50 protein-coding genes (1 of these 50 cut by a window edge) are annotated in these 56,825 nt (G+C 69.9%); 36 read left to right on the top strand and 14 right to left on the bottom strand.

Features of this window, described 5'->3' with window-relative positions; translation table 11 throughout:
- The first annotated feature begins 540 nt into the window (after window positions 1-540).
- The 3 genes from OG206_RS28485 (at window position 541) to OG206_RS28475 (ending at window position 4,273) form a co-directional block, all read left to right on the top strand.
- Window positions 541-1,953 (top strand): family 2B encapsulin nanocompartment shell protein, encoded by a 1,413-nt coding sequence (locus OG206_RS28485; RefSeq protein WP_327121074.1) that lies wholly within the window; start codon window positions 541-543, stop codon window positions 1,951-1,953.
- Between the two features lie 110 nt (window positions 1,954-2,063).
- Complete coding sequence (locus OG206_RS28480; protein ID WP_327121073.1) at window positions 2,064-3,368, top strand: family 2 encapsulin nanocompartment cargo protein terpene cyclase; 1,305 nt, start codon at window positions 2,064-2,066, stop codon at window positions 3,366-3,368.
- A 17-nt stretch (window positions 3,369-3,385) separates the two neighbouring features.
- On the top strand, window positions 3,386-4,273 hold the full coding sequence (locus OG206_RS28475; RefSeq protein ID WP_327121071.1) for a geranyl diphosphate 2-C-methyltransferase: 888 nt from the start codon (window positions 3,386-3,388) through the stop codon (window positions 4,271-4,273).
- Between the two features lie 104 nt (window positions 4,274-4,377).
- On the opposite strand, the gene OG206_RS28470 is transcribed toward OG206_RS28475, so the two are convergent.
- Window positions 4,378-6,681, bottom strand: a complete 2,304-nt coding sequence (locus tag OG206_RS28470) for a serine/threonine-protein kinase (RefSeq protein ID WP_327121069.1) — start codon at window positions 6,679-6,681, stop codon at window positions 4,378-4,380.
- Between the two features lie 369 nt (window positions 6,682-7,050).
- Here OG206_RS28470 and OG206_RS28465 point away from each other — a divergent pair, with 369 nt between their 5' ends.
- From OG206_RS28465 to OG206_RS28450, 4 genes are all read left to right on the top strand, one after another.
- Window positions 7,051-7,461 (top strand): FKBP-type peptidyl-prolyl cis-trans isomerase, encoded by a 411-nt coding sequence (locus OG206_RS28465; RefSeq protein WP_327121067.1) that lies wholly within the window; start codon window positions 7,051-7,053, stop codon window positions 7,459-7,461.
- A 325-nt stretch (window positions 7,462-7,786) separates the two neighbouring features.
- Window positions 7,787-8,440: a DUF6357 family protein gene (locus tag OG206_RS28460; protein ID WP_327121065.1), complete on the top strand. Its 654-nt coding sequence runs from the start codon at window positions 7,787-7,789 to the stop codon at window positions 8,438-8,440.
- 99 nt (window positions 8,441-8,539) lie between these two features.
- On the top strand, window positions 8,540-9,802 hold the full coding sequence (locus OG206_RS28455; protein ID WP_327121063.1) for a DUF6357 family protein: 1,263 nt from the start codon (window positions 8,540-8,542) through the stop codon (window positions 9,800-9,802).
- Between the two features lie 951 nt (window positions 9,803-10,753).
- The gene (locus OG206_RS28450) at window positions 10,754-12,319 is read left to right on the top strand and encodes an ABC transporter substrate-binding protein (RefSeq protein ID WP_327121061.1); all 1,566 of its coding nucleotides are present in this window, start codon (window positions 10,754-10,756) and stop codon (window positions 12,317-12,319) included.
- A gap of 543 nt (window positions 12,320-12,862) precedes the next feature.
- On the opposite strand, the gene OG206_RS28445 is transcribed toward OG206_RS28450, so the two are convergent.
- On the bottom strand, window positions 12,863-13,285 hold the full coding sequence (locus OG206_RS28445; protein ID WP_327121059.1) for a secondary thiamine-phosphate synthase enzyme YjbQ: 423 nt from the start codon (window positions 13,283-13,285) through the stop codon (window positions 12,863-12,865).
- A 136-nt stretch (window positions 13,286-13,421) separates the two neighbouring features.
- Here OG206_RS28445 and OG206_RS28440 point away from each other — a divergent pair, with 136 nt between their 5' ends.
- Entirely contained in the window at window positions 13,422-14,489 is a 1,068-nt protein-coding gene (locus OG206_RS28440) for an FAD-dependent oxidoreductase (RefSeq protein WP_327122424.1), read from the top strand.
- Between the two features lie 290 nt (window positions 14,490-14,779).
- On the opposite strand, the gene OG206_RS28435 is transcribed toward OG206_RS28440, so the two are convergent.
- Window positions 14,780-16,591, bottom strand: coding sequence for an ABC transporter ATP-binding protein (locus OG206_RS28435; protein WP_327121057.1), 1,812 nt, complete (start codon window positions 16,589-16,591; stop codon window positions 14,780-14,782).
- 151 nt (window positions 16,592-16,742) lie between these two features.
- On the opposite strand from OG206_RS28435, the gene OG206_RS28430 reads away from it, so the two are divergent.
- The 5 genes from OG206_RS28430 to OG206_RS28410 all read left to right on the top strand — a co-directional run bounded on the left by OG206_RS28430 (window position 16,743) and on the right by OG206_RS28410 (window position 25,450).
- Entirely contained in the window at window positions 16,743-17,189 is a 447-nt protein-coding gene (locus OG206_RS28430; RefSeq protein WP_327121054.1) for a MarR family winged helix-turn-helix transcriptional regulator, read from the top strand.
- A gap of 46 nt (window positions 17,190-17,235) precedes the next feature.
- Entirely contained in the window at window positions 17,236-20,178 is a 2,943-nt protein-coding gene (locus tag OG206_RS28425; protein ID WP_327121052.1) for an FAD-binding and (Fe-S)-binding domain-containing protein, read from the top strand.
- A 134-nt stretch (window positions 20,179-20,312) separates the two neighbouring features.
- Complete coding sequence (locus tag OG206_RS28420; RefSeq protein ID WP_327121051.1) at window positions 20,313-22,145, top strand: ABC transporter ATP-binding protein; 1,833 nt, start codon at window positions 20,313-20,315, stop codon at window positions 22,143-22,145.
- Window positions 22,142-23,923 (top strand): ABC transporter ATP-binding protein, encoded by a 1,782-nt coding sequence (locus OG206_RS28415; RefSeq protein WP_327121049.1) that lies wholly within the window; start codon window positions 22,142-22,144, stop codon window positions 23,921-23,923. The genes OG206_RS28420 and OG206_RS28415 overlap by 4 nt, the downstream gene beginning before the upstream one ends.
- Window positions 23,924-24,088: 165 nt before the next feature.
- Window positions 24,089-25,450 carry an NAD(P)/FAD-dependent oxidoreductase gene (locus tag OG206_RS28410; protein WP_327121047.1) on the top strand — a complete coding sequence of 454 codons (1,362 nt, stop codon included), beginning with the start codon at window positions 24,089-24,091 and terminating at the stop codon, window positions 25,448-25,450.
- Between the two features lie 74 nt (window positions 25,451-25,524).
- Here the strand turns inward: OG206_RS28410 and OG206_RS28405 are convergent, their stop codons facing one another.
- Both OG206_RS28405 and OG206_RS28400 read right to left on the bottom strand, forming a co-directional pair.
- Window positions 25,525-27,060: an ATP-dependent DNA ligase gene (locus OG206_RS28405; RefSeq protein ID WP_327121045.1), complete on the bottom strand. Its 1,536-nt coding sequence runs from the start codon at window positions 27,058-27,060 to the stop codon at window positions 25,525-25,527.
- Between the two features lie 107 nt (window positions 27,061-27,167).
- A complete protein-coding gene (locus OG206_RS28400) occupies window positions 27,168-27,959 on the bottom strand; it encodes a metal-dependent hydrolase (RefSeq protein ID WP_327121043.1) in 792 nt (263 codons plus the stop codon).
- Window positions 27,960-28,115: 156 nt separating this feature from the next.
- Between OG206_RS28400 and OG206_RS28395 the strand changes: the two genes are divergently transcribed.
- Complete coding sequence (locus tag OG206_RS28395; protein WP_327121041.1) at window positions 28,116-30,629, top strand: DEAD/DEAH box helicase; 2,514 nt, start codon at window positions 28,116-28,118, stop codon at window positions 30,627-30,629.
- Window positions 30,630-30,663: 34 nt separating this feature from the next.
- Window positions 30,664-31,539, top strand: a complete 876-nt coding sequence (locus tag OG206_RS28390; RefSeq protein ID WP_327121039.1) for an acyl-CoA thioesterase — start codon at window positions 30,664-30,666, stop codon at window positions 31,537-31,539.
- Between the two features lie 79 nt (window positions 31,540-31,618).
- On the opposite strand, the gene OG206_RS28385 is transcribed toward OG206_RS28390, so the two are convergent.
- The gene (locus OG206_RS28385; RefSeq protein ID WP_327121037.1) at window positions 31,619-31,846 is read right to left on the bottom strand and encodes a DUF6011 domain-containing protein; all 228 of its coding nucleotides are present in this window, start codon (window positions 31,844-31,846) and stop codon (window positions 31,619-31,621) included.
- A gap of 306 nt (window positions 31,847-32,152) precedes the next feature.
- Here OG206_RS28385 and OG206_RS28380 point away from each other — a divergent pair, with 306 nt between their 5' ends.
- The 3 genes from OG206_RS28380 (at window position 32,153) to OG206_RS28370 (ending at window position 36,133) form a co-directional block, all read left to right on the top strand.
- Entirely contained in the window at window positions 32,153-33,109 is a 957-nt protein-coding gene (locus OG206_RS28380; RefSeq protein ID WP_327121035.1) for a DUF389 domain-containing protein, read from the top strand.
- 132 nt (window positions 33,110-33,241) lie between these two features.
- Window positions 33,242-34,672, top strand: a complete 1,431-nt coding sequence (locus OG206_RS28375; RefSeq protein ID WP_327121033.1) for a DUF2252 domain-containing protein — start codon at window positions 33,242-33,244, stop codon at window positions 34,670-34,672.
- Window positions 34,673-34,801: 129 nt separating this feature from the next.
- A complete protein-coding gene (locus tag OG206_RS28370) occupies window positions 34,802-36,133 on the top strand; it encodes a chloride channel protein (RefSeq protein WP_327121031.1) in 1,332 nt (443 codons plus the stop codon).
- Here the strand turns inward: OG206_RS28370 and OG206_RS28365 are convergent.
- A complete protein-coding gene (locus OG206_RS28365; protein WP_442805907.1) occupies window positions 36,090-36,521 on the bottom strand; it encodes a DUF7144 family membrane protein in 432 nt (143 codons plus the stop codon). The genes OG206_RS28370 and OG206_RS28365 overlap by 44 nt on opposite strands.
- 146 nt (window positions 36,522-36,667) lie before the next feature.
- Here OG206_RS28365 and OG206_RS28360 point away from each other — a divergent pair, with 146 nt between their 5' ends.
- Genes OG206_RS28360 through OG206_RS28350 form a run of 3 tightly spaced genes read left to right on the top strand, consistent with a single transcriptional unit; the run spans window position 36,668 to window position 38,338 of the window.
- Window positions 36,668-37,243: a helix-turn-helix domain-containing protein gene (locus tag OG206_RS28360; protein ID WP_327121029.1), complete on the top strand. Its 576-nt coding sequence runs from the start codon at window positions 36,668-36,670 to the stop codon at window positions 37,241-37,243.
- 19 nt (window positions 37,244-37,262) lie between these two features.
- Entirely contained in the window at window positions 37,263-37,802 is a 540-nt protein-coding gene (locus OG206_RS28355) for a GNAT family N-acetyltransferase (RefSeq protein ID WP_327121027.1), read from the top strand.
- 47 nt (window positions 37,803-37,849) lie between these two features.
- Complete coding sequence (locus OG206_RS28350; RefSeq protein ID WP_327121025.1) at window positions 37,850-38,338, top strand: glutathione peroxidase; 489 nt, start codon at window positions 37,850-37,852, stop codon at window positions 38,336-38,338.
- Between the two features lie 68 nt (window positions 38,339-38,406).
- Here the strand turns inward: OG206_RS28350 and OG206_RS28345 are convergent, their stop codons facing one another.
- Window positions 38,407-39,672 carry an acyl-CoA dehydrogenase family protein gene (locus tag OG206_RS28345; protein WP_327121023.1) on the bottom strand — a complete coding sequence of 422 codons (1,266 nt, stop codon included), beginning with the start codon at window positions 39,670-39,672 and terminating at the stop codon, window positions 38,407-38,409.
- Between the two features lie 171 nt (window positions 39,673-39,843).
- Here OG206_RS28345 and OG206_RS28340 point away from each other — a divergent pair, with 171 nt between their 5' ends.
- The gene (locus OG206_RS28340) at window positions 39,844-40,494 is read left to right on the top strand and encodes a TetR family transcriptional regulator (protein ID WP_327121021.1); all 651 of its coding nucleotides are present in this window, start codon (window positions 39,844-39,846) and stop codon (window positions 40,492-40,494) included.
- Between the two features lie 17 nt (window positions 40,495-40,511).
- Here OG206_RS28340 and def read toward each other — a convergent pair whose 3' ends face one another.
- The gene (gene def, locus OG206_RS28335) at window positions 40,512-41,063 is read right to left on the bottom strand and encodes a peptide deformylase (protein WP_327121019.1); all 552 of its coding nucleotides are present in this window, start codon (window positions 41,061-41,063) and stop codon (window positions 40,512-40,514) included.
- Between the two features lie 114 nt (window positions 41,064-41,177).
- Here def and OG206_RS28330 point away from each other — a divergent pair, with 114 nt between their 5' ends.
- The 5 genes from OG206_RS28330 to OG206_RS28310 all read left to right on the top strand — a co-directional run bounded on the left by OG206_RS28330 (window position 41,178) and on the right by OG206_RS28310 (window position 45,676).
- Window positions 41,178-42,416 (top strand): Mur ligase family protein, encoded by a 1,239-nt coding sequence (locus OG206_RS28330; protein ID WP_327121017.1) that lies wholly within the window; start codon window positions 41,178-41,180, stop codon window positions 42,414-42,416.
- Between the two features lie 34 nt (window positions 42,417-42,450).
- Window positions 42,451-43,179 (top strand): type 1 glutamine amidotransferase, encoded by a 729-nt coding sequence (locus OG206_RS28325; RefSeq protein ID WP_327121016.1) that lies wholly within the window; start codon window positions 42,451-42,453, stop codon window positions 43,177-43,179.
- Between the two features lie 184 nt (window positions 43,180-43,363).
- Entirely contained in the window at window positions 43,364-44,389 is a 1,026-nt protein-coding gene (locus OG206_RS28320) for a 6-phosphofructokinase (protein ID WP_327121014.1), read from the top strand.
- A gap of 111 nt (window positions 44,390-44,500) precedes the next feature.
- Window positions 44,501-45,451: a cytochrome c oxidase assembly protein gene (locus tag OG206_RS28315; RefSeq protein ID WP_327121012.1), complete on the top strand. Its 951-nt coding sequence runs from the start codon at window positions 44,501-44,503 to the stop codon at window positions 45,449-45,451.
- A gap of 66 nt (window positions 45,452-45,517) precedes the next feature.
- Window positions 45,518-45,676, top strand: coding sequence for a hypothetical protein (locus tag OG206_RS28310; protein ID WP_327121010.1), 159 nt, complete (start codon window positions 45,518-45,520; stop codon window positions 45,674-45,676).
- A gap of 31 nt (window positions 45,677-45,707) precedes the next feature.
- On the opposite strand, the gene OG206_RS28305 is transcribed toward OG206_RS28310, so the two are convergent.
- Window positions 45,708-46,250: a 2'-5' RNA ligase family protein gene (locus OG206_RS28305; RefSeq protein WP_327121009.1), complete on the bottom strand. Its 543-nt coding sequence runs from the start codon at window positions 46,248-46,250 to the stop codon at window positions 45,708-45,710.
- 163 nt (window positions 46,251-46,413) lie between these two features.
- Between OG206_RS28305 and OG206_RS28300 the strand changes: the two genes are divergently transcribed.
- The 3 genes from OG206_RS28300 (at window position 46,414) to OG206_RS28290 (ending at window position 47,552) form a co-directional block, all read left to right on the top strand.
- Complete coding sequence (locus OG206_RS28300; RefSeq protein WP_327121007.1) at window positions 46,414-46,665, top strand: DNA-binding protein; 252 nt, start codon at window positions 46,414-46,416, stop codon at window positions 46,663-46,665.
- Window positions 46,666-46,693: 28 nt separating this feature from the next.
- Window positions 46,694-47,071, top strand: coding sequence for a polyketide cyclase/dehydrase (locus OG206_RS28295; protein ID WP_327121005.1), 378 nt, complete (start codon window positions 46,694-46,696; stop codon window positions 47,069-47,071).
- A gap of 109 nt (window positions 47,072-47,180) precedes the next feature.
- Entirely contained in the window at window positions 47,181-47,552 is a 372-nt protein-coding gene (locus OG206_RS28290; RefSeq protein WP_327121003.1) for a VOC family protein, read from the top strand.
- Window positions 47,553-47,835: 283 nt separating this feature from the next.
- Here OG206_RS28290 and OG206_RS28285 read toward each other — a convergent pair whose 3' ends face one another.
- Window positions 47,836-47,964: an LPFR motif small protein gene (locus OG206_RS28285; RefSeq protein WP_267883626.1), complete on the bottom strand. Its 129-nt coding sequence runs from the start codon at window positions 47,962-47,964 to the stop codon at window positions 47,836-47,838.
- A 332-nt stretch (window positions 47,965-48,296) separates the two neighbouring features.
- Between OG206_RS28285 and OG206_RS28280 the strand changes: the two genes are divergently transcribed.
- Window positions 48,297-49,265: a hypothetical protein gene (locus OG206_RS28280; RefSeq protein ID WP_327120999.1), complete on the top strand. Its 969-nt coding sequence runs from the start codon at window positions 48,297-48,299 to the stop codon at window positions 49,263-49,265.
- Window positions 49,266-49,740: 475 nt separating this feature from the next.
- On the top strand, window positions 49,741-50,454 hold the full coding sequence (locus tag OG206_RS28275) for a lysophospholipid acyltransferase family protein (RefSeq protein WP_327120997.1): 714 nt from the start codon (window positions 49,741-49,743) through the stop codon (window positions 50,452-50,454).
- A gap of 354 nt (window positions 50,455-50,808) precedes the next feature.
- Here the strand turns inward: OG206_RS28275 and OG206_RS28270 are convergent, their stop codons facing one another.
- Window positions 50,809-50,982 (bottom strand): hypothetical protein, encoded by a 174-nt coding sequence (locus OG206_RS28270; protein ID WP_327120995.1) that lies wholly within the window; start codon window positions 50,980-50,982, stop codon window positions 50,809-50,811.
- Window positions 50,983-51,560: 578 nt separating this feature from the next.
- On the opposite strand from OG206_RS28270, the gene OG206_RS28265 reads away from it, so the two are divergent.
- From OG206_RS28265 to OG206_RS28250, 4 genes are all read left to right on the top strand, one after another.
- Window positions 51,561-51,788 carry a hypothetical protein gene (locus OG206_RS28265; RefSeq protein ID WP_327120993.1) on the top strand — a complete coding sequence of 76 codons (228 nt, stop codon included), beginning with the start codon at window positions 51,561-51,563 and terminating at the stop codon, window positions 51,786-51,788.
- 646 nt (window positions 51,789-52,434) lie between these two features.
- Window positions 52,435-52,827, top strand: coding sequence for a hypothetical protein (locus OG206_RS28260; protein ID WP_327120991.1), 393 nt, complete (start codon window positions 52,435-52,437; stop codon window positions 52,825-52,827).
- A 1,016-nt stretch (window positions 52,828-53,843) separates the two neighbouring features.
- The gene (locus tag OG206_RS28255) at window positions 53,844-55,640 is read left to right on the top strand and encodes a serine/threonine protein kinase (RefSeq protein ID WP_327120989.1); all 1,797 of its coding nucleotides are present in this window, start codon (window positions 53,844-53,846) and stop codon (window positions 55,638-55,640) included.
- Window positions 55,641-55,788: 148 nt separating this feature from the next.
- A complete protein-coding gene (locus OG206_RS28250) occupies window positions 55,789-56,331 on the top strand; it encodes an SUKH-4 family immunity protein (RefSeq protein ID WP_327120987.1) in 543 nt (180 codons plus the stop codon).
- Window positions 56,332-56,437: 106 nt separating this feature from the next.
- On the opposite strand, the gene OG206_RS28245 is transcribed toward OG206_RS28250, so the two are convergent.
- Window positions 56,438-56,563, bottom strand: a complete 126-nt coding sequence (locus tag OG206_RS28245) for a hypothetical protein (protein WP_327120985.1) — start codon at window positions 56,561-56,563, stop codon at window positions 56,438-56,440.
- On the bottom strand, window positions 56,560-56,825 hold the final stretch of the coding sequence (locus tag OG206_RS28240; protein WP_327120983.1) for a PP2C family protein-serine/threonine phosphatase. It continues 1,075 nt past the right edge of the window; 266 of the gene's 1,341 nt are visible here — the last part of the coding sequence; the start codon falls outside the window, past its right edge; it ends in the stop codon at window positions 56,560-56,562. Before OG206_RS28240 ends, OG206_RS28245 begins: the two co-directional genes overlap by 4 nt.

Raw genomic sequence — 56,825 nt, 5'->3', positions numbered from 1 at the left:
CTCCGGAGTCTCCGGATGCCGCAAGGTCTTGGGATGCCGCCGCCGGTCGCGTGGCGGCCCACGCCGCCGCCTCGATCCCCGGCCGAGCCCGCCGGAGCATCGCCCAAGCCGGGCTCTTCCCCTGCCCGGCGGTGTCGCATTTACGACGTCGTGCGGTGAAGTCGGTCAGGAAGCGTGCGGGCCACGACTCCAGGGAGGCGGTCACCCCCTCCCCCCTCGGCAACCCGTGACGCCTTTGGCGTCCCGCACTTCCGCCCCTCCGCCCACCGCTCCGCGCCGCGCCGCGGGGGCCGGGCCGGCGGCTTGCCGGGACCCGCCTCCGGGCACGGCCGAAACACATCGGTACCTCGACAAACATCGCGCGGGCGCGATCATCGCATCGAGTTAATGTCGGCGACTTCCCTTGGTCCGGGGGGTGACGTGGCCCGTAGTGTCTCCAGCGATCTGGACGGGTTCCCGGTCGACTACCCCGTTTCCCTCCTGATGCCCGGTGACGTCCTCATATGCGCTTCACCGCCCCGACCAAGGAGAGCGTGCCCGATGACTGTTGACTCGACCCCGGAAGCGGGACTGGATCTGCCCAGGCAGTCCAGTCTGGGCACGGCCGCTGCCCGTAACCTCGCCACCACGACCAAGTCCGCCCCGCAGATGCAGGAGATCTCCTCCCGCTGGCTGCTGCGCATGCTCCCCTGGGTGGAGACCCAGGGCGGTGCCTACCGGGTGAACCGCCGTCTGACGTACACCGTCGGCGACGGGAGCATCGACTTCGTCCAGGACGGAGCCGACGTCCGGGTGATTCCCCGCGAGCTCGGCGAACTCGCCCTGCTGCGTGGCTTCGACGACGTGGAGGTGCTGACCGCCCTCGCCGACCGCTGCGTCCAGCGCGACTTCGGCGTCGGCGAGACGCTGGTCGAGCGTGGCAGCCCCGCCGACAAGCTCCATCTGATCGCCCACGGCCGCATCAACCGGGCCTCGGCCGGCCAGTACGGCGACGAGGTGGCGCTGGACGTGCTCGCCGACGGCGACCGGTTCGGCGACAACGCCCTGCTGGACGAGGACGCCCGGTGGGAGCACACCGCCACCGCCGAGACCTCGGGCACACTGCTCACCCTGTCACGCACCGACTTCGCAGCCGTGCTGTCCACGGCACCGAGCCTGCGAGCCCATCTCGAAGAGTTCTCCGCGCTCTCCCGCCGGCGGCAGAACCATCGCGGCGAGGCGGAGATCGCGATGTCGGCCGGCCACCTGGGCGAGCACGAACTGCCGGGCGCCTTCGTCGACTACGAACTGAAGCCGCGCGAGTACGAACTCTCGGTCGCCCAGACCATCCTGCGGATCCACACCAGGGTCTCCGACCTCTACAACGGGCCGATGGACCAGACGAAGGAGCAACTCAGGCTCACCGTCGAGGCGCTGCGCGAGCGGCAGGAGCACGAGCTCATCAACAACAGGGAGTTCGGCCTGCTCCACAACGCCGACTTCAAGCAGCGCATCCAGCCGCACGCCGGTCCGCCGACTCCGGACGACATGGACGAACTGCTCTGCCGGCGCCGCGGCACCAAGTTCTTCCTCGCGCACCCCCGGACGATCGCGGCGATCGGACGCGGATTCAACTCGTACGGGATCTATCCGGACCACGTCGACCTCGGCGGCCAGCGGGTTCCCGCCTGGCGCGGGGTACCGATCCTCCCCTGCAACAAGATCCCCGTCACGCCGGAGAAGACCAGTTCGATCCTCGCCATGCGTACCGGCGAGGAGAACCAGGGCGTCATCGGTCTGCGCCAGACCGGGTTGCCCGACGAGTACGAACCGGGTCTGTCGGTCCGCTTCATGAGCCTCGACGAGAGGGCGATCACGTCCTACCTCGTCAGTACCTACTACTCCGCCGCCATCCTCGTGCCGGATGCGGTCGGCGTGCTGGAGAACGTGCAGATCGCCCACTGGCCCAGGTAGCGGACGCGGCCCCGGAGGGCCCGGCGCGACAACCCCGACCGTCTCGGGGCGCCCCGCCCCCCGGGGGCTTCGGAACCGCAGTCCACCCCACCTAGGCCAAGGAGTCATGGATGCCCGTGCCTGAGCTGCCACCGCCACGATCGAGCCTGCCGGAGTCCGCGTCCCGCTTCGGTGCGCACCTGCTCGCCTCCGCCGCGGCCCGCGCGTGCGACATCAGCGCCGCCACCGGCGGCCTGCCCGGCGCGCCTTCCGCACTCACCCCGTCCGCGATGTCCGCACCCTCTCCGGCCCCTCCCGGCACGCCCGCGGCGGAGGTTCCGGGCGACGGCCTGAGCCGGGTCCTGCGCGGCCCCAGTGGCCTGGGTACGGCGGGCCTGCGCCTGACCCTGCGGGGAGAAGTGCCGGTGTTGTCTGACCCGTCCACGGGCACGGTGGAGGGCACGCCGGTCCCGGGTCTGTACTACCACCCGGTGCCCGAACCCGATCCGGTGCGGGTGGAGGAGGTGAGCCGGAGGATCAAGGCCTGGGCCCTGGACGAGGTCAGCCTGTATCCCGACGACTGGGAGGAGGAGTTCGACGGGTTCTCCGTGGGCCGCTACATGGTCGGCTGCCATCCGGACGCCCCCACCGTCGACCACCTGATGCTCGCCACCCGTCTGATGGTGGCCGAGAACGCCGTGGACGACTGCTACTGCGAGGACCACGGCGGATCGCCGGTCGGCCTCGGCGAACGTCTTCTGCTGGCGCACACCGCCCTGGACCCGCTGTACACGACGGAGGAGTACCAGCCGCGGTGGGAGGAGTCCCTCCACGCGGACGCCCCCCGGCGCGCCTACCGCTCCGCCATGGAGTACTTCGTCCGAGCGGCGAGCCCGTCGCAGGCGGACCGGTTCCGGCACGACATGGCCCGGCTGCACATGGGGTACCTCGCCGAAGCGGCCTGGGCGCAGCTGGACCACGTCCCGGAGGTGTGGGAGTACCTGGCGATGCGCCAGTTCAACAACTTCCGCCCCTGCCCGACCATCACCGACACCGTCGGCGGCTACGAACTGCCGGCGGACCTGCACGCCCAGGCCGCCATGCAGAAGGTCATCGCTCTCGCGGGAAACGCGACGACGATCGTGAACGACCTGTACTCGTACACCAAGGAACTCGACGCTCCGGGTCAGCACCTGAACCTGCCCGTCGTGATCGCCGAGCGCGAGGGCATCTCCGAACAGGACGCCTACCTGAAGTCCGTCGAGGTCCACAACGACCTCATGCGCGCCTTCGAGACCGAGGCATCCGCCCTGGCCGGGGCCTGCCCCGCCCCGGCCGTGCAGCGCTTCCTACGGGGCGTCGCCGCATGGGTCGACGGCAACCACCACTGGCATCAGACCAATACCTACCGCTACAGCCTGCCCGACTTCTGGTAAGAGAAATGGACTCATCTGTGACCAGCACCGAACTCACCGCCGCCGCCACCTCCACCGCCCTGCGCATCCCCCGCCCGGCAACGCCCTACCAGGGGGACATCGCCCGCTACTGGGACGGGGAGGCCAGGCCCGTGAACCTGCGGCTCGGCGATGTGGACGGCCTCTACCACCACCACTACGGCATCGGTGACGTCGACCACGCGGCCCTCGGCGACGCCGAGGACAGCGCGAGCGAGAAGAAGCTGATCGCCGAGCTGCACCGACTGGAGTCGGCACAGGCCGATTACCTTCTCGGGCATCTCGGTGACATCGGGGGTGACGACACCCTGGTGGACGCCGGCTGCGGCCGTGGCGGCTCGATGGTGATGGCGCACCAGCGCTTCGGATGCAAGGTGGAAGGCGTGACGCTGTCGGCCAAGCAGGCCGACTTCGCCAACACCCGTGCACACGACCTCGGCGTCCAGGACCACGTCCGCGCCCGCGTCTGCAACATGCTCGCCACGCCGTTCGAGACCGGGTCGGCCGCCGCCTCGTGGAACAACGAGTCGAGCATGTACGTGGACCTGGACGACCTCTTCGCCGAACACTCCCGCATGCTCAAGGTCGGCGGCCGCTATGTGACCATCACCGGCTGCTGGAACCCGCGGTACGGCCAGCCCTCCAAGTGGGTCTCCCAGATCAACGCGCACTTCGAGTGCAACATCCACTCACGCCGCGAGTACATGCGCGCCATGGCCGACAACCGCCTCGTGCCGCAGGCCGTCATCGACCTCACCCCGGACACCCTGCCCTACTGGGAGTTGCGCGCCACCTCGTCCCTGGTCACGGGGATCGAGGACGCGTTCATCAACTCCTACAGGGACGGGTCCTTCCAGTACCTGCTCATCGCGGCGGACCGCGTCTGACCCGCCGGTCGGGGCCCGTCCGGGCGGAACGGGCCCCGACCGGGGGTGGGCCCGTCCGGGCGGACGGGCCCACCCCATGACCCGCGTGGTGGCGTCGTGCGCCCTCATCCGGACTTCGGCGGCTTGCGCACGTCGAAGGCGAAGACGGTGTTCTCGGTCGCGGTCACGATCACCGCACGCCCCGCGACGGTCACGCGCGGGCTCGCGCTCTGCTCACCCGTCAGACCGTCGGCCTGCGGATCTGTTGACCAGAGGGGCTTGCCACCGGACGGCGACAGGGCGACCACCCGCCCTGTGCCCGAGCTGAAATACAGTGCGTCGGCTCCCGCGGTGGGCCCCGAGGCACCCTCCACGCTCGTCTGCCTCGACCACTTCGTCCGGCCGGTCACGGGGTCGAGCGCTGCGACAAGACCGGTCTGCCCGCTCACGTAGACGGTCCCGCCCGCCATTCCGGGCGTCCCCGCGTACGTCTTGGCGAGCGGGGCGTATGTCACCTTCCGCGAGGACACATCGACCCGCGCCACCCCGTCGTAGCCGGCAGCCGCCGTTCCCTCCATGCGCACTTGGAGGAGTACGAGCCTGCCGTCGGCGACGCCCATCGGCACGGCAGGGCCGTCGACAGCAGTGGGCCGGCCCAGCGTCCCCGTGGCGCGGTCGAGCGTGTGCAGGGTGGGGCGGCGCACCTCGGAGTCGTCCAGCTCCGCATCCCTCGCGCACATCGCGAGAAGCTGCGGGCCCGCCGGGACGGGAGCGCACCGCATACCGGTGGGGAACGGCGTCGTCCAGCCGATCTCACCGCTGTGGGCGTCCCGGGCCTCGAAGCGGGAGTAGGAACCGTCGACCGTCACGACGGCGGAGCCGATCACCACGGCGTCCTGGGACCGGCCCGTGACGGCCGTCGACTGCGCACCGGACGGCACGGACCACAGCTCACGGCCGCTGTTCGCGTCGAGGGCCACCACCTCAGCGGGAGGGTCCTGCGGAGCGTCCTCGGCGGCGAAGCGGTAACCGAGCACCGTGTCATCGGTGGCACCCACCAGGTGCATGCCCTGGACGGGAACGCCCGGGCTCTTCGCCGTCCACACCCGCGAGCCGTCCTGGACTCTCATGCGCGTCGCGACGACACCTCCGCCGCCGCAGAACAGCGCGTCGCCACGCGCGACGCACCGCAGCTCGTCGGGGATGTCCTCCTGACCGCCCGGCACCGTCGTGCGCCACGGCTCGAAGCCCGCCGGGAGCACGGCGCTCGCCGCCGCGGCGCTCTCACCCTTGTCGTCGCCGAAGCCGCCCGTCTTCATCGCGGCGACTCCGCCGCCGATCGCCGCCACCGCGACCGCGGCGGCGAGCACAGGACGCCACCGGCGACCCAGGCGGCGGCCTAGGGGGACGGCGGTGCCGCCGCCGGCGGCGGCGGCGGTGTTCCCGGTGCCTTCGTTCCCGTTGCCTTCGTTCCCGTTGCCTTCGTTCCCGCTGACCGGATCCTCCGGGGCGGTGGTCGGCGCGGCCGGCGCCGGGGTGGCGTGGGTCGCAAGGTGATGCTGGGTGATCATGTCGCGGGTACGGCCGCTCACGTCCGCCCCGCACGAACCGGCTTCACCGAGGTCGGCGGGCAGGTCCCGCAGCAGCACGAGGAGTTCGTCCGCAGAGGGGCGCCCCTCTGGCTCCTTGTCCAGGCACGACTCCACGACCGTGCGCAGGGCCGCGGGCACAGCACCCAGTGACGGCTCCTCGTGGACGACTTGATAGGCCGTCATGTACGGGCTGTCCGCATCGAAGGGCCCGTGGCCGGTCGCCGAGTACACCAGCAGTGTCCCCAGCGAGAAGACGTCGGACCGTGGCCCCACACCGCGCGGCGCCTGCAACTGCTCGGGGGACATGAAGGGCGGGGTGCCGATGACCCGCCCTGTCATGGTCAGCGTCTGCTGGTCCGCGGCGCGCGAGATGCCGAAGTCGATGACGCGCGGGCCCTCGGGCGAGAGCACGACGTTCGAGGGCTTCAGATCGCGGTGGACGACCCCGACCCTGTGGATGTCCCGCAGTGCCTCCGCCAGCCCGATGGCCAGCTTCCTCAGCTCCGCTCCGTCCAACGGGCCCTTCGCAGCGATGCGCTGGGCGAGCGTGTCCCCCTCGATGTAGGTCGTGGCCATCCACGGCTGCTCGGCATCGGGAGCGGCATCGACCACGGCAGCGGTGAACGCACCGCTCACCCGCCTCGCCGCCTCCACCTCCTGCCGGAAGCGGATGCGGAACTCCTCGTCCCCCGCGAACTGCTGGTGGATCAGCTTGATCGCGACGGGCCGCCCAGAACTCGTACGGGCCAGAAAGACCGTGCCCATGCCGCCCGAACCGAGCCGCGCCTCAAGCGGATAGCCTCCGATCTCGGCTGGATCACCTCCGCGCAGCGACACTCTTCCCGACCTCCCGTCCGTCGTGGACCTCTGCGGCCACGGGCCTGCGTATCCGTCTGTCCTGCACCCAAACTAGCCGCAGGGCAGCGCGGCGCAGCGAAGCGGGTGGCGGACAGAGGGCCAGGGCGCGCTTCCCATCACCCGCCGACGAAGTCTGAAACCACCGCCGCAGGAGGGAGATTCGTCGCGCACGGCGGCAACGCCGCCGCTCCGATGGCGAGCCTCGACGCATCCACACGACGATCAGCGTCCGCCCCTTGCCCGACTGCGGTGCACGGGTATTGCCGGTAGCGTGAGCGTCTGCCGCATGGAATGCCCATGTGTCCGGACGCCCGTGCAGGGCTTCCGGTGGCGAGCGATGGGACCGTGATGAGCGAACCGACGAAGCCCCGAGTCGAGGTTCCGGCGGGTGACGCGCCCTCCGAACTGACGATCCGGGACCTCGTGGTCGGGGACGGGCCCGAGGCGCAGCCGGGCAGGGTCGTCCTGGTTCACTACGTGGGCGTCACGTTCGCGTCCGGACGGGAGTTCGACTCCTCCTGGGAGCGGGGCCGTCCGTTCAAGTTCGCCGTGGGTGGCGGCAAAGCCATCAAGGGCTGGGACCGGGGAGTGAGGGGAATGAAGGTCGGCGGCCGACGCGAGATCATCGTCCCCCCGCGACTCGGTTACGGCAGCCAGTCACCCTCTTCTTCGATCCCGGCGAACTCGACGCTGATCTTCGTCGTGGACCTGCTCACAGTCGTGGGCGGGCCCGCCGGAGCGAGGCCCGGCTCGGCCTGACCTCGGAAAGGCAGTTGCCGTCTTCAGCCACCGGCCTGGAGCCACGCTCTGCCCGGTCGGCTCGGCCGGACCCACTGACCGAGGAACCTCAAGCCGACTGCGGCCTGGTCGACTGCCGTCGGACGCACCGGGCCACGCACGGGGCAGCGGATCAGGGACGTAGCCGACGCTGGGCGTGAACGTGCCGAACGAACTGCAGGCGCGCGGAACTCTGACTCCGGTGCGGCAAGCTCTTCCGGCAATTCGTCGGCGAGGAACGGCAGGTCCGTGCGCCTGATCTGACGCGACTACGCTGTGGAGAATCACACGTGGAGGAAGGTCGCATATGGCTCGCCCTTACAACCCCGGACCGAAACAGTTCGTCTTCGCTGTCGGTGATGGCAACGACCAGAAGGTGTCCGTAGGCGACCCTCAGGAAGCGTACGTGGCATTCTCCGCGTTCTTCCGGAATCGAGATTCCGAAAGCTACACCATCGAGGATGAACCGGCGGGCCAAAGCTTGGTGCTCATGCCCGGTCGAGGTGTGATCGCCCGGATCGAGGTGGCGGGCCAACGCCGGTCCGAATACCTCGAAGTGGACAGGCCCAACCGATACCTCCCGAGCGCCATGCTGTTCTTCGAGAACGGATATGCCGGCCTCGACTACTTCGGCCAGTGGTTCTCGGACCTCGCCGACCTCGACGCGTCACCGGAGACTCGCGGCGCTGCCCGAGCCGCCACGATCACGACCGAAGCCGCAGCAATCGAAGAGGTCGCCCGGATCTGGGTGAATTCAGGCATCGTAGATCCGAGCAATCAGTACTACGTCTTCTTCGACTCGCACGGCGTCGACGATGACCGGGCTGAACGAGCCGAACTGCTCGGGCTGATCGAATGCCTCGGTCTCGAACGAGTCGACGCCCCGGCTGAGGCCGCGGATGGCGAAGTCTGGGTGCGCACCGACAAGCGTCTCGACGTCGAATGTGAACGGTGGTCATGAACTGATGGTTCGGGGTGGAGCGTGTTCCGTAGCGGAACTCGGCGGAGTGCGGTTCGACGCCTGACTCGACCATCTCGTCGGATGAGGAAGACGGAGACCATGAGAGACATCGTTTTCACGCGCAGGAGCGGCTGGATCCCGAACGTGATCCGGGAGGACGGTGAGCTGAAACTGATGCTCGGTGCCGGGGCCGACGCCAACCACGCACCTCGCACATTCATGTTCTCGATCGAGGAAGCCCATCTTGCGGTGATCCGGGAGGACCTGGCCAGACACCTGCTGCTGTGGAGTGCGGTTCTTCCGCTGTGCGACGCCGCCGGAACCCGGGGCCGACTCGACGAGGGCGCTGCCGTCGCACTCCTGGACCCGATCCTCCTTTCCTCGCGTGCTGACGTCGACGCTCTCTTCCGACGCGTTCCGTGGGACAGGGGTCGGCTCATCGCCCATGGAGCAGACATCGATCTGCTCGAGCGCGGTCAGGTCTGCGCGGCGATGGGCACGGCGACAGAGACGTCCAACGGGAAACGGGCTCAGGAGTACCACGCGAACCGCCGTCGCGCCGAGCGCGGAACGGAACTCGGCCCACTCGACACCGCGATACTGAGGTTCACGGGCCAGTACCTGCACGGCGCGACGGTTCCGAGGCGGCTGCCTGATGCCGTCGACCCCGCGGTGCTGCCCGAGGTCATACGTGTGATCGCCACCGCGGAGCAGGCATGCGCCGGGATGCGGATCGGCCGCGATCCGCGTCGGGGAAAGCGTGCAACGGACAAGCGTGACTGGGACCGGATGGCGACGACGGTCGACGCGGCCGTGCGCCGTGCACACCCTGAGCTCGTCGATGAGGCGGTGCACACCGTGAGCTTCCTGATGTGCTCGGAGGCAGCGGGCCGCTCCAGGAACACACCCCTGGAGGACGACGAGGAGGCTGCTGGCGACCGCGCCGACTTCGGCGAGAGTGCGAGGAAGACGATCCTGTCGTTCACCGACGACAAGGGCGTCGAGAAGAGGTGGGTCCAGGACGATCCCCGCACCGCGACCGCGGAGTTCTGGGAGTTCGTCGGCGATCGCTCTGCCGCGGACAACGAGGTGTTCACCATCGAGGACGACGAAATGGGTGAGGGAATCCAGCTCCACTTCTACGCGGACTCCGTCGCCCGGGTCACGACGGTGCGCGAGGGTGAAGGCGGGTCGGATCCGGAGTACCGGGTCGAGTACAGCCTGGTCGACGGGATCAGCGGGTACCGGAAGCTGGTGAGTGCCTTCGTCCGCGGGGGCTGCGCCTCGCTCGAACAGCACGGCACTTGGATATCGGACAACGCTGAGTTCGAGCGCGCGCGCCGACGACGCGACGCCACGTAGCCGGCCGATGCTTGCCCTCACCGGCGCTGCCCGCCGCTGGGAACCCAAACTGATGCGGCTCCGGCTGTCCACCACCGCCGCCCGACTCGTAACACCGCACCCGCGGCCGGCTCCGCCTGCCGGCCCGCTACCCCTGAGCCGACTTGGCGACTGACGTCGGCCGGCTGATCACCGGGAGCGGACACATCTGCTGGCAGCATTGCCTCGATCCTGAAGGGGAATCGCGAAAGACACCGCGACGTCGACGAGTCGGGCTGCTTCGACGACCTGGAGCCCGCCTACGAGCAGGCGGAGCAGGCGTGGGCCGACTTCCTGCCCGAGATCGAAGAATCCCCTCTCGCCGGCCACCTCGTCGAGGCCGAACAGACGGCGGCGGACAAGGACGAGTGCATCACGGTGAAGAAGCGGATCCTCGACGGCCGGATCCTGACCGCCGGTGTGATCCAGCAGGACACCGATCTTCCGGTGATGGTCGTCGTGGCACTGGAGGAGCCCTGCATCGCGTGCCCCACCCCCGACGTCGGGCGCCCCGGGTCCCCACCAGGAACCGGGGGACGCCCTGGCGGGGGGCTCGGCGCGCCGGCATCCGCTGGACGGTGTCGCGGTGATCGCCGCGAGGGAGCACCTGGCAACGGCGAAGACCCCACGGTGGTTTGGCGGAGAGTTCCCCAACGCGGGCCGCGCCAGCCGCTGGGCACCTCGCGGGTGAGGGCCCGGACTCCGGGCCGGTCATGACCAACCTGCGTCGACCAGCACGTACGGGACAAATCCGAGTAGCAATGCCGGTGACTTAATGATCTTGGCTGATAGGGTGCCTGTTCAGCAGGGGCCTTGAGAGGGAGCTTTCTTCGCCGTCCGCTGTCGGGGTCACCAGTACAACCTTTCATCAGGTTGGATATGGCTCACTTTCCCCGCTTGAGGCTTACCAGAAATGAAGACAAGGGGTATAACGTGAGAATTCGTAACCGATGGGTGGTTTTACTTTTTCTCGCAGGTCTTTCTCCCATTTATTTGACCGGATGCGGAACTTTTTCAAGCGAGCCAACGATAACTGTCGGAATGTCGGAGGACATTCTGGCCACAGATCCGGCCTCAGGTTACGACCCGGGCTCCTGGCTTTTGTTCAACAATGTCTTCCAGACGCTTCTCAGTTTCCCCTACGGTGGCATGGAGCCGCAACCAGAGGCCGCCGAGGAGTGCTCCTTCAGGGACAAGCGCGCTCAGGTATACGAATGCACCCTCAGGGACAACCTCGAGTTCAGCAATGGCGACTCGCTCACTGTCGAGGATGTCAAGTTCTCTTTTGATCGAATACTCAAGATCAATGACGAGGCCGGCCCCGCAGTCATGTTCCAGACGCTTGACTCGGTCGAAGCGTTGGACGAGAAAACCGTCGCCTTCCACCTCAAATCCCCTGACGCCACTTTCCCCAGCAAGATTGCTTCCGCCGCCGGATCCATTGTCGACCGCCACCAGTATGAGATCAACGGCCTCCGCAAAGACGGTGACGCTGTCGGCTCAGGCCCCTACGTGCTGGACTCCTTCGGAAAAGGCGAAGCTAAGTTCTCGGTGAACGAGAACTACAAGGGCAGCTACAAGGCAAAGAACTCCGGTGTCACGCTGAAGTTTTTTCATTCCGACCAGAATGGGCTGAAGGAAGCCGTGGTCGAAGGAAAGGTCGACATCGCCTACCGTGGCCTGACCGCGCGCGACATCGACCGTATCGGTCAGGAGGACGACAGCAAGGGCATTGAGGTCATAGAGGGCAGTAGCGCCGAGGTGCAGCACCTGGTCTTCAACATGGACGACCCCGTAGTCGGGAAAATCGGTGTACGCAAGGCCATCGCTCGCCTGCTCGACCGGGACGCCCTCATCCAACAGGTCTACCAGGACACCGCGATCCCGCTGTACTCGATCATCCCCGCAGGCGTCACCGGTCACCATACGGCCTTCTTCGACACCTACGGCGCCCACCCGTCCAAGAGCGCAGCCGCCGCAGCGCTGAGCACCGAAGGCTTTACGAGTAAGGTCAAGCTGACTCTCTGGTCGACTCCGTCCCGTTACGGTCCGGCAACTGACCAGGAATTGAGGGTGATTGCCGCCCAGCTCAATGCCAGCGGGCTGTTCAGGGTGGACGTGCAGTCCGTCCCCTTTGACCGCTACCAGAAGGATGTCGCTGCGGGGAAGTACGGCGTCTACGTCAAGGGGTGGGTACCGGACTACCCGGATCCCGACAACTTCACCGCGCCCTTTTTCGGTGAGGGCAACGTGTTGGGCAACAATTACTCGAACCGGACCATCAACGAGGCCCTGATCCCGAGCACTGCCGGTGAGATCGACCGCAGCACCACCGACGAAGCATTCGAGCGCCTCCAGGACATTGTCGCTGATCAAGTACCGATCCTGCCCGTGTGGCAGGGCAAGCAGTACGGAGTTGTTCGCGACGGCGTTCATGGCCTCGGCTACTGCCTGGATGTCTCAACCGTGTTCAGGTTCTGGGAGCTCTACAAGAACTGAGCCGAGGCCGTACGGTCCACGAGCTGACCGGGGCCGTCCGCTACCGACGTGACCGTCGACCGAACCGCCCGGGTTCGGTCGAAACCTCGGAACGCCGAGCCGACGGCCCTGCAATGTCATCCCCGTTATCGAACACGCGTCAAACGCTGCCACGACACTCTTCCCAAGAGCAACGAGCAGAAGCATCCAGCCAGTCACGGTGTGGGCGCGCGGCCTGGCTCAACCCTCGCAGAGCCGGGTCTGTGAGCAGCCGGGGAGATACGCCGCTGAGTTCCTCAGTCCTATGGCGCTCCGGTACGGGCGTGCCGGGGGCCGAGCTGCGTAACGTGGTCCCCAGTACCCGAAGCGACGCACATCCCCCAGTGCCCCAACAGGCTGCCGGTCCCAGCTCGCCATCTCAACAGGTCAGGTCAGCGCGGCGCTGGTCGTGCGCGACCAGCAGGCGCTGAGCCTGCCGTCAGGCGCCACACAGCCATGTGGCGATCGCGCGCCCTCACTTGGTGTGGTTGACATCCCTTCTACAGTCCCAGCCGAAGCATCCGACTAGCCGAAGAAGCTCAACCGCACCTGACGGTTGTAATTAGAGATGTTGGTATCCACCAGGCACACGGACTGCCACGTCCCGAGCTCCAGTTGTCCGCCGATCACCGGCAGGGTCGCATGCGGTGGCACCAGGGCGGGGAGCACGTGGTCGCGGCCGTGTCCCGGGCTGCCGTGGCGGTGGCGCCAGCGGTCGTCGGCCGGGAGCAGGTCCTGCAGAGCGGCGAGGAGGTCGTCGTCGCTGCCGGCGCCCGTCTCCAGAATCGCGATCCCGGCAGTGGCGTGGGGCACGAAGATGTTGAGCAGGCCGTCCCGGCCGGGAGCCGAGCGGGCGAGGAACTGGGCACAGTCCTCCGTCAGGTCCGTGACCGTTTCGGACCGTCCCGTGGTGACGCTGAGCACGTGTGTGGCAAAGGTGTCGGACATGGCCTCATTCTCCCGGGCGGGGCCGAAGTGTGCGAAGTCTGCCCGCGTCGAACGGATCAGGGGCGGGCACGACGGCGGAAGCTCCGGGAAGACACGGGCCTCGCCCGCAGTTGGTAGAAGCGTGAACGATATCGGGATCCGCGAACTGGATGTGGTCGTCATCGGCGCCGGTCAGGCGGGGCTGTCCGCCGCGTATCACCTGCGCCGCAGCGGACTCGAGCCCGGCCGGGACTTCGCGGTGCTCGACCATGCCCCGCGCCCCGGCGGTGCGTGGCAGTTCCGCTGGCCCTCGCTCACCTACGGCAAGGTGCACGGCATGCACTCACTGCCGGGCCTGGAGCTCACCGGCGCCGACGGGAGCCGGCCTTCGTCCGAGGTCATCGGCGAGTACTTCGACGTGTACGAGCGGCGGTTCGGCCTGCGGGTGCACCGGCCCGTCGAGGTGAGCGCCGTACGCGAGGGTGACGGCGGACATCTGCGGGTCGAGACCTCCGAAGGCACGTACTCCACGCGCGCACTGGTCAATGCCACCGGCACGTGGGACCGTCCGTTCTGGCCGCGCTATCCGGGCCAGGACTCCTTCCTCGGCCGGCAGCTGCACACCGCGAACTATCCGGGGCCCGCCGAGTTCGCCGGCCTGCGGGTCGCGGTGGTCGGCGGCGGCGCGTCGGGTACGCAGCATCTGATGGAGATCGCCGAGGTGGCCGAGGAAACGTTCTGGGTGACCCGTCGGCCCCCGGTGTTCCGGGAAGGACCCTTCGGCGAGGATGTGGGCCGGGCCGCCGTGGCCATGGTGGACGAGCGCGTACGCCGGGGACTTCCGCCGCAGAGCGTGGTCAGCGTGACGGGTCTGCCGCTCAACGATGCCGTACGGCTCGCTCGCGAGCGGGGGATCCTGGACCGCCTCCCGATGTTCGAGCGGATCACCCCGGATGGGCTCGCCTGGTCCGACGGCCGGTCCGCGCAGGCCGACGTGATCCTCTGGGCGACCGGCTTCCGCGCCGCCGTCGGCCATCTGGCGCCACTGAAGCTCCGCGAGCCCGGCGGCGGCATCCGCGTCGAGGAGACGCGGGCCGTACGGGATCCACGCGTCCATCTCGTCGGCTACGGCCCGTCCGCCAGCACCATCGGCGCCAATCGGGCCGGGCGGGCGGCAGCCCGCTCGGTCACCCGGCTGCTGGTCGGCGTTCCGGCCCTGGGCTGACCACCCGGTCCACTGGTCGAGACGCATCACGTGACCGGTGCGGTGCGCGCGTCGGGCGTACGCCGGAAGAGCTCGCGGGGGCGTACGAAGTACGGGGCGGCAGGAGGTCACCGTGCCATCGCTCGTGCGGGCGGCGCTCGTCCAGGCGTCGGCGGCGGCGTGGACGACGGCGTGATCCTGGGCGCGGCGCCGTCTCGAGGGGCGGTAGCCGGGAAGGCCGACGCCGTGCAGTGCTGTCTTGGGCTGCGGTCATGCCGTGCGGCGCAGCCCCCGTAGCTTCCGCTCGATTCTCAGACAGCGGCCGCGGGGGCGGTCGCGCTGCTGTCGCGGCGGATCAGGGCGGCATAGCGGCCGTCCTTGGCGAGCAGCTCCTCGTGCGTGCCCCGCTCCGCCGCGCGGCCTTCGTCCAGCACCACGATCTGGTCCGCGTCCCGGACGGTGGACAGCCGGTGCGCGATGGTGAGCGTGGTGCGGCCCTCGGACAGGGCGTCGATGGCCTGTTGCACGGCGTGTTCGGTTCGGGTGTCGAGGGCGCTGGTCGCCTCGTCGAGAATCAGCACGGGCGGGTTTCGGAGAATCGTCCGGGCGATCGCCAGCCGCTGCTTCTCGCCGCCCGAGAACCGGTAGCCGCGCTCGCCCACGAGGGTGTCGTAGCCGTCGGGCAGACCGGCGATGTGCTCGTGGATCTGCGCGGCTCGGGCAGCGGCCTCGATCTCCTCGTCGGTGGCCTCCGGCTTGGCGAAGCGGAGGTTCTCGGCGACCGACGCGTGGAAGAGGTAGGTCTCCTGGGAGACCACTCCCACGGCGCGGGCGAGCGTGTCGAAGTCGAGGTCACGCACGTCGACGCCGTCGATCGTGACGCGGCCGCCCGTGACGTCGTACAGGCGCGGCACCAGGTAGCTCAGGGTGGACTTGCCCGATCCGGTGGGACCGACGACGGCCAGGCTGTTCCCGGCCGGTACCGTCACGTCGATACCGCTCAGGGTGGGGCCGCTCTTCTCGTCGTAGCTGAAGGTGACGTCCTCGAAGGCGACCTCGCCACGGATGTGCTCCAGGCGGACCGGCGTGTCGGGTTCGGTGATGTCCACCTTCAGATCGAGGTACTCGAAGATGCGGGCGAACAGGGCCAGCGATGTCTGCATCTGCACCCCGGTGGAGAGCAGGCTCACGGCCGGGCGGAACAGCCCCTGCTGGAGCGAGACGAAGGCGACGAGCGTCCCGATGGAGACACCGGTGGCACCCGACTGGAGGGTGAGCCCCGCCGCCCAGTAGATGACGGCGGGCATGGCCGCCATCACGATTCCGATCGTCGACATCCGCCAGCGTCCGGCCATGTTGGAGCGCACTTCGAGGTCGACCAGGCGTTCCGACTCCTCGGTGAAGGCCCTCGTGAGAGAGTCCGAGCGGCCCATCGTGCGACCGAGCAGGATGCCGCTGACCGAGAGCGACTCGGTGACCGTGGCAGCCATGGCGGCCATCTGCCGCTGGCGGTGGGTGGTGATCTTCTTGCGCTCCCGGCCCACGCGACGGCTGATCCAGACGAAGACCGGCAGGAGCAGCAGCGAGACGACGGTGAGCCGCCAGTCCAGCGCGAGCATGGCGACCACGGTGGCGATGACCGCGGTGAGGTTGGAGACGAGGGAGGTCGCGGTGGAGGTGACCGTCGCCTGCATCCCGCCGATGTCGTTGGCGATGCGCGACTGCACCTCACCCGTGCGGGTCCGGGTGAAGAAGGCGAGCGGCATCCGCTGCAGTTGTGTGTAGACGGCGGTGCGCAGGTCGTGCATGACGCGCTGGCCGACGGTCGTGGAGATGAGGGTCTGCAGGACGCCGAAGACACTGTTCATCACCGCGGTGAGGACCATGCCGAGGGCGAGCAGCGTCAGCAGGCCCGTGCGTCCCTGGGGGATCGCGGTGTCCAGGATCTCGCGGAGGAGGAAGGGCGAGGCGACCGACACCAGAGAGGATGCGCCGACCAGGAGTGCGACCACGGCGAGTCTGCCGCGGTAGGGGCGGAACAGCCGGAAGATGCGGCGCAGCTCGGCGGGCGGCTGCCCGGCCTCGGCGTCGGCGGGTGTCCAGCTGGGTTCGTCGGGTTTCATGGGCTCCTTCGAGAGCGTGCGTGGGGACGCGGGTCGGGCTCGGACCTACGGGGCGGGGGTGTGCCCCGGAGGCCGCCGCAGGAGCCGATTCGAGAGCATAGCTCATTGTTACCTCTATACACAATGAGCTATGTCCTGATATTGTTCCCCCATGGAATCCCCCGACTCCGACGGCATGCTGGCCGAACAACTGCTGCGCCTCACGCGCCGCCTCCAGCGCATCCAGAGCCGCCAGCTGGAGCCGATCGGCATCACACCGGCCCAGTTCCGTCTGCTGCGAACGACCGCTCACTACGACGGGCCACCCCGCATGGCCGATCTGGCCCAGAGGCTGGACGTCGTCCCCAGGGCCGTGACCACCCTTGTGGACGGCCTGGAGGCGAGCGGCCGGGTGCGGCGTGCGCCGGACCCGACCAACCGCAGGGTGGTCCGCATCGAGATCACGGAGGAGGGCCGGGCCGTGCTCCGCTCGATGCGCGCCGCGCGCAAGGCGGCCGCGGAGGAGATCCTGGCTCCGTTGACCGCCGATCAGCGCGAGGTGCTCGGCGGACTGCTGACCGCTCTGGTCGACGGAATGCCGGAGCACCGACGCTGCTGAGACTCGCGGTGCGACACCCGCACCCGCGCCGTCGAGGGGACTCGCCATGCCGCTCCTGGAGCCGAAGCCGGAAGCCCTCCGCCCCGGTGCGGAGCGAGCTCCGTCGCCCGATCGGGTGCCTGACTGGAAGGCGTCCGGGACACCGGCGGACCTCCGGGCCGGGCTGACCGCGCTGCTCGGTCCGGAGAAGGTGCTGTGGAAGGTCTCCGACCTCGTGCGGTACGCCTCCGACGCGAGCCCGTACCGCTTCCTGCCCCAGGTCGTGCTCGTCCCCGAGGACCTCGACGACGTCTCGGCGATTCTCTCCTACGCCCACGGGCATGGCCGCAGTGTCGTCTTCCGGGCCGCCGGCACCAGCCTCAACGGCCAGGCGCAGGGGGAGGACATCCTCGTCGACGTGCGCCGCCACTGGACGGGGGTCGAGGTCCTGGACGGCGGTTCCCGCGCAAGGATCCGGCCCGGGACGACCGTCGTGCGGGCCAATGCCGCACTCGCCCGCCACGGCCGGATCCTGGGCCCGGACCCGGCCAGTGCCATCGCCTGCACCGTGGGCGGCGTCGTGGCGAACAACGCCTCGGGGATGACCGCCGGGACCACCAGGAATTCTTACCGCACGGTCTCCTCCCTGACCTTCGTCCTGCCGAGCGGGACGGTGGTCGACACCGGTGAGGCGGACGCGGACGAGCTGCTGCGTCACGCCGAGCCGCGCCTGTGCACCGACCTCCTGGCGCTGAAGGCGGAGATCGAGGCCGACGAGCGGCTCACGGCACGGATCCGCGCCAAGTACGAGATCAAGAACACCAACGGCTATCGCCTCGACGCGTTCCTCGACGGATCGACACCCGTGGAGATCCTGCGTGGTCTCATGGTCGGCTCCGAAGGCACCTTCGGCTTCATCTCCGAGGTCGTCTTCGACACCCTTCCGCTCGACCGCCATGTGGCGTCCGCGCTGCTGTTCTTCCCCTCCCTCGTGTCGGCGGCGGCCGCCGTACCGATGTTCAACGAGGCCGGTGCGATCGCCGTGGAGCTGATGGACGGCAACACGCTGCGTGCCTCGGTCAGGGTTTCGGGTGTGCCCTCCGACTGGGCGGCGCTCCCGGAGGGCACGACGGCCCTTCTGGTGGAGTTCCGCGCCCCGGACGAGAGCGCCCTGACGGCCTACGAGCGAGTGGCCGCCTCGGTCGTCGCGGATCTCGGCCTCGTGGCCCCGGCGGTCTCCGTCACCAACCGCTTCACCCGGGACCCGGGCACCGTCTCCGGTTACTGGAAGGCACGCAAGGCGTTCGTGACCGCGGTAGGAGGCTCGCGCCCGGCGGGCACGACCCTCGTCACGGAGGACTTCGCCGTGCCGCCCTCCCGGTTGTCGGAGGCCTGCGAGGCATTGCTCGCCCTCCAGGCCGTCCGCGGTTTCGACGCCGCCGTGGCAGGCCATGCGGCCCATGGGAATCTGCACTTCCTGCTCGCCTTCGACGCGGCGAAGCCCGACGACGTCGACAGGTACGCCGCGTTCATGGACGAGTTCTGCACACTCGTCGTCGACCGTTTCGACGGGTCGCTCAAGGCGGAACACGCGACCGGCCGCAACATCGCGCCGTTCCTGGAGAGGGAGTGGGGCCCTGTCGCCACGGAACTCATGTGGCGGACGAAGCGGGCGATCGACCCGGGCGGGGTGCTGGCACCGCGCGTCGTTCTCGACCGCGATCCTAGGGCCCATCTGCGCGGGCTCAAGACGATCCCCGGGGTGGAGCCCGTCGCCGACCCGTGCATCGAATGCGGGTTCTGCGAACCCACCTGCCCCAGCGAGGGCCTCACCACGACGCCCCGCCAACGCATCGTGCTGCGCCGGGAGATGCTGCGCCAGCCGGACGGCTCCCCCGTCGAGGCGGAGCTGTTGGACGCCTACGGCTACGACGCGGTGGACACCTGCGCGGGGGACTCCACCTGCAAACTCGCGTGCCCGGTCGGTATCGACACCGGGGCGATGATGAAGGATTTCCGCCATCGCCGGCACAGCCCGCGGGAGGAGCGTGCGGCGGTCCTGACGGCACGGCACTTCAAGGTCGTCGAGTCGTCGGCCCGGCTGGCGGTCGGTGTGGCGGGCGCCGTGTCCCGCAGGGCCGGTGACGGGCTCCTCGGGTCCGTCACGAGAATGGCCCGCAGAGTCGTACGCCCCGATCTGGTGCCGGAGTGGCTGCCCGCGATGCCTGGCGCCGCTTCCCGCACGCTGCCGCCCACCTCCCGGGCGGGCGCCCGTGCCGTCTACTACCCGGCCTGTGTGAACCGCGTCTTCGCCGGTCCCGAGGACGCGGGGGCCCTGTCGCTCGCGGAGGCCGTGGTCTCCCTCTCCGCCCGGGCGGCGAAGCCCGTCTGGATCCCTGAGGACGTCAGGGGGACCTGCTGCGCGACGATCTGGCACTCCAAGGGGTACGACGCGGCCAACGCCGTCATGGCCAACCGCATTGTGGAGGCGGCCTGGGCATGGACCGCCGGGGGCACGCTGCCGCTGGTGGTCGACGCCTCGTCCTGCACCCTCGGGCTCGCGCACGAGGTGGTGCCGTACCTCACCGAGGACAACCGGGCCCTGCACCGGGAACTGACCGTGGTCGACTCCCTCGTCTGGGCGGCCGACGAACTGCTTCCCTCACTGACGGTGTTCCGCCGGACGGGTTCCGCCGTCCTGCACCCGACCTGCTCGATGGGACATCTCGGCGATACGGCCCACCTGCACGCGGTGGCCGAGGCGTGCGCCGAGGAGGTCGTCGTCCCGGACGACGCGGGCTGCTGTGCCTTCGCCGGTGACCGGGGCCTGCTGCACAAGGAGCTCACCGACTCCGCGACAGTCAAGGAGGCCGCCGAGGTCGGGACCAGGGAGTACGACGCGTATCTGTCGGCGAACCGGATGTGCGAGATCGGGATGGACCGGGCGACCGGGCGGCACTACCACTCCGCGCTCATCGAACTGGAGAAGGCGACCCGGCCTGCCATCTGACCGCTCCGGCGCCCGCTTCCCGGAAACAAATCGGTTGCCCCGGGCAGGGTCACGACGCGAAGCTTGCACGGTTTGGTCCCCCGCTGGTCCACGTGGTCCGCACGTGGCCTCCGCCATCCGATTCCTGGGACGACATGCAGATTCGCGATCTTCCGTACTCCGATCCCGGCGATCCTGATGTCCGGTCCGGCCCCCGTTTCCTGTTGTGGCTAGGAAGGAGTCAGATCACCGGTCAGCTCAAGTCCCTGTCCTGGGGGCTGCTCCACCACTGCGCGATCGCGGGCCTCCCGCTCGCCGTCGGATTCGCGGTCCAGGCCGTCATCGACCGTTCCGGCCGCGACCTGGCGCTGGCCGGTGGTCTCCTGCTCGTCCTCGGCGTCCTCATCGCCGTGGGCGACACCATGCTCCACCGGACCGCGGTCACCAACTGGATCACGGCCGCCGCACGCGTGCAGCAACTGCTGGCCCGCAAGACCGCCGAACTGGGTTCGGCCCTGACCCGGCGGGTGGCCGCGGGCGAGGTGGTCGCCGTGTCCACCGGCGACGTCGAGAAGATCGGCTGGTTCGTCGAGGCGCTGTCCCGGTTCGCCGCCGCGGCCACGGCCCTGGTGCTCATCTGCGTCGGGCTGGTCCTCTACCTGCCGACGCTCGGCGTGCTGGTCGCGATCGCCACACCCGTCCTCGCCCTGGCCGTCCTGCCGCTGCTCCCCCGGGCCACTCGCAGGGCGGATCTCCAGCGCGAGAAGGCCGGCCGGGCCACCGAGCTGGCCTCCGACACGGTCGCCGGGCTCCGGGTGCTGCGCGGCATCGGCGGTGAGGACCTGTTCCTCGGCCGCTACCGGCGGGCTTCCCAGGAGGTCCGCGAAGCTGCTGTGCGCAGCGCCCGCATGTGGGCCGTCATCTCCGCGGTCCAGGTGTTCCTCCCGGGAGTGCTGCTGATCTCGCTCGTCTGGTACGGGGCGACGCTGGCGAGGGACGGCCGCATCGACATCGGCCAGCTGGTCACCGTCTACAGCGCGGCGACCCTGATGCTGTTTCCGCTGCGCAACGTGGAGGAGATCGCGATGGCGTACTCCTTCTCGCGTCCTTCCGCGCAGCGGGCGGTGCGGGTGCTCTCGCTGCACCGCACCACCCGTGCCTCCACGCTCGATGCCGCACCCCGGGGCGACCTGTACGACCCGGTGACCGGACTCATGGCCCCGCAGGGCCTGTTCACGGCCGTGGTCTGCGGCGATCCCGACGAGGCGGGCAGGCTCGCCGAACGGTTGGGCGGTCACGCCGGTCAGGACGACGCGGCCGCGTCTCCCTCCGTGCTGCTCGGCGGTGTGCCACTGGACGATCTGCCGCTCGCGACGGCGCGGGCCTCGGTGCTGGTGCAGGACAAGGACCCGGTGCTCCTCTCGGGAACGCTGCGCGAGTTGCTGGACGTGCCGTCATCGGGTGCCGTCCCGCCGGGCGACGCGCTGGCCGCCGCCCAGTGCGGCGACGTGCTGGACGCGCTGGCCCAGGCGTCGGCCGACACGGCAGGCGACCCCATGGGCACCCGTATCACCGAGCGTGGAAGGTCACTGTCGGGCGGTCAGAGGCAACGGCTCGCGCTGGCGCGTTCGCTGGTCACCGATCCGGAGGCGCTCGTACTGGACGAGCCGACCTCGGCCGTCGACTCGCACACGGAGGCCAGGGTCGCGGCCGGCATCGAACGGCTGCGCCGGGGTCGCACCACGGTGGCCTTCGCGTCGTCCCCGCTGCTGCTGGACCTGGCGGACCGCGTCGTGCTGGTGCACGAGGGCACCGTCGTGGCAGCCGGCACACACCGCGAACTGCTGCGGGACGAACCGCGCTACCGGGCGGTCGTCACCCGCGAGACCGAGGACGAGGCCGCGGCACCGGACCCGCGGGACGGTCTCACCGTCGTCGACGGCCTCCGGCAGGTTCGGACGGCCGATGAGATCGAGGAGAGAGCATGATCGGCGTGGCTCCACCGGCGTACGACCCGGCCGCCCCCGAGGCGGCGACGACCCTGCCCGTGGGAACGCCGGCGACGGTGCGGGCCTACGTGCGCGCGCTGCTCAGGCGCCACCGCAGGCCGTTCGCGGTACTGATCGCGGTCAACGCGGTCGCGGTGATCGCGTCGATCACCGGGCCCTACCTGCTGGGCGGGCTGGTCGAGGATCTGTCCGAGGGGGTGACGGACCTGCATCTGGAGCGCACCGCGGCGGTGTTCGCCGTGGCGCTGGTCGTGCAGACCGTGTTCACCCGGACCATGAGGCTGCGCGGTGCCATGCTCGGCGAGGAGATGCTGGCCGATCTGCGCGAGGACTTCCTCGTACGGTCGGTCGGGCTGCCGCCCGGTGTCCTGGAGCGGGCCGGTACCGGGGATCTGCTGTCGAGGATCACGACGGACATCGACCGGCTGGCCAACGCGATGCGTGAGGCCGTGCCGCAGCTGGCGATCGGCGTGGTCTGGGCCGGTCTGCTGCTCGGCGCGCTCGCGGTCACGGCCCCGCCTCTCGCGCTCGCTGTGCTGATCGCGCTGCCGGTGCTCGTCGTCGGCTGCCGCTGGTACTTCCGCCGTGCGCCGTCGGCGTACCGCTCGGAGGCCGCCGGATACGCGGCGGTCGCGGCGGTGCTCGCCGAGACCGTGGACGCCGGGCGGACCGTGGAGTCCCACCGGCTGGGCGCCCGCAGGATCGCGCTGTCGGACCGGCGGGTGGCGGAGTGGACCGCCTGGGAGCGCTACACGCTGTTCCTGCGCTCGGTGCTCTTCCCGGTCATCAACACCACCTACGTCACGATCCTCGGCGCGGTGCTGCTGCTGGGCGGCTGGTTCGTGATGGAGGACTGGATCACCGTCGGGCAGCTGACGACGGGTGCGCTGCTGGCGCAGATGATGGTGGACCCGCTCGGCCTCATCCTCCGCTGGTACGACGAACTCCAGGTCGCTCAGGTGTCGTTGGCCCGGCTGGTCGGCGTCCGCGAGATCGAGCCGGACGCCGGTGACGACCTGGTCGGGCCGGACGGCCGTGAGGTCAGGGCCGACGGGGTGCGGTTCGGGTACCGCGCCGGTGTGGACGTCCTGCACCAGGTGTCCCTGGAGGTCGCCCCGGGCACCCGGCTGGCGCTGGTCGGGCCCTCCGGTGCGGGCAAATCCACTCTGGGCCGGCTGCTGGCCGGTATCTACGCCCCCCGGACGGGTGAGGTCACGCTCGGCGGCGCAGAGTTGTCCCGCATGACGGCGGAACGGGTGCGGTCCCACGTCGCCCTGGTCAACCAGGAGCACCACGTGTTCGTGGGGTCGCTCCGGGACAACCTCCTGCTGGCCCGTACGGGCGCCGAGGACGCGGAACTGTGGGCGTCGCTCGCCGCGGTGGACGCGGAGGGCTGGGCACGCGCCCTGGACAAGGGGCTGGACGCGGAGGTCGGCTCCGGCGGCCTCGTCCTCACCCCGGCGCAGGCGCAGCAGATCGCGCTGGCGCGGCTCGTGCTGGCGGATCCGCACACCCTCGTGCTGGACGAGGCGACGTCCTTGCTCGATCCCAGGGCGGCCCGCCACCTGGAGCGTTCGCTGGCCAAGGTGCTCGACGGCCGCACGGTCGTGGCGATCGCGCACCGGCTGCACACCGCGCACGACGCCGACGTGATCGCGGTGGTCGAGGACGGCCGGATCACTGAGCTGGGCAGTCATGACGCGCTCGTGGCGGCGGACGGCGCGTACGCGGCGCTGTGGCGCTCCTGGCACGGCTGAGCCGGCGCGGTCCGGGGTCGGTGGTACCGGTGGGGGCGCCCCCACCGGTACGTCCGAGCCGCACGGGAGGCGAACTCGGACCCGTCCGGTGAGGATGGGGGTGACTGGCCCCGGATACGGGGCAGGCGAGCGATGACCGCGTAAACCCGAGAAGGGACGCACACCGTGGCACGACCCAGGATTCTCGTTGTCGGCGCCGGCTTTGCCGGGGTCGAGTGCGTGCGCAGGCTGGAACGCACCCTCGCCCCGGGCGAGGCGGAGATCGCGCTCGTCACCCCGTTCTCGTACCAGCTCTACCTGCCGCTGCTCCCCCAGGTCGCCTCCGGGGTGCTGACCCCGCAGTCGGTGGCCGTGTCCCTGCGCCGCAGCAGGCGGCACCGCACCCGGATCGTGCCCGGAGGGGCCATCGGAGTGGACACGAAGGCCAAGGTCTGCGTGGTCCGCAAGATCACCGACGAGATCGTGAACGAGCCGTACGACTACATCGTCCTCGCCGCCGGAAGTGTCACCCGGACCTTCGACATCCCGGGGCTCGCCGAGAACGCCCGGGGTATGAAGACCCTGGCGGAGGCCGCCTACATCCGTGACCACGTCATCTCCCAGCTGGATCTGGCCGACGCCAGCCACGACGAGGAGGAGCGGGCGTCCAGGCTCCAGTTCGTGGTGGTCGGCGGCGGTTACGCCGGTACGGAGACGGCCGCGTGTCTGCAGCTGCTCACCACCAACGCCGTCAAGCACTACCCCAGGCTGGACCCGAAGCTGATCAAGTGGCACCTGATCGACATCGCACCCAAACTCATGCCGGAACTCGGTGACAAGCTCGGGACCAGTGCCCTGGAGATCCTGCGCAAGCGCGGCATCGAGGTCTCGCTCGGTGTGTCCATCGCCGAAGCGGGCCCGGACAAGGTGACGTTCACGGACGGCCGGGTGCTGCCCTGCCGCACGCTGATCTGGACCGCCGGGGTCGCGGCCAGTCCCCTGATCGCCACTCTCGGCGCCGAGACGGTGCGCGGCAGGCTCGCGGTGACGCCGGAGATGACCCTGCCGGGCGCCGACGGGGTGTTCGCGCTCGGTGACTCGGCCGCGGTACCCGACCTGGCGAAGGGTGGCGACGCGATCTGCCCGCCCACCGCGCAGCACGCCATGCGCCAGGGCCGGAAACTCGCGGACAACATCATCGCGTCACTGCGGGGCGGCGCGCTCCAGCCGTACGTGCACAAGGACCTCGGTCTGGTCGTGGACCTGGGCGGCCGGGACGCGGTCTCGAAGCCGCTGGGCATCGAGCTGAAGGGCCTGCCCGCCCAGGCGGCGGCCCGCGGGTACCACTGGGCGGCGCTCCGGACCAACGTCGCCAAGACCCGTGTCATGACGAACTGGCTGCTGAACGCGATCGCGGGCGACGACTTCGTGCGTACCGGCTTCCAGGCCCGCAAGCAGGCCACCCTGCGCGACTTCGAGTACACCGACGCCTACCTCTCGCCGGAGGAACTGCGCGCCCACGTGGCCGGGGTGGGCACCCGGAGCTGATGGCCGCCGTACCCCGGCCCCCGCCCGGATCCGGCAGCCGGGGCGGGGGCCGTTGTGCTGCCCGGTGACAGTCTTCAGGCCCGGTGCGATAGCACCGTCTCGACCGTGTCCGCCTCGTCGGCGTGCTTGTCCTCGCGGTAGCGCAGGACACGGGCGAACCGCAGGGTGACGCCGGCCGGATAGCGGGTGGAGCGCTGGAGCCCGTCGTAGGCGATCTCCACGACGAGCTCCGGGCGTACGGTCACGACATGTCCGTCGTCACCGGTGGCGAGCTCCTGGAGACGTGCGGTCTGCCAGCCGAGCATGGTGTCGGTGAGGCCCTTGAAGGTCTTGCCGAGCATCGCGAAGGTGCCGTCCTCGCGGCGCGCCCCCAGGTGCAGGTTGGAGAGCTTCCCGGTGCGCCTGCCGTGCCCCCATTCGGCGGCCAGGACGACCAGGTCCAGTGTGTGCACGGGTTTCACCTTCAGCCAGGACGCGCCGCGCCTGCCCGCACTGTAGGGCGCGCCCGTGCCCTTGACCACCACTCCCTCGTGGCCGCGGGCCAGGGTGTCCTCGGAGAACGCCACCGCCGCGGCTCGCCTGCTCTCGTCCTCGGTGTCCTCCACGACGACGCGCCGTACCCGCATCGGTTCCGGCACGAGGGCGGCCAGTTCCCTGTGACGGTCGGCGAAGGGCAGGTCCAGCAGGTCGCGGCCGTCGGCGGACAGCACGTCGAAGAAGACGGGGACCACGGGGACGCTCTCGGCGGCGTCGGCGACGTCGCGACGGGAGCCGACACGCCCGGCGGTCTCCTGGAAGGGCCGGGGCCTGCCGTCGGCGCCGAGTGCGATCACCTCCCCGTCGAGGATGAACCGGCCGGCGGGGAATCCGGTCACCGCCGTCGCGAGCTCGGGCAGCCGGTCCGTGATGTCGTCGAGCGTGCGGGTGTACACCCGCACGCGCGCACCGTCCCTGTGCACCTGCACGCGGATCCCGTCCAGCTTCTCCTCCACCGCGCAGGGGCCCAGCTTGTCGACGGCTTCGAGGACCGAGCGCGCGGTGTGCGCGAGCATCGGCTGGACCGGGCGGCCGACGGTGAGCCGGAAGGACGCGAGGGCGCCGGGGCCCTCCGAGAGCAGCGCCCGGGCGACGTCCCCCAGCGACCCGGCGAGCATCACGGCGCGCCTGACGTCGGCGGCCGGCGCCCCGGCGGCGTCGGCGAGGGCCTCGGCAGCCACGGCGTCCAGTGCTCCCTGGCGCACCTCACCGGTGAGCAGGGCCCGCAGGAAGCGCTGTTCCTCCGCGGTGGCCGCGCCGAACAGCGAGGTCAGACGTTCCTTGCGGGCCGTCTGCGAGCCGGGGCCTTTCAGGGAGCCGATCGCGGTCAGCTCCGCGTCTGTCCCGGTCACGGTCAGCGTGGGGGTACCGGCCGGCGGCACATCACCGCGCAGCGTGCTCCAGCCGATCCCGAGCCGCCCCTGCGGGAGGCGGCCGGCGAGGTACGGGATGACGACCGGGACGTCGTCGGGACCCGTCTCCCGGAACAGGGCGGCGAGGAGGGCGGTCTTCCGGGTCCGGGCCGACGTCGCGGCGACCTCCAGGGACACGTGGGCGAGCCGGGCGAGCAGCATGCGGCCATGGTGCTACGCCGCCGCTCCCGCCGCCCCTGGAACGGCTCCGCGAACCGCCCTCGGGACGCCCTTCCGGAGGGACCTCGCCCGGGCAGGAGCGCCGTCCGTCAGATGACGTTGAGGGCGGCTGCCGCGCCCACTCCCCCGAGGATCATGAACGCCGGCATCAGCACCTTGATCTCCACCCAGCTGCCGGCGCGGAAGCGCATGAACTTGGGCGGTCCCAGCGCGTACCAGCGCTTACGGCCGAGCGGGATGGGCCACAGGATCGGGCAGCCCGAGACGGTGAGTGCGTCACCGATGTCATGGACGAGGGCGCCGAGCACGATCGGGAGTCCCAGCCAGAGGTACTCCTGGCCGGGGGCGTCGAAGAGCCAGGTCGAGCCGTTGCCGTGCTTGTCGAGAACTCCGGCCAGGATCCAGGCGCTGGTCGCCCCGAGCAGCCACACGAGGACGTCGCTGGAGACCCTGGCCGCCCGCCAGAGGAGCCCTTCGACAGCGAGGACGAGGTGGATGAAGAGGATCGCCAGGACGGCCCACCGGCCGCCGAAGACCGCGGCGGCCGAGGCGGTGGCGCCGGTCAGTACCGCCCACAGCCAGGTGTGGGTGAGCGTGCGGTGGCCACCGGTCCTGCGCGGGTCGCCGGGTCCCTTTGTCGCTTTGTAGACGGCGTACGAGAGCTTGTCGACGATCTCGCAGACCGCCTTGGAGACGGGACCGAAGGCGCGCGAGATCGTGGCCGACTTGTGGTCGAGGTCCGGGGCGAGTGCGGCGCCGGCGGTGATCAGAGCCCCGACGACGAGCACGGGCCAGGGCATCGCGTGACCCGCGGCTGCGGCCGCGGCCCCCACCCCCAGCCAGGCCGCCGCCCCCGACAGAGAGTGTGCCGGTCCCATCATGGCTTTTCCCGCCCCCATCGTGGTTCGGCCGTGTGTCACGGCCGGGCCGCCATTGTCTGTGCGAGGCGGCCGAGTTGAGTGGGCAGCGTATCGTCCGTGATCTTCACGCGGTCCTCCGGTTCCCTCATCCGGGCCGGAGGCAGGCAAGATGGGGACGTGACCCTTATCGATCAGCTCCCCCCGACCGCCGACCCGGACGCCCTCTTCGAGTCCTTCTCGTCATGGACCGAATCGCAGGGCATCACCCTCTACCCGGCTCAGGAGGAGGCGCTGATCGAGGTGGTCTCGGGGGCGAACGTGATCCTCTCCACCCCTACCGGCTCCGGGAAGAGCCTGGTCGCCGCAGGCGCGCACTTCACCGCGCTGGCCCAGGACAAGGTCACGTTCTACACCGCGCCGATCAAGGCTCTGGTCTCGGAGAAGTTCTTCGACCTGTGCAAGCTCTTCGGTACGGAGAACGTCGGCATGCTGACGGGCGACGCCTCGGTCAACGCCGACGCCCCGGTGATCTGCTGCACGGCCGAGGTCCTCGCCTCGATCGCGCTGCGTGACGGCAAGTACGCCGACATCGGCCAGGTCGTGATGGACGAGTTCCACTTCTACGCCGAGCCGGACCGGGGCTGGGCCTGGCAGATCCCGCTGCTGGAGCTGCCGCAGGCACAGTTCGTGCTGATGTCGGCGACCCTCGGCGACGTCTCGATGTTCGAGGAGGACCTGACCCGCCGCACCGGGCGCCCGACGTCGGTGGTGCGTTCCGCGACGCGGCCGGTGCCGCTGAGCTACGAGTACCGGCTGACGCCGATCACCGAGACGCTCACCGAGCTGCTCGACACCAGGCAGTCGCCCGTCTACATCGTGCACTTCACGCAGGCCGCGGCGGTCGAGCGCGCCCAGTCGCTGATGAGCATCAACATGTGCACCAAGGAGGAGAAGGAGAAGATCGCCGACCTGATCGGCAACTTCCGCTTCACCACCAAGTTCGGCCAGAACCTCTCGCGATACGTGCGCCACGGGATCGGGGTGCACCACGCCGGCATGCTCCCCAAATACCGCCGCCTCGTCGAGAAGCTGGCGCAGGCGGGCCTTCTGAAGGTGATCTGCGGGACGGACACGCTCGGCGTCGGCGTCAACGTCCCCATCCGTACGGTGCTGTTCACGGCGCTCACCAAGTACGACGGCACCCGGGTCCGTACGCTGCGCGCGCGGGAGTTCCACCAGATCGCGGGCCGCGCCGGGCGGGCCGGGTTCGACACGGCGGGCTTCGTCGTCGCGCAGGCTCCCGAGCACGTCATCGAGAACGAGAAGGCCGTCAAGAAGGCGGGCGACGACCCCAAGAAGAAGCGCAAGGTGGTCCGCAAGAAGGCCCCCGAGGGCTTCGTCGCCTGGTCGGAGACCACCTTCGACAAGCTGATCACCTCCGATCCGGAGCCACTGACCTCGCGCTTCCGGGTCACACACACGATGCTCCTGTCGGTCATCGCCCGGCCGGGCAACGCCTTCACGGCGATGCGCCATCTGCTGGAGGACAACCACGAGCCGCGCCGCGCCCAGCTGCGGCACATCCGCAGGGCCATCGCGATCTACCGCTCGCTGCTCGACGGCGGTGTGGTGGAGCGGCTCGACACACCCGACGCCGAGGGCCGGATCGTACGGCTCACCGTCGACCTGCAGCAGGACTTCGCGCTCAACCAGCCCCTGTCGACGTTCGCGCTGGCCTCGTTCGACCTGCTGGACGCCGAATCCCCCTCGTACGCCCTGGACATGGTCTCCGTGGTCGAGTCGACGCTCGACGACCCGCGGCAGATCCTGGCCGCCCAGCAGAACAAGGCGCGGGGCGAGGCCGTCGGGCAGATGAAGGCGGACGGCGTCGAGTACGAGGAGCGCATGGAGCGGCTCCAGGAGGTCACGTACCCCAAGCCGCTGAGCGAGCTGCTGTGGCACGCCTACGACGTGTACCGCACGAGCCACCCGTGGGTCGGCGACCACCCGGTGTCGCCGAAGTCGGTGATCCGGGACATGTACGAACGGGCCATGACCTTCACGGAGTTCACCTCGAACTACGAACTGGCCCGCACCGAGGGCATCGTGCTGCGCTACCTGGCGAGCGCCTACAAGGCACTCGAGCACACCATCCCCGACGACCTGAAGTCCGAGGATCTGGAGGACCTGATCGCCTGGCTGGGCGAGATGGTGCGCCAGGTGGACTCCAGTCTCCTGGACGAGTGGGAACAGCTGGCCAACCCCGAGGTGGAGACCGCGGAGCAGGCGCAGGAGCGTGCCGACGAGGTCAAGCCGGTCACGGCCAACGCCCGCGCCTTCAGGGTCCTGGTGCGCAACGCGATGTTCCGCCGGGTGGAGCTGGCGGCCCTGGACAGGGTCCGGGACCTGGGCGAGCTGGATGCCGACGCGGGCTGGGACGAGGACGCGTGGGGCGAGGCGATGGACGCCTACTGGGACGCGCACGAGGAGCTGGGCACCGGCCCAGACGCACGCGGCCCGAAGCTGCTGAAGATCGACGAGGATCCCGGTCACGGGCTGTGGCGGGTGTGGCAGGCGTTCGCCGACCCGGCCGGGGACCACGACTGGGGTATCAGTGCGGAGGTCGATCTCGCGGCCTCCGACGAGGAGGGCCGGGCAGTCGTCCGGGTCACGGCCGTGGGCCAGCTGTGACGGCGCACCGGCCAGGAGAGTGGAGAAGAACCGCATGACGAACCCCGCCGACAGCCTGGTCGAACTGCTCGACCTGGAGCGGATCGAGGTCAACATCTTCCGCGGCCGCAGCCCGGAGGAGTCCCTGCAACGGGTCTTCGGCGGTCAGGTCGCCGGCCAGGCCCTGGTCGCGGCCGGCCGGACCACGGACGGGGACCGTCCGGTGCACTCCCTGCACGCGTACTTCCTGCGTCCGGGCCGTCCCGGCGTGCCGATCGTGTACGACGTGGAGAGGGTGCGGGACGGCCGGTCCTTCACCACGCGCCGGGTCACGGCCGTGCAGGAGGGGCGGACGATCTTCAACCTGACCGCGTCCTTCCACCGTCCGGAGGAGGCGGGCTTCGAGCACCAGCTGCCGCCCGCCCGCACCGTGCCGGACCCCGAGGAGCTGCCGACGGTCGCGGACGAGGTGCGCGAGCACCTGGGCGGGCTGCCGGAGGCCCTGGAACGGATGGCGCGGCGCCAGCCCTTCGACATCCGCTACGTTGACCGGCTGCGCTGGACGCAGGAGGAGATCAAGGGCGCGGACCCGCGCAGCGCGGTGTGGATGCGCGCGGTCGGCCCGCTGGGCGACGATCCGCTCGTGCACACCTGCGCGCTGACGTACGCGAGCGACATGACGCTGCTGGACGCGGTACGGATCCCGGTGGAGCCGTTGTGGGGACCGCGCGGCTTCGACATGGCGTCGCTGGACCACGCCATGTGGTTCCACCGGCCGTTCCGGGCCGACGAGTGGTTCCTGTACGACCAGGAGTCGCCGATCGCCACCGGTGGCCGGGGGCTGGCCAGGGGCCGGATCTACGACCGCCAGGGTCAGTTGCTGGTGTCCGTGGTGCAGGAGGGGCTCTTCCGCCGCCTCGGCACCGCGTAGGGGCGACAACGCGGCGAGGTGCCGTAGCTGTCGTCGCGCGCCGCCAGGTGGCATTGCGGGACGGCCGGCGGGCGGCGGGTCAGGTGCCGGGCAGCGGGTCCTGGTCCACCTCGTGCCGGCGGGTCCGGATGTCCGGGCCCGTCGGGTGCAGTTTGGCGTCGCACGCGGGTCCCAGCCCGGTACGGCGGGACTCCGCTCCGGTGAGGGGACGTCCGCACAGGGCGCAGCGCACGACGCGGCGGCCTGAGGCCGGCGCGGGCCCGGCCTGTGGCTCGGGGAACTCGGGAAAGGGCTCGGGGGACTCCACGGGATGATCCTCTCAAGCCGGTGCGGCGCACCGCGAGAAGCGGTGGCGCTTCGGCCCGGGTTCCTCCGCGAGCGGCCGGGCCTCCGTGACGCGGGACAGCGGGGTGATCGGCTTCGGAGCGGCGCGGTGAACCGGCAGACGACCCGCGGCCGACACCGGCACCCCCGTCCGCAGGGCGCCCACCGGACCGTGTACGGCTGTGGGAGGGTATCGGTCCATGACGGCCCAATCTCTGACAGAACCCCGCGGACGCCCCCGTCCGACAGGGCGTCCCGGGCGGCTCCCCCGGCCTCAGGGAGGTGTCGCGTGGACATGATCCACCTCCGAGCCGTCAGCCCGCCGGATCTCACCGAGCGGGTGGAGGAGCTTCTCACCGGTGATCCGTACGTCCTGAACCTGGTCGTCCTGCGGGGTGCGGCGCGCGGGCCCGACGGCGACTCCGTCGCCTGCGACGTGCTCACGGGGGCTGCGGACGAGGTCCTGCGCGGCCTGCGGGAACTCCAGGTCGACCGGCGCGGCTCCGTCGTCGTCGAGTCCGTGGACATGGCCTTCCCGGGGAGGGCCACGGACGATGCGGCGCGCAGACTCGGGGTACGCGTCGGGGCACCGGTCTGGGAGCAGGTGGAGGCACGTATCCGGTCCGGCGGGAGATACCCTCCGAGCTTCTATTTCTACCTGGTCGTCGCGGGTCTGATCGGCTCGGTCGGTATCGTGACCAACTCCCAGATCCTGATCGTCGGCGCGATGGTCGTCGGACCCGAGTACGGGGCCATCGTCGCGGTGGCGCTGGGTATGGACCGCAAGGACCGGCCCATGGTCCGAAAGGGTTTGTCCGCGCTCGGTTCGGGTCTTCTGCTGACGATCGCGATCACCTTGCTCTTCAGTCTGCTCATCCGCGCCTTCGGTCTTCAGTCCGAGGCGTTCGACCGGGGGCTGCGTCCCGTCTCGGACCTGATCAACACCCCCAACTTCTTCTCGTTCGCAGTCGCGGCGCTCGCCGGCGTCGTCGGCATCGTCTCGCTCACCGAGGCCCGCACGAGCGCCCTGCTCGGGGTGTTCATCTCCGTCACGACCATCCCGGCGGCAGCGGCCATCAGCGTATCGACGGCCTTCGCGAGCTGGTCCGAGGCGTGGGGTTCCCTGGTGCAGCTGCTGGTCAACATCTCGGTCCTCATCGTGGTGGGCGCGGGTGCGCTCAGGTGCCAGCGGGCGATCTGGCGGCGCGCGGGCCCTGGCGGGATCCGCGGCGGTCCCCGCACCTGAGGACTGTCCCGCGATCCCTGGCGGGGCCGAGCGGGTACCGGACCGCGCCGAGCGGCCGGAAACGAGCCGAGCCGGGATGATGGAGGGGTGCGGGCCGCCCCCACGGCCTCACCAGCCGCCAGGAGGGCCGTCATGCCCCAGGAACCCACCTCACCGCTCCGTGCCGCTCCGGGTGCGACACCGCAGGAACGGGCCGCTCTCGGCCGGGCCGCCCGTAAGCGGGCCCCCCGGTCGGGCCACGGCACGTACGAGCCACCGGCGGGACGGCCGGATCCGCTGGCCCTCCTGGAGGCCCAGTCGGCGGCCAGGGTGCGCGAGCTCGTTCCGATCCGGTACGGACGGATGACGGAGTCGCCGTTCCGCTTCTACCGGGGGGCTGCCGCGATCATGGCCTCCGACCTGGCCGGGACGCCGGTCTCCGGTATCAGGGCCCAGCTCTGCGGTGACGCCCACCTGCTGAACTTCAGGCTGCTCGCCTCCCCCGAACGCAATCTGCTCTTCGACATCAACGACTTCGACGAGACCCTCCCGGGACCCTGGGAGTGGGATGTGAAGCGGCTGGTGGCCAGTCTCGTCATCGCGGGGCGTGCCAACGGCTTCTCGGACAAGGAGCGGGCCCGCATCGTGCAGGCCACCGTGCGCTCGTACAGGGAGTCGATGACCGCGTTCGCGGAGATGCGGAACCTCGAGGTCTGGTACACGAAGACCGACGTGGACCGTCTGCGGGCGGTGGCCTCGGACAAGCTCGCCGCGAGGGGCCGCAAGCGGGTGGCGAGGGCGACGGCGAAGGCCCGTACCCGGGACAGTCTGCAAGCGTTCGGCAAGCTCACCGAGGTGAGCGGCGGGAGGCTCAGGATCGCCGCGGATCCGCCCCTGGTCGTGCCTGTCGCCGATCTGCTGCCCGACGCGGAACGCCGCGCGACGGAAGGGCAGTTCCGCAGGCTTCTGCGGCGCTACGGCCGCAGCCTGCCCTCGGACCGGCGCGCCCTGCTCGGCGACTTCGAGCCCGTGGACCTGGCCCGCAAGGTCGTGGGAGTGGGCAGCGTCGGGACGCGCTGCTGGATCATCCTGCTGCTGGGCAAGGACGGCGGGGACCCGCTCTTCCTCCAGGCCAAGGAGGCGGACACCTCCGTGCTCGCGCCGCACGCGGGGGCGAGCGTCTACCGGAACCAGGGCGAACGGGTGGTGGCCGGCCAGCGCCTGATGCAGGCCGCGGGTGACATCTTCCTCGGGTGGGAGCGGGTGCAGGGGTTCGACGGGAAGCGCAGGGACTTCTACCTGCGCCAGCTGCGCGACTGGAAGGGCATCGTCGAGCCCGAGCTGATGGTGCCGCGCGGTATGACCGCCTTCGGAGAGCTGTGCGGCTCGACGCTGGCCCGTGCGCACGCGAGGTCCGGCGACCGCATCGCCATCGCGGCCTATCTCGGCCGCGGCGACGTGTTCGACCGGGCCCTGGTGACGTTCGCCGAGCTGTACGCCGACCAGAACGAGAGGGACCATCAGGCACTGGTCGACGCGGTGTCCGCCGGCAGACTTCCGGCGGCCCACGAGGGCAAAACGTAGCGGACCTGCATTCGCTGCCATCCGACAGCGGGTACATCGCAGACATAAGCGGACATCGTGGTATCACCGTGTGGACCCCCGCCGGGCGGCATGCCCCGGCCGGGACCCGACACCGAGGAGACCATGACCATGTCGGCCGAACCGGTCGGAGCACCCGGCACGGAGGCCCCGGATCCGCTCGTGGTGGTCCGCACCCGGGGATACGCGGTGCTGCTGATCATGGTGGCACTCCTCGGAATCCCCATCTCCGCGGCGGCGTTCGGGTTCCTCGCGCTCGTCCACGAACTCCAGTCCCTGACCTACGAGGACCTCCCCCGGGGGCTGGGCTTCGACGGCACACCGTCGTGGTGGCCGGTGCCTCTGCTCGCCGTATCGGGCCTGCTGACCGGGCTGGCCGTCCGTTACCTGCCCGGTACGGGCGGACACGAGCCGGCCGAGGGGTTCGTCAATTCGGGGGCGCCGACCGCCGCACAGCTTCCGGGGATCGCGCTCGCCGCACTGGCATCCCTGGGGCTCGGCGTGGTCCTCGGCCCCGAAGCCCCCCTCATCGCCCTCGGCGGCGGACTCGCCGTGTACGCGGCGCGCCTGCTGAAGCCGGGCATCGAGCCGAGCGCGGGCGCGATGGTGGCGGCGGCCGGCAGTTTCGCCGCCGTCAGCGCACTGCTGGGATCGCCGCTTCTCGGCGCGTTCCTGCTGATGGAGGCGTCAGGACTCGCCGGGATGATGCTGGGGCTCGTGCTCGTGCCCGGGCTGCTGGCCTCGGGTATCGGTTCACTCATCTTCATCGGCCTGGGCTCGTGGACCGGCCTGGGGACGTACTCGCTGACCCTGCCTCACGTGCCGCACACCCCTCAGCCCACCTTCGCCGAGTTCGGCTGGGCACTCGTCCTCGGAGCGGCGGCGGCACTCGTCGGCACCGGGATCAAGCGGCTGTCCCTGTCCCTGCGCGACCGGGTCTCGCAGCGGCGGGTCGTCGCGACCGTGGTGATGGGCCTGACCGTAGGTGTGCTGGCCCTCCTCTACGCGGAGAGCACGGGCAGGGACGCCTCCGAGGTGCTCTTCTCGGGCCAGGACGACCTCGGCAGCCTGCTCGCCGAGGACGCCACCTACACGGTCACGACGCTTCTCGTGCTGATCGTCTGCAAGTCGCTCGCCTACTCCGCGTCGCTGAGCGCCTTCAGGGGCGGCCCCATCTTCCCGTCGATGTTCCTCGGGGCGGCAGGCGGGCTGGCGCTCTCGCACCTGCCCGGCCTGAACGCCACGTCCGGCTTCGCGATGGGTATCGGCGCCATGTGCGTGGCGATGCTCCGGCTGCCGATGACATCGGTCCTGCTGGCCACGCTCCTGCTGGGACGCGAGGGCATCACCGTCATGCCGCTCGTGATCGTCTCCGTGGTGGTCTCCTACGTCCTGGTGCTCAGGCTCGAGCGTCCCTCGAAGGCGAGCACAGCGCCCAGATGACGAAGATGTTGATCGCGATGAGGACGATCGACCAGAACGGGTAGTACGGGAGCCACAGGAAGTTTGCGACCACCAGGAGGCCCGCGATCAGGACGCCGACGGCCCGGGCCCAGAAGGCTCCGGTGAACAGCGCGAAGCCGGCGAGCACGACGACGATGCCCAGGATGAGGTGCACCCAGCCCCAGCCGGTCAGGCTGAACTGGAACGCGTAGTTGCGGGTCGAGACGAACACGTCGTCCTTGGCGATCGCGGCGATCCCTTCCAGGATCGCCATCGCTCCGCCGAAGATCATCATCACCGCGGCGAACACGGTCCAGCCTGTCGCGGCGACCCCGCGCCCACCGCCGGAGTCGTGCCCCGCTCGCGTTCCGCTCATGCTTCCAGCCATCTCGGCCTCCTCGGTTCCACAGCCGACGTCGGCACGGATGTGCCGATTTGTGGCTTATGTTCCTCTTACTCAGACTGACACGCCATCACCCGATCGGCACATGGGCGCCTGTACTCATGTCTCTATACAGAGATATGCTCCTGGATATGAGAGAAGCGGAGCCCCGGGATTCCGTCGACGCCCGGCTCGCGGCGCGGCTGTCCTCGCTGCGCACCGAGCGCGGCTGGTCCCTCGACGAGCTGTCCGGCCGGGCCGGAGTGAGCCGCTCCACGCTGTCGCGGCTGGAGCGCGGCGAGCTGAGCCCGACCACGTCCGTACTCGGACGGATGTGCACCGTGTACGGGCGGACGATGTCACGCCTCCTGATGGAGGTGGAGGAGGAACCGCCGCCGCTCGTCCGGGAGGCCGACCAGCCCGTCTGGCGCGACGAGCGCTCCGGGTTCGTGCGCCGGTCCGTCTCGCCGCCCCACCCCGCGCTGCGCGGCGAGGTCGTCCAGGGCACGCTCGACGCGGGCGCCGCCGTCGCCTACGAGAACGCTCCTGTGCCAGGGGTGGAGCAGCACATCTGGGTGCTAGACGGCACGGTCGAGATCACCGTCGAAGGCACCGTGCACACCGTGCGCCGGGGCGACTGCCTGCGCTTCCGGCTGCGCGGCCCCTCCCACTTCCACTGCCCCGGACCGGATCCGGTCCGCTACGCCCTGATGATCGTCCTGCCGTGAACGTGAAAGGACCCGCTTCATGACCGAGATCGTCCCCGTGTCCGGCCCCGAGCTGGTCACGTACGCCGATGAGCTCGCCACCCTGCTGATCGAGGCCGTGGAGGGCGGCGCCTCCGTGGGATTCCTCTCACCGCTGGACCGGACGGCCGCGGCCGCCTGGTGGCGGGAGCGAGCCGAGGCGGTGGACTCGGGCAGCCAGCAGGTATGGATCGCACGGGACGGCGACGCACGCCTGGTCGGCACGATCAGCCTGGTCAGGACGACCCTGCCCAATGCCCGCCACCGTGCGGAGGTCACCAAGCTCGTGGTCGGGCCGTCGGCGCGCGGCCGGGGCATCGGCCGCGCGCTGCTCACCGCCGTCGAGGAGTGGGCCGCCGCGGCGGGACTGACCCTGCTGGTCCTGGACACCGAGACGGGAAGCGACGCCGAGCGCCTGTACCGGTCCGAGGGCTGGACCCCGTGCGGATCGGTCCCGGACTACGCGGCGGACCCCTACGGGACGCTCAGGGCCACCACCTTCTACTACCGGGCACTCGGCCGCCCCGGTACCTCCGGCTGAAGGGCGTCACAATGGGAGCGACGCCACGCTTATCGAGGAGACAACGCATGACGCTGCACGACATCCCGCTCCGCACGCTCGCCGGCGAGCCGACGACCCTGGGCGCCTACAAGGGCTCGGCCCTCCTGCTGGTGAACGTCGCCTCCAAGTGCGGGCTCACTCCCCAGTACGCCGGCCTGGAGAACCTTCAGAAGGCATACGGGGACCGGGGGTTCACGGTTCTCGGGGTGCCCTGCAACCAGTTCGCGGGCCAGGAGCCGGGCACGGCGGAGGAGATCCAGACGTTCTGCTCGACGACCTACGGGGTCAGCTTCCCGCTGCTGGAGAAGGTCGACGTCAACGGCGAGAACCGGCACCCGCTCTACACGGAGCTGACGAAGCTCGGCGATTCCGAGGGCGCGGCCGGTGACGTCCAGTGGAACTTCGAGAAGTTCCTGATCTCCCCGGCCGGTGAGCCGGTAGCCCGGATCCGCCCCCGCACCGAGCCGGAGGCCCCCGAGGTCGTGGCCGTGATCGAGGCGAACCTGCCGCGCTAGCGGGACGGACGAACAGGAGGGCCGGACCGTCTCGGCGGTCCGGCCCTCGTCGCGTCCGAGCCGGGGCCCTAGCGGATCGGCATCCCGGACAGGGTGCGGGCGATCACCAGGCGCTGGATCTCGCTCGTACCCTCGAAGATGGTGTAGATCGCGGCGTCACGGTGCATGCGCTCCACCGGGTACTCGCGGGTGAAGCCGTTCCCGCCGAGGATCTGCACGGCCTGCGCGGTGACCGTCTTGGCCGTCTCGCTCGCGTACAGCTTCGACATCGACCCCTCGGCCGCGGTGAACGGCTTCCCGGCGCTCGCCATCCAGGAGGCGCGCCAGACGAGCAGCCGCGCCGCGTCGATCTGCGTACGCATGTCGGCCAGTTGGAAGGCGATGCCCTGGTTGTCGATGATCGGGCGGCCGAACTGGGTCCGGGTCCTCGCGTAGTCGAGGGCGACCTCGTAGGCCGCCCGGGCGGTGCCGACCGCCATGGCACCGACGGCCGGGCGCGATGCCTCGAAGGTCGCCATCGCCGCGTTCTTGACCCTCCCCCAGCCTCCGGCCGGGGGTACCCCCACCTCGCTCCGCTCGCCGCCCGACTTGACGCGCTCGCGGGCACGGGCGAGACGCTCGTCGAGCTTCTCCTTGCCGCCGAGCAGGCAGTGGCCCGGGATCCGCACGTCCTCCAGGACGACCTCGGCGGTGTGCGAGGCGCGGATGCCGTGCTTCTTGAACTTCTGGCCCTGCGACAGGCCGGGGGTGGCCGGCGGGACGATGAAGGAGGCGTGGCCCTTCGAGCCGAGCTCTGGGTCGACGACGGCGACGACGACGTGGACGTTGGCGATTCCGCCGTTGGTCGCCCAGGTCTTGGTGCCGTTGAGCACCCACTCGTCCTTGGCCTCGTCGTAGACCGCGCGGGTGCGCATCGAGGCCACGTCCGAGCCGGCGTCGGGTTCGGAGGAGCAGAAGGCGGCGACCTTCACGTCGTCGGCGTCACCGTACATCTGGGGTATCCAGGTGCCGATCTGCTCCTCGGTGCCGTTGGCGAGGACGCCCACGGCCGCGAGGCCCGTGCCGACGATCGACAGGGCGATACCCGCGTCGCCCCAGAACAGTTCCTCCATCGCCATGGGAATGCCGAGGCCCGTGGGGTCGAAGAACTGCTGGGCGTAGAAGTCGAGGGAGTAGATGCCGACCTTGGCCGCCTCCTGGATGACGGGCCACGGCGTTTCCTCACGCTCGTCCCACTCCGAAGCGGCCGGCCGGATCACCTCGGCCGCGAATCCGTGCAGCCAGTCACGGACCTGCTTCTGGTCGTCGTTGAGTTCGAGCGTGAACTCGGCCATGTTCCCTCCATGCACTTCTGGATAACCCGTTACTAGCGGTAACTGCAGTCTGTTACCAGCAAGTAGCCTCTGTCAACCGCCCGGCTGCGGATCAACGCACGGCTGAGCAGGGTGTTACGTTGCCCGGGCGTGACGAGATCGAGGACAGCCGGGTGGGGTGGGAGAGACGACATGGAGACCGCACGAGGGGCCGAACGGCAGCGAACGGCGGCGGAGCGGCGCCGCAGGGAGTTGCTCGAAGCGGCGGACCGAGTGGTGCTCAGGGACGGCCCCAAGGCCTCGATGAACGCGATCGCCGCCGAGGCCGGGATCACGAAGCCCATCCTCTACCGGCACTTCGGCGACAAGGGCGGCCTGTACCGCGCCTTGGCCAAGCGGCACACCGACGCCCTCCTCAGCGCCCTCAGAGCCGCCCTTGACGCCCCTTCCGAGCGCCGCGAACGCGTCGAGGCGACCCTGGACACCTACCTGGCGGCGATCGAGGCGCGGCCGCAGGTCTACCGCTTCCTCATGCACCCCTCGGACGACGCGGCCCCCTCGCCCGAGCAGGGCTTCGACGTCGGCCGGCACTCTGCCCCGCTGCTGCGCCGCCTCGGCGAGGAGCTGGGCAAGGTGATCATGGAACGGGTCGATCTCGGACCGGACAGCGAGCAGATGGCCCGCATCTGGGGCCATGGCATCGTCGGCATGATGCACGCGGCCGGGGACTGGTGGCTGGGCGACCGCCCCTGCTCGCGCGAGCAACTGGTGCACAGCCTCGCCGATCTGCTCTGGGGCAGGCTGGCCGAGGCCGACGACCGGCCGGGCGGCCAGGGCTTCTGAGGCCGCCCGGACGCGGGTCAGGCGGTGTCCGTACGCCCCCACGCCGCACGCCGGGCGGCCCGCAGCGCCCTCGTGCGCCGGAGTCCGGTCAGCCGGTCCGTGTAGACGCGGCCGTCGAGGTGGTCGCACTCGTGCTGCAGACAGCGGGCGAACCAGCCCGTGCCGGTGATCCGCACCGGCTCCCCCGTCACGCTCCGCCCCTCGACCACGGCATGATCGAAACGCGGCGTGCCCGCTTCGAGGCCCGGGAGCGACAGACAGCCCTCCGGTCCGCGTACGGTGATCCCGTCCGCCTCGACGAGTACCGGATTGACGAGGTGACCGAGGTGCCGGACCTCGTCGTCGTCCGGGCAGTCGTAGACGAACACCTTGAGCGGGACGCCGATCTGGTTCGCGGCGAGCCCGACACCGTTCGCGGCGTACATGGTGGCGAACATGTCATCCACCAGCCGGGCGAGCGACGGCCCGAAGTCGGTGACGTCGTCGCACGGGCTGTGGAGCACGGGTGCGCCGAACAGGCTCATGGCACGAACGCGTCCGGAACTGCCGGGGATCGGGCGGTTTCGCATGGGGAGAAGCGTACGTTCCACGTGACCTCCACGTTCCGTGTGGTGCCGAGGTGCGGTCGTCGCGCCGGACATCGATAGGCTGGGCGCGGACTTACGCAAGGAGGATCTAGGACGATGGCAGGCAACACGGAGCCGTTGTCGCCGCGGGCCAAGCTCGCCGTGACGGCGGGCAAGGCCGCGGCGGCGGTGTCGCGCGCTGCGGGGCGCGGCAGCGGATCGGTGATCGGCGGCCGGGTGGCGCTCAAGCTCGACCCCGACCTGCTCGGGCGGCTGGCGCAGCACCTGGACGTGATCCTCGTGTCCGCGACGAACGGCAAGACGACCACCACCCGGCTGATCGCGGAGGCGCTGAGGGCCGCGGGGCCCGTCGTGTCGAACGCGCTCGGGGCCAACATGCCCGCGGGGATCACCTCCGCGCTGGCGGGCGGCTCGGACGCCAGGTACGGCGTGATCGAGGTCGACGAGAAGTACCTCGCCGGCGTGGCGCGCGACACGACCCCGAAGGTGATCGCGCTGCTCAACCTCTCCCGCGACCAGTTGGACCGCGCGGCGGAGACCCGGATGCTGGCCGAGAAGTGGCGGGAGGGCCTGTCGGGCTCCAAGGCCGTGATCGTGGCCAACGCCGACGACCCGCTGATCGTCTGGGCCGCCTCCTCCTCCCCCAACGTGGTGTGGGTCGCGGCGGGACAGGCGTGGAAGGACGACGCCTGGTCCTGCCCGTCCTGCGGCGGTGTGATGCAGCGCCCGGGCGACGACTGGTTCTGCGGCGAGTGCGGCTTCCGGCGCCCCGCGCCGAGCTGGGCGCTCAACGGTGACTACGTCCTGGATCCGCACGGTTCCGCGTGGCCGATCCACCTGCAGTTGCCGGGCCGGGCCAACAGGGCCAACGCCACGAGCTCCGCCGCCGTGGCCGCGGTCTTCGGCGTCCCGCCGCAGGTCGCGCTGGAGCGCATGTACCAGGTGCAGGCGGTCGCCGGCCGCTACGACGTCGTGTCCTTCCTCGGTCGCGAGCTCCGGCTCCTGCTGGCGAAGAACCCGGCAGGCTGGCTCGAGACGTTCTCCCTGATCGACCCGCCGCCCACGCCGGTCATCCTCTCGGTGAACGCACGTGGCGCCGACGGCACGGACACCTCCTGGCTGTGGGACGTCGACTACACCCAGCTCTACGGCCACCCGATCTTCGTGCTCGGCGACCGCAAGCTGGACCTGGCGGTCCGGCTCGAGGTGGCCGGACTCGACTTCCGCGTGTGCGAGAACCTGGACGAGGCCGTCCAGATGGCTCCGCCCGGCCGCATCGAGGTCATCGCCAACTACACCGCCTTCCAGGATCTGCGCCGTCGTGTCGGCAACTGACCCCCGCGCGGGCTCCCCCCGGAGAGGACGAAGCATGAGCAACAACAGCCTGCGGCTGGTGTGGGTCTACCCGGACCTCCTCAGCACCTACGGCGACCAGGGCAACGCCCTGGTCGTGGAGCGCCGGGCACGGCAGCGCGGTCTCGACGTGTCGCGCGTGGACGTGCGCAGCGACCAGCCCATCCCGACATCGGGCGACATCTACCTCATCGGGGGCGGTGAGGACCGGCCGCAGCGTCTGGCCGCGGAGCGGCTCCGCCGCGACGGCGGACTGAGCAGGGCCGCGTCGAACGGCGCGATCATCTTCTCCGTCTGCGCGGGCTACCAGATCCTCGGCCACGAGTTCATCAACGACCTCGGCGAGCGCGAGCCCGGCCTCGGGCTGCTCGACGTCGTCTCCACCCGGGGCGAGGGCGCGCGCTGTGTCGGCGACGTCCTCGGTGACATCGACCCGAATCTGGGGCTGCCGCCCCTGACCGGTTTCGAGAACCACCAGGGTGTCACCCACCTCGGACCGTCGGCACGCCCGTTCGCGCGGGTCCGGCTCGGCCAGGGCAACGGCACGGGTGACGGCACGGAGGGCGCGTACAACGACACCGTGTTCGGCACCTACATGCACGGTCCGGTGCTGGCGCGGAATCCGCTGATCGCGGACCACCTGCTGAAGCTGGCCCTTGACGTGAACGCCCTGCCGCCGAGCGACGACCGGTGGTACGAGGCGCTGCGCGCCGAACGCATCTCGGCGGCGACGCAGCCCGCCTGACCCACCGTGCCGGACCGGCCCTCCGCGGGGCCGGTCCGGCACGTCCACGGCCCTCGTACATCCGACGGCCGTCCAGCAGTCGGACAGAGGGTTCGGTCCGGTCACCCGGCGCCGGTAGGGTGGCGGGGATCCAACCGGACGACGTGGTCCGGCGTCGGCCCACGTTGCAAAGGTTTCCCGGGCAATGCGAATTGGTGTGCTCACCTCCGGCGGCGACTGCCCCGGCCTCAACGCCGTCATCCGTTCCGTCGTGCACCGCGCGGTGGTCGACCACGGCGACGAGGTCATCGGCTTCCACGACGGGTGGAAGGGCCTCCTCGAGTGCGACTACCGCAAGCTCGACCTCGACGCGGTGGGCGGCATCCTCGCCCGCGGCGGCACGATCCTCGGCTCCTCCCGCGTGCAACCCGCGCACCTGCGTGACGGCGTGGAGCGGGCCAGGGGCCACGTGGCCGACCTCGGTCTGGACGCGATCATCCCGATCGGCGGCGAGGGCACGCTGAAGGCCGCCAACCTACTGTCCGAGGCCGGGCTGCCCATCGTCGGGGTGCCGAAGACCATCGACAACGACATCGCCTCCACCGACGTCACCTTCGGGTTCGACACGGCCGTCGGGGTCGCGACCGACGCACTGGACCGTCTGAAGACGACGGCGGAGTCGCACCAGCGGGTGCTGATCGTCGAGGTCATGGGCCGCCACACCGGCTGGATCGCCCTGCACTCGGGCATGGCGGCCGGCGCGCACGCCATCGTCGTCCCCGAGCGGCCCTTCGACATCGAGGAGCTGACCGAACTCGTCGGCCGGCGCTTCTCGGACGGCAAGAAGTTCGCGATCGTCGTGGTGGCCGAGGGCGCCAAGCCCCGCGAGGGCTCCATGGACTTCAACCAGGGCACCAAGGACATCTACGGCCACGAGCGGTTCGCGGGAGTCGCCACGCAGCTCTCCGGCGAGCTGGAGCACCGCCTCGGCAAGGAGGCCCGCCCCGTGATACTGGGCCACGTCCAGCGCGGCGGCACCCCGACCGCGTACGACCGCGTCCTCGCCACCCGCTTCGGGTGGCACGCGGTGGAAGCGGCCCACCGTGGTGAGTTCGGCATGATGACGGCCCTGCACGGCACCGACATCACGATGGTTCCGCTGGCCGCAGCCGTGGAGACCCTGAAGACGGTACCGGCCGAGCGCTACGCCGAGGCGCAAGTCGTTCTCTGAGCGCCACGACGCCCCGTGAACCGCCCCCGGCCGCATCAGCGGCCGGGGGCGGTTCTAGTCTGGTCCGGACAACCGGCACGAAACGGGGACGTCCCCAGCGGGAGTGAACAGATGGATCACAGCGGGCACGGCATGAACATGGATCTGCCGCCGTTCACGCTGGGGCGGGGGCTCGAGTTCTCCGCGGACCCGGTCTTCCTGATCGGCTGCGTCCTCGCACTCGCTCTGTACGGATACGGGGTCGTGCGGCTGCGCGTGCGTGGCGACGGGTGGCCGGTGAACCGGATCGTCTTCTTCGTCGTCGGCGTGCTGTCCATCGCCCTCGTGATGTGCACCGGCCTCAACGACTACGGCATGGTCATGTTCAGCGTGCACATGGTGCAGCACATGGTCATCAGCATGGTGTCACCGATCCTGCTGCTGCTGGGTGCGCCCGTGACGCTGGCCCTGCGGGCCCTGCCGGTCGCCGGACGGGGCCGGACCGGTCCGCGTGAGCTGCTCCTGATGCTGCTGCACAGCCGCTACATGAAGATCATCACGCACCCGGCGTTCACGATCCCGCTCTTCATCGCGAGCCTGTACGGGCTCTACTTCACCCCGCTGTTCGACTTCCTGATGGGTTCGAAGACCGGCCATCTCGCGATGATGGTGCACTTCCTGGCGGTCGGCCTGGTGTTCTTCTGGCCGATCATGGGTGTCGACCCGGGGCCGCACCGGCCCGGTTACGTCATGCGGATGCTGGAGCTCTTCGCGGGCATGCCGTTCCACGCGTTCTTCGGTATCGCCCTGATGATGGCGAGCCAGCCGATGGTGAAGGTGTACGAGAACCCTCCGGCCTCCCTCGGCATCGACGGCCTGAGCGACCAGTCGGTCGCCGGCGGCATCGCGTGGGCGTTCAGCGAGATCCCGTCGGTGCTCGTGCTGATCGCGCTCGTCTTCCAGTGGTACCGCTCCGAGCAGCGGACCGCCAAGCGCTCGGACCGTGCCGCCGACCGTGACGGCGACCAGGAGCTGAAGGCGTACAACGCATATCTCGCGTCATTGCAGGCACGCGGACGGTAGCGGAGGGGACGCCCGAGGGGTGACCATGGCTTCAACGGCCGTGCGGCCGGCGAGGAGCGTGTGCTCATGCCTGGATCCACGAAGACCATGGGAGTGCTCACTGTCGGCACGCTGGTCGCGGTGACCGCGTACACGGTGGCACTGGGGAGCAACGGCTGGCTCTGGTTCGGCTGGGTGGTTCTGGGGCTCGCCACCCTGGGGATGGCAGCCACTCGCGACACCTGACGGGGTCGGCACCGGGTGCGGAGGCGGTGCCTCAGAGGCCCAGCGGGGCGGTGGTGCGGGATTCCGAGTCATACGTCCGCGCCCCCGTCCACCGGCCCTCCAGGGCGCCGGTCGCCGTCCCCGCGGCCGTGAGGAACATGTCGGCGTCGGCGGCGACGACTGGGCCGCCTCTGCCGCGGGCGAGGCTGACGTGCGGAACCCAGCGCGCGGGGTTGTGCAGCGGACGGGACCTCTCGTTCCCCGGCGCTCCCCGCAGGATGTGCCGGACCGTCGCGTGCAGGCGCATCAGGGCGTCGTCGGGACTGACCGCCCAGGCGAGCACGTATGTCCGCCCGCCCGTGAACCGTACGAGCCCGTCGAGACGCAGCGGGACGGGCAGGACCACCAGCGCCTCCTCCAGCCGCTCGCACACGTCCGGCGGCAGGACGTCCGAGGTGGCGAGCGTGAGGTGCGGGCGGTTCGTCGGATGCCGGTGGGCGGCGAGGCTGGGCAGTCCCGCACGCGCCAGCCCTTCCCACACGTCCCGGACGGCGTTCTCCGTCGACTCGTCGGGCAGCAGTTCCACGCTGTGCACGCGGCCAGCTTAGTAAAGGACACGCGGCGGGGTGGCCTACCGCCACGTGCGGAGGTGCGCCGAGGGTGCCAGGATAGTGACGTTGTGTAGTTGCCTGCGGTCCGATGCCGGTGAACGCTCCCCGTCGGCCGCGGGTCCCGACGTCGAGAAGAGGGTGCTCCGTATGGACAGGTCCGGGCTGATCGAGGCGGTCGGGCGCAGGACGGCGGATGACGGCGAGCTGTCGCCCGAACGGATCGGCCGGGTCGTCGACGCCCTGTTCGGCACCGTCGCCGAGGCAGGTGCGATCGCCGAGGCGATCAGGACGGGCGGAGCGGTCACCCTGGTGGGATTCGGCAGCTTCCACCACGCCGACGGCGGGGCGAGCCTGCGCCCGGGCATGGCACTCAACGAGTTCGTCAACGACCAGGTCTGACGAGCGGGGCAGCGGACGGATGGCCGTCATGACGCTGCGCGCCACGGGGCGCGCCGAGGCGGAGGACGTATGGCTGCGCTACGTCACGCCGGCGCGCTGGCCGAGCTGGTCGCCACAGATCAGAGCGGTCCGCGTGGCCGGGGAACGCCTGACGCCGGGCCTGCGGGGTGAGGTCGTCTCGCTGTTCGGCGTGACGGCGCCGTTCGTCGTCGAGTCCGTCGACGAGGAACGGTGGGAGTGGGTGTGGCGGGTACGGATCGGCCCCGTCGGTCTGCGGCTGCGCCACCAGGTGTGCCGTCGGCCGGGAGGTTCGTCCACGAGCCTCGTCGTCGAGGGCCCGGCGGTCGCTCTGGCGGCGTACGCGGCTCCGGCGCGGTGGGCTCTGGCCCGGTTGGTCCGGGGCTGATGCGGACCGTACGCTCCTGCGCGTCCGCCAGGGATCCCGGCCTCGGCAGTGGGGGGACGGGGCTGCGGGCAGGAGACGTGGAGACCGCCACCGGGGGCAGGATGGGTGCATGGCGACCAGCCTCGGTGCCTTCGTTCTCGGCACACCCGATCCGCCCGCACTGGCCGATTTCTACCGGGCCCTGCTGGGGTGGCAGGAGGTGGACCGTGAGCCCTCGTGGGTCCGGCTGCGGGCTCCGGAACACGAGCGTCCCGGCCGCTTCCAGCTGGAACCGGACCACACTCCCCCGGTATGGCCTCAGCGCCCGGGCGGACAGCAGATGCAGGCGCATCTGGACGTGCTGGTGGACGACCTCGACGCGGAAACCGAACGGGCCTGTGCCCTGGGCGCCACGCTCGAGGAACACCAGCCCCGGAAAGGCGTCCGGGTCCTGCACGACCCTCACGGTCACCCGTTCTGCCTTTTCGTCCCCGGGGCCTGAGCACCGGCCGCCTTACGGGCCTGAGGCCGCGGTCGAGCGCACAGCTCCTGTGCCACTTCGCCGGCGGTCGATTCCCGGAATGTCCCAGCGGCGTGAATGAACCGGATGGGGAATCACTGTGAATCACTGTGCCGACGGGCCGCCGAATGACCGGCGGCAGGAGTTACCGCCTTTCCTGCGTGCGGGGTACGAAATGCTCCTCGCACTCCGCGATTCTCGTCACCCGGCCGAATCCGGCAAGCGAGGTCGCTGTCGGAGAGGAGACCCCGTAGGGCACGCCGCCTCAGTGGTGGCCGTGCGCCGTGTCGGAGGCACCGCCGAAGAGCCGTGCGACTGCACGGAAGGGAAGGGTGACCACGGTGGCGATGGCTCCACCGATGGAGCGAAGGACATCCGCGATTGCCTTGAGCATGAGAGGGTCTCCTTCTTTTTCGTTGCCACAGCGCCTCCGATGGCGCCGCGATCAGGTTCTTCGGCCTCGTACCCGGTGAAGTCGGGTGGAAACTCCGCTCCCTTTGTCACCGACGACGCGCCCGCACGGCGCGTTGCGCGCTATTCCCGAAATCGCGAGCGGTTTCCCCGTCCAGCGGCCCCCGCGCGGATGCCACACCCGGAGTGCCGCACGCGCTTGCCTTGCGACGCTCCCTTCCAGCACGCCGACTCGGAAATTGCGTCACCGTTTCGCCCGGTCGACACTTGAACGGGGAGATCGCCAGGGTTACCGACCGAGGATGTGCGCACACCATGCCCAGCTCCGAAAGCGCCGGTCACGAGGACAGCGGATCGAACAGCAACGACTCGAACAGCGATGAGATCGAACGGTCGCACGACCGCAGTCCCGACAGAGGCCCGTCGGACGTCTTTCTCGATGTTCCCGCTCTCCACGTGGACGAACTCGATCTGGAGGTCGACGACCTCCAGGCCCACGTCTCCCTGCAGGCGGAGGTGCTGGACCTGCTCAAGCTGAACGTCGGCGCCGATGTACGGCTGGGACACGTGAAGCTGGACATCGAGGGCGTGGACGTGCAGGCACAGCTCAGAGTGCGGCTGCACAACATCGCCGTGGTCGTCACCCGGCTACTCACCACGGTGGACCGCAATCCCCAGGTGCTGGAGCAGTTGACGCGCGGCATGGGCACGGCGCTGGAAGACATCGCCTCCGGCACCGGGAGGGCCGTGGGAGAGCTGGGCCAGGGGGCCGGTGCGGCGGTGAGCGATGTCGGACGCGGGGCCGGGACGGCAGCCGAGGCCGTCGGCGAGGAGACGGGCGCAGCGGTGGGGAGCGTGGGTGCCGCAGCCGGGGACGTGACCGGCAAGGGCGTGGAAGCCGTCGGCGACGCTGCCGTGGATGCGGATGCCGGGGACGCCGTCCGGGGCGCCCAGGACGGGACGGAGCAGGAGGCCCAGGACGGGACGGAGCCGGACGGCGGGGAGGACGAACGCCCGCCCGCCAGTCGTTCGCACCGGGTACCCGGGCGCCGCGCGAAGTCCAGCGGTGCCGAACACGCCGACGCATCCGACAAGCCCCGCCCGGGTGCAGGGACGAAGGCCGGAACCACCGCTGCGGCCAGAAGGCCGGCCCCCGCCAAGAAGAAGGCGGCGAGGAAGCGGGCCTCCGCCAAGCCCGCCGCGAGGAAGGCCGCGGCCACGGCAGCGCGGTCGGACGGCAAGGCCGCCAGGAGTGCCGCGGGCCGTCCTCGCCGCCGCACCTGACTCACTCGGGCACATCGGCCCGCGGCGTGGACGACGCGGAGCCGCGCTCGTCCCGGCGCCGGGCCACGCGAATGCCTGTTGCCGCCGCCAGGCCCCAGGGATGCTCATCGGGCACGGCGGGCACACGACACAGCATGATGACGCTCCATCAGGTCGGGCGACGGGACACAACGGGCGTACCGCCACGGCGACGTGTGCGGTCGGGTGCCTGCACCCCGTCGGACGCACATGACCGGGCACGATCTGCTTCCCAGGGCCTTTGGAGGCATCGGGAACACAGCTACGATCGATCACGGGAGAAGGCCCGGCCCACACCGACGGGACGCGTCGAAGTGGGCCGCCCAGGCGTCGACGGCTGTCCGAGCGGACCTCGCCGGTGCCGGCCGCACCGGTACGTCCGACTAGAGCGACAACACCATGCGTGACCTGGCAGAACGCGGCCACCAGCCCGGTCAAGAAGGCTAGGAGAGAAGCTGTGTTCTATTACGTCCTGAAGTACGTCGTGCTGGGTCCCTTGCTGCGGCTGACCTTCCGGCCGCGCATCGAGGGGCTGGAACACATCCCCGACGACGGTGCGGCCATCGTCGCGGGCAACCACCTGTCCTTCTCCGACCACTTCCTCATGCCCGCGATCCTCAAGCGCCGCATCACGTTCCTCGCGAAGGCCGAGTACTTCACCGGCCCCGGCATCAAGGGGAAGCTGACGGCGGCCTTCTTCCACAGCATCGGCCAGATCCCCGTGGACCGTTCGGGCAAGGAAGCAGGGCAGGCTGCCATCCGCGAGGGCCTGGGAGTGCTGAGCAAGGGCGAGTTGCTCGGCATCTATCCGGAGGGCACGCGGTCCCACGACGGACGGCTCTACAAGGGCAAGGTCGGCGTCGCGGTGATGGCGATCAAGGCCGGAGTCCCGGTCATCCCCTGCGCGATGGTCGGCACCTTCGAGATCCAGCCGCCCGGACAGAAGATGCCCAAGGTCAGGCGCGTCGCGATCCGCTTCGGCGAGCCGCTCGACTTCTCCCGCTACGCGGGACTGGAGGACCAGAAGGCCGCGATCCGGGCGGTCACCGACGAGATCATGTACGCCATCCTCGGTCTCTCCGGACAGGAGTACGTCGACGAGTACGCGGCCAAGGCGAAAGCGGCCCAGGCGCCCGACCAGCCCAAGAAGTTCCAGCGTCGGTCACGCTGAGCAGGGGATCTGCTGACAGCCGCACCCGGTACCGCGTTCAGCCACGCGGTACCCGTAGCGAATCGGATAGATGGCCGCGGAGCGCTCCGGCGCTCTCACCGGGTCGCCTGGTCCCGCCGCGTGATACCCGACCGGCTGGTCGACGGTGTCACCGTGCGCGGCAACGAGCCGACGGCCCGGCCCACCTCGTTGGCGGGGTGGGCTTCGACAGCCGGGCGGCGGACGGCGGGCACGGCAGTCGCCGAGCGGTCCGATTGCGGGTGGCTGGTGGCTGTTGGCACGAGACATCCCTACGGGACAGTCGGCCCGGGCGCCGGTCTGTTCTTGTTCCGGCCGTTTCCTCCGGGGGCCCGTTCAGTCGGGGAAGCGATCCTTCGCGCCTTCCTTGGTCGCTCGGGCCTTCCCCCGTGCCTCCAGTGCGGCACCCTTGGCGGCAGTGGTGTTCTTGCCCATCGCGTGCGCCAGCTTCCTCACGGCCTTCCCGAGAACCTGCTCGGTCGTGGCCTTGGCCTTCTCCCCGGCACTCATGTCGGCCCTTTCGTCGATGCTCCAAGATGCGCGCCTCCCCCGTTGTTGGGGTAGACACGTGCTTCGATTGCCGAGAGTCCCTGGCCTGGTGGCGAAGCGGTGACCGGTGGACCGGCGCTTCCCGCTCGACAACGATCCGGATATCCGTCGTGCCGCGAGCCGGGCACCGTCCTTCTTCCGCGCGTAAGGGCCCAGTTGCGCGCCGCCTCGGTGCATACAACCGGTCGCGGTCCAACCACCCTTCATCCTCAGCCACAGGTCTCTGATGCCGCACGGCGGCCGGTCACTGCGAAGGTTCCCGGTAAAATTATCTATAGGCCCCATACTAAATCTTTCGAATATAATTCGAATATCAATGCGGATGTCTCGCTTCGTTCACCGCAGGCGGCCATCAATCCGGAGATCGTCGTCGACTCCGGCATTTCGATCACGGACTTGGCCGCGCGGTGCGGAGTGGGTCCGGAGAGCGTGGCCCCTTGTCGGCGACGAGAAGCTGCCCCACGAGGAGGACGAATGGGAAAGAGCGGCAGCCGATCCGGTAGCTGAGGCGGACCGCCGTTTGAGCGAAGGAGCATGTGATGAGTAGAGCCGTGGTGGGCTTGACGGCCGGAATGGCGCTGGGTTTCGCCGCGTACTTCGGTGACTTCTGGGCTTTCCTGCTCGTGCTGGGGCTCGGTGTCGTCGGCCTGGTGGTCGGGAGGTTGATGGAGGGCGATTACGGGCCGGGTGACTTCGTCCACCGCCGAGACCGACAGGAGCGGATCCGCGACGACCGCCGACGGACGCGGGGAGACTGGCGGTCCTGACCGGTAAGACAGGCGACAGCATCGTCCGTCCGGGGCCAACTGCTCGGGCATCACCGCATGGCGTGGCGTACGGGGCGGGCGTAGCGTCGGCGGGGGGCGAGGTACAGCGCGTGAGGATCTGCGTGCACCAATCCGATATTGCCGGGAGGGTCGCGGCATGTGACGGGGTATCCGCAACACCATTGGACTGATCTTGGCAGTCATCGGCGCTGCCGCGGCGCTCTGGGCGCCTTTCCGAAGTTGGTACAGCGGCCGGCCAGGTGAAGACTTCCGGGTCGGGGAACTCTTCACCGGAGCCGGCGTGACGGACTCGGGCGCGGGACTGTTCGCGTCCATGTTCCTGCCCCTCCTCGTCGCTGCGGTCCTCACCCTTCTCGGCGTGGTGTTCCGATCGAAGCTGCTGGTCCTTGTCGCCGGAATCATCACCCTCGGGTTCGCCATCCTCTGGATGGTCCGGCAGGGGCAGGCACAGGGCGGCCTCACTGTCACCGGGGAGAGCAACCGCCTGGGCATCGGAATAGGGCTGGCCCTGCTCGGCGGTGTCCTCATGCTGATCGGATCGGCCATCGTGGGGGGGGGGGGGGGGGGGGGGGGGGGGGGGGGGGGGGGGGGGCGCGAACCCCGGGCTGTTAGTAAGGAGCGTCACGTGCGACAGGAACGTGACGCGATGTACGACGAGGACCGGGAGCGCCGCGGCGTCGAGACGGACCGCCCCTATGGCATGGCCGCCCGGGACCAGGGCACACCGGACGCAACTGGGCGGGACAACCCCGAGGACTCGGGGCCCGCCTGCACCCCTTCTGCCGGACACACCTCACCTGATAGCGGCACGCCCCGACGGTTTACCCAGAAGCCGCAGCAGCAGGCATCGGCGCCGCGCGGCCGGCCGGTCCCGGCCAGAGGGGCGGACAATGGGGTCGGCGGACACGGGGATCGCGACCGCACCCAGTACGAGCAGGACGACGGTGGCGGTGGCTCCCACGCCGCGGACGAGAGTCGTCCGGGCCGAGGGCACACGCACCGCGGTGACCAGCACTGAGCATCCCGACACCGTGTGGTCCACTCCGAGGCCGACTAGCCCTCCGGTCCAGCCCCACACCCCCTCCCCACCCATGTTGACCAGGGCACTTCCCCAGCCATGCCAAGCCGTGCGCGCATAGCCCGGATGCGCAGTGGACGACCTGGAGGATGCGGTCAACCACCCCCCTCCAGCAGAGCGTCGGCGTGCTGCAGAGGGCCGCGTCCCGTGTGACCACGCCCCACCTCGACCACCACGGGTGAGAGCGCGCAGCCGTCGACCGGAGCACCCATGCGCGAGTAGTGACATGTCGGGCGGGCGTTCGTTTCCAAAGCATGAGTACATCTGCTGCCCCGACGGCGACATGCACTGGGTTCGCATCTTTTGTTCCGGAACGTAGTCCTGACGGAGCGAGAAGCGTCCCCGGCCCCAGAGCTGCGGAGTCCTGCCCTGACGTGCGACCGTATACGGCTTACTCCGCAGCAAGCCAAAAAAGAGCAGAGGCTCCGTTGTACGAGGGATTACTCAGGGTTTGGGCTGCTCGTGGACGCACGCTCCCTGGTCTTCCAGATCCGGAATGGCACCGACTGGCGTCCTATCAGCGCCACCAGGAGGACACGGAACGGACATTGCGGATGCTCCGACTGCAGAAGAGCCTGCCCATCGGATGATGTGGCGGCCGAAAAAGTCGCCGTTACGCAAACGAGGGCAGTTGATGTGAAGTCCGGCGAGTTGGTTTGGGGAGACGGTGGCAGTATCTCGACCGGTCACCGGAACGTACAGAGACTCGCGCTTCTCCGGGAATGCGCGAGCAAGGCGCAGAGCGCACCTGCGGGGGGTGTCAGGAAGCAAACCGAATAGGTTTTTGGCATTGCGTGATGGTCCGTTGATCCACTTCGGAGGTTCAGGACGGACGTCGGATCCGTAGCGGAACCGTTGCACGACGCGACGAAGGGGGCGGAGGAAAGTCGATACGCTCCCTTTTGGCTTCGCGGCGTCGACAGGCCCGAACTGTCACAAACGGGGGATGATTCATCATGGGCAGCACACCTTCTGCCAACCTTTTCAAGCCGCTCCAGGAGGGTGACCCGGTAGTTGTGGGCGGGTACCGCCTGGTCGCCGTGCTCGGCGTCGGTGGTATGGGGAAGGTGTATCTCTCGTACACGCCGGGCGGCCGTCCACTCGCGCTCAAGGTGATCCGGCCGGAGTTCAGTGAGGACCCCGAGTTCCGGCGGCGGTTCAAACAGGAGGTCCACGCCGCACAGAGGGTGCAAGGTCTCTACACGGCTCCGGTCATCGACTCCGACACCGACGGCGCCCAGCCATGGCTCGCCACCGCCTACGTGCCGGGCCCCTCTCTCGCGCACGCCGTGGCCCAGCACGGTGGACTGCCTGTGCGGAGCGTGCTGTTGCTGACCGTGGGGGTCGCCGAAGCGCTTCACGTGATCCATGGCGCGGGCATCGTCCACCGCGATCTGAAGCCCGCCAACGTGCTCCTGGCCGCCGATGGTCCTCGCGTGATCGACTTCGGTATCGCCCGTGCGGCTGACGCCACCGCGTTGACCGGCACCGGCGTGAGCGTGGGCACCCCGGCGTTCATGGCGCCCGAACAGGCGTCGGCCGGTACGGTGACCCCCGCCACCGACGTCTTCGCCCTCGGGCAGATCGCGGCCTTCGCGGCAATCGGCTCTCCCGCCTACGGCGACGGGTCCTCGCACGCGGTGCTCTACAGGATCGTCCACGAGGATCCCGACCTCAGCCAACTGCCCGCAGAACTGGTGCCGCTGGTGACCCGCTGCCTCACCCGCGACCCGGCCGGCAGGCCGAGTCTGGCCGAGATCATCGAGCTCTGCCACGCGCTGTCGCCCATCGCGCTCCGACAGGGCGAGGACTGGCTGCCGCAGGCGGTCGCCGGATCGATCACCGAGCGGCTGCGACTGCCCGAACCCGCGAGGACCCCGCCGCCACAGCCGGCCGTCGCGCCGACGCCGACCGAGTTCTCTCCGCCGGGAGCGCCGTACGCACCATCCGGGCCCCCCATGTCCTCGGCGCCGACGCAGAGCGCGCCGGGAGTCCCGAGGCCGGTGCCGCCGCCGGGACACCCGATGCCCCCCAGGCAGGGCCACCCCACCCCGGCGCCCGGCTACCCGACGCACTCCTCGCCCGCGCCGGGCTATCACACACCGCCCCCCGTCATCCACGCTCCCCACCCGCCCTCGGCGCGCCAGAAGCGGAAGCGGACCGGACTGATCGTGGCCGCGTCGGTCGTGGGCGTAGTCGTCGTCCTGGGAGTCGTCGGCTCTCTGCTGTCGGACGGGGACGGCAAGGACAAGAAGATTGGGGCCAACTCCCCGAGCAGTGCGCGCAGTAGTGGCTCGAGCGGCGGTGGGACCTCGGGTGGGGGCCGGCACAGGGCGGACCCGAAGCCGGTCTCGTACAAGGGTGTCGACCTGACGGAGGGCTACAAGATCATGCTCGCCGACAGCCCGCCCCGCCCGGCCGAGAGCGAGGACGCCGCCTACGACGACGGAGATCTCTACTTCGGCGTCGTGCGCTTCTTGGATGAGGCGTCGATCGGAACCGCCAACGGGAAGCTCATCCTGCTGAACAATACGCAGAAGGGTTCCCTGGAGACCTGCCGCACGGAGACGCGTTACGCCGAGAAGGTCAACCTCGACCAGCTCAGCAACGGCTCGGAGTTCTGCGTGCTCAGCGACGCCGGCCATGTCGCAGTGGCGACGTACCGCGGCAGGTCGGGCGAGAACGACCCCGGCTCGTACGTCACCATCGACCTGCAAATCTGGCGCAACGCCGAGGAAGCCAAAGGCAACTAGGCCCACACACTCGTCCGGCAGCGGAGAGAGCACCTGACCTGTAACGACGAGTTGTTCAGGCGCAGCCCCTCCGCCCACCCGGTCGGAAGCGGTTGGAGACGTCTTCGAGAGGGGCTGAGCTGTACTGAACGCCATCCGGGCCGAGCAGGTGGTGCGGGCATGCGGGCTGACGGGCGTCACGTACTTCCCCCGGCCGGCAGGTGGGCGCCTGCACGCCGACACGGCCCGCTTCCTGTCCTACGTGGGTCTGCCTTCGAACAAGTTCTTCTCCCCCAGGCTCGACCTCGACGACGCAGATCGCCTCACGTGCCGGCCGTCCCTTCAAGTGGCCTTTGAGGAAGACGGAGCAACTTGCCCTCCCGAGGCAGAAGCCTGGGAAATTCTCGGCGAGTTCCAGTACGCGACCGTGGCTCTGGACCCCGCGACCGGACACGTCCACTCCTTCGGCGAGGGCGAAGAGTCCTACGCCCCCATGCACAGTGACGTCTCCTGCCTCGTCCACGCAGTCATCGCACTCGAAGCGGGCCTCACCGAACTCAAGGCCATCGCGCCTGACGATGAGCACGCACGCGAACAGGCGGTCGCCCGGCTACGAGAGCGCGTGAGCGCAGGCGACAACCTCCCGTTCGCCACCGAGGACGGCGAATGGACCAGACTCTTCGAGGAAATCGGCTTCGGCATGTGGGGCTGAGCGCTGCGGGTCGATCCGGTCTGCCGACACGATCCGGCGTGTCCGCTGCGCGTCATCGACGCGTACCGCGTCCAGCGCCCGCAGCCCCGCAGACACTGGCCTGCCCTCAGCTCAAGGTGGTCGAGGTGCCGGTGCGCAGGGCGTCCGCTTGCTCGTAGTCCAGCGCACCGGCCACGCGCAGGACGGGACCGGTGGAAGCATCGCGGCGGGAAACAGTCAGAGGGCGCTTCATGACTTCTTCCCTGCCCGGCCCTGAAGAGGGCCGCCGGGAAGGACGCCGAGTGCGAGGAGGGCGGTGTCGTCGTCGAGGCCGTCACCGAAGCTGCGGAGCAGCCCGGTCAGGGCGGTGACCACTTCCTGCGGTGCGGCGGGAGCATGGGCTGCGGCGAAGGCGTACAGGGCGTCCTCGCCATACAGTTGCTTGCGTGTGGGGCCTGTACGAGCCTCGGTGAGGCCGTCGGTGTACAGCAGCAGTGTGTCACCGGGGGCAAGGG

This window comes from Streptomyces sp. NBC_01341, from assembly GCF_035946055.1.
Taxonomy (GTDB): Bacteria; Actinomycetota; Actinomycetes; order Streptomycetales; family Streptomycetaceae; genus Streptomyces.
This window is presented reverse-complemented; position numbering and strand designations above follow the sequence as displayed.

What these genes read in the sequence shown, in the direction of transcription:
- OG206_RS28425 (WP_327121052.1), top strand. Translation starts at nt 17,236, where the DNA reads ATGCCGCTCCTGGAGCCGAAGCCGGAAGCCCTCCGCCCCGGTGCGGAG.
- OG206_RS28265 (WP_327120993.1), top strand. Translation starts at nt 51,561, where the DNA reads ATGAGTAGAGCCGTGGTGGGCTTGACGGCCGGAATGGCGCTGGGTTTC.
- OG206_RS28345 (WP_327121023.1), bottom strand. Translation starts at nt 39,672, where the DNA reads ATGGCCGAGTTCACGCTCGAACTCAACGACGACCAGAAGCAGGTCCGT.
- OG206_RS28355 (WP_327121027.1), top strand. Translation starts at nt 37,263, where the DNA reads ATGACCGAGATCGTCCCCGTGTCCGGCCCCGAGCTGGTCACGTACGCC.
- OG206_RS28360 (WP_327121029.1), top strand. Translation starts at nt 36,668, where the DNA reads ATGAGAGAAGCGGAGCCCCGGGATTCCGTCGACGCCCGGCTCGCGGCG.
- OG206_RS28285 (WP_267883626.1), bottom strand. Translation starts at nt 47,964, where the DNA reads ATGCTCAAGGCAATCGCGGATGTCCTTCGCTCCATCGGTGGAGCCATC.
- OG206_RS28430 (WP_327121054.1), top strand. Translation starts at nt 16,743, where the DNA reads ATGGAATCCCCCGACTCCGACGGCATGCTGGCCGAACAACTGCTGCGC.
- OG206_RS28420 (WP_327121051.1), top strand. Translation starts at nt 20,313, where the DNA reads ATGCAGATTCGCGATCTTCCGTACTCCGATCCCGGCGATCCTGATGTC.
- OG206_RS28310 (WP_327121010.1), top strand. Translation starts at nt 45,518, where the DNA reads ATGCCTGGATCCACGAAGACCATGGGAGTGCTCACTGTCGGCACGCTG.
- OG206_RS28280 (WP_327120999.1), top strand. Translation starts at nt 48,297, where the DNA reads ATGCCCAGCTCCGAAAGCGCCGGTCACGAGGACAGCGGATCGAACAGC.
- OG206_RS28245 (WP_327120985.1), bottom strand. Translation starts at nt 56,563, where the DNA reads ATGAAGCGCCCTCTGACTGTTTCCCGCCGCGATGCTTCCACCGGTCCC.
- OG206_RS28460 (WP_327121065.1), top strand. Translation starts at nt 7,787, where the DNA reads ATGGCTCGCCCTTACAACCCCGGACCGAAACAGTTCGTCTTCGCTGTC.
- OG206_RS28295 (WP_327121005.1), top strand. Translation starts at nt 46,694, where the DNA reads ATGACGCTGCGCGCCACGGGGCGCGCCGAGGCGGAGGACGTATGGCTG.
- OG206_RS28415 (WP_327121049.1), top strand. Translation starts at nt 22,142, where the DNA reads ATGATCGGCGTGGCTCCACCGGCGTACGACCCGGCCGCCCCCGAGGCG.
- OG206_RS28400 (WP_327121043.1), bottom strand. Translation starts at nt 27,959, where the DNA reads ATGATGGGACCGGCACACTCTCTGTCGGGGGCGGCGGCCTGGCTGGGG.
- OG206_RS28455 (WP_327121063.1), top strand. Translation starts at nt 8,540, where the DNA reads ATGAGAGACATCGTTTTCACGCGCAGGAGCGGCTGGATCCCGAACGTG.
- OG206_RS28365 (WP_442805907.1), bottom strand. Translation starts at nt 36,521, where the DNA reads ATGGCTGGAAGCATGAGCGGAACGCGAGCGGGGCACGACTCCGGCGGT.
- OG206_RS28375 (WP_327121033.1), top strand. Translation starts at nt 33,242, where the DNA reads ATGCCCCAGGAACCCACCTCACCGCTCCGTGCCGCTCCGGGTGCGACA.
- OG206_RS28320 (WP_327121014.1), top strand. Translation starts at nt 43,364, where the DNA reads ATGCGAATTGGTGTGCTCACCTCCGGCGGCGACTGCCCCGGCCTCAAC.
- OG206_RS28350 (WP_327121025.1), top strand. Translation starts at nt 37,850, where the DNA reads ATGACGCTGCACGACATCCCGCTCCGCACGCTCGCCGGCGAGCCGACG.
- OG206_RS28370 (WP_327121031.1), top strand. Translation starts at nt 34,802, where the DNA reads ATGTCGGCCGAACCGGTCGGAGCACCCGGCACGGAGGCCCCGGATCCG.
- OG206_RS28300 (WP_327121007.1), top strand. Translation starts at nt 46,414, where the DNA reads ATGGACAGGTCCGGGCTGATCGAGGCGGTCGGGCGCAGGACGGCGGAT.
- OG206_RS28325 (WP_327121016.1), top strand. Translation starts at nt 42,451, where the DNA reads ATGAGCAACAACAGCCTGCGGCTGGTGTGGGTCTACCCGGACCTCCTC.
- OG206_RS28340 (WP_327121021.1), top strand. Translation starts at nt 39,844, where the DNA reads ATGGAGACCGCACGAGGGGCCGAACGGCAGCGAACGGCGGCGGAGCGG.
- OG206_RS28270 (WP_327120995.1), bottom strand. Translation starts at nt 50,982, where the DNA reads ATGAGTGCCGGGGAGAAGGCCAAGGCCACGACCGAGCAGGTTCTCGGG.
- OG206_RS28330 (WP_327121017.1), top strand. Translation starts at nt 41,178, where the DNA reads ATGGCAGGCAACACGGAGCCGTTGTCGCCGCGGGCCAAGCTCGCCGTG.
- OG206_RS28405 (WP_327121045.1), bottom strand. Translation starts at nt 27,060, where the DNA reads ATGCTGCTCGCCCGGCTCGCCCACGTGTCCCTGGAGGTCGCCGCGACG.
- OG206_RS28480 (WP_327121073.1), top strand. Translation starts at nt 2,064, where the DNA reads ATGCCCGTGCCTGAGCTGCCACCGCCACGATCGAGCCTGCCGGAGTCC.
- OG206_RS28445 (WP_327121059.1), bottom strand. Translation starts at nt 13,285, where the DNA reads ATGTCCGACACCTTTGCCACACACGTGCTCAGCGTCACCACGGGACGG.
- OG206_RS28435 (WP_327121057.1), bottom strand. Translation starts at nt 16,591, where the DNA reads ATGAAACCCGACGAACCCAGCTGGACACCCGCCGACGCCGAGGCCGGG.
- OG206_RS28485 (WP_327121074.1), top strand. Translation starts at nt 541, where the DNA reads ATGACTGTTGACTCGACCCCGGAAGCGGGACTGGATCTGCCCAGGCAG.
- def (WP_327121019.1), bottom strand. Translation starts at nt 41,063, where the DNA reads ATGCGAAACCGCCCGATCCCCGGCAGTTCCGGACGCGTTCGTGCCATG.
- OG206_RS28390 (WP_327121039.1), top strand. Translation starts at nt 30,664, where the DNA reads ATGACGAACCCCGCCGACAGCCTGGTCGAACTGCTCGACCTGGAGCGG.
- OG206_RS28465 (WP_327121067.1), top strand. Translation starts at nt 7,051, where the DNA reads ATGAGCGAACCGACGAAGCCCCGAGTCGAGGTTCCGGCGGGTGACGCG.
- OG206_RS28255 (WP_327120989.1), top strand. Translation starts at nt 53,844, where the DNA reads ATGGGCAGCACACCTTCTGCCAACCTTTTCAAGCCGCTCCAGGAGGGT.
- OG206_RS28290 (WP_327121003.1), top strand. Translation starts at nt 47,181, where the DNA reads ATGGCGACCAGCCTCGGTGCCTTCGTTCTCGGCACACCCGATCCGCCC.
- OG206_RS28315 (WP_327121012.1), top strand. Translation starts at nt 44,501, where the DNA reads ATGGATCACAGCGGGCACGGCATGAACATGGATCTGCCGCCGTTCACG.